General features: G+C 42.6%; 47 protein-coding genes and 4 tRNA genes (1 of these 51 running past the window's edge). 13 read left to right on the forward strand and 38 right to left on the reverse strand.

The genetic code is table 11. The annotated features are described in order from the left end of the window. Positions 1–390: 390 nt before the first annotated feature. Together R7Z78_RS00005 and R7Z78_RS00010 are read right to left on the reverse strand one after the other, a co-directional pair. Positions 391–567 (reverse strand): hypothetical protein, encoded by a 177-nt coding sequence (locus R7Z78_RS00005; RefSeq protein WP_019280745.1) that lies wholly within the window; start codon positions 565–567, stop codon positions 391–393. 296 nt (positions 568–863) lie between these two features. Next, on the reverse strand, positions 864–1,121 hold the full coding sequence (locus R7Z78_RS00010; RefSeq protein WP_169644533.1) for a hypothetical protein: 258 nt from the start codon (positions 1,119–1,121) through the stop codon (positions 864–866). Between the two features lie 267 nt (positions 1,122–1,388). Here R7Z78_RS00010 and R7Z78_RS00015 point away from each other — a divergent pair, with 267 nt between their 5' ends. After that, complete coding sequence (locus R7Z78_RS00015) at positions 1,389–2,270, forward strand: helix-turn-helix transcriptional regulator (RefSeq protein ID WP_169644535.1); 882 nt, start codon at positions 1,389–1,391, stop codon at positions 2,268–2,270. 801 nt (positions 2,271–3,071) lie between these two features. On the opposite strand, the gene R7Z78_RS00020 is transcribed toward R7Z78_RS00015, so the two are convergent. The 5 genes from R7Z78_RS00020 to R7Z78_RS00040 all read right to left on the reverse strand — a co-directional run bounded on the left by R7Z78_RS00020 (position 3,072) and on the right by R7Z78_RS00040 (position 7,549). Continuing rightward, a complete protein-coding gene (locus R7Z78_RS00020; protein WP_169644537.1) occupies positions 3,072–3,494 on the reverse strand; it encodes a DUF2787 family protein in 423 nt (140 codons plus the stop codon). Positions 3,495–3,556: 62 nt separating this feature from the next. Further along, positions 3,557–4,114 carry a hypothetical protein gene (locus R7Z78_RS00025; protein ID WP_169644539.1) on the reverse strand — a complete coding sequence of 186 codons (558 nt, stop codon included), beginning with the start codon at positions 4,112–4,114 and terminating at the stop codon, positions 3,557–3,559. 29 nt (positions 4,115–4,143) lie between these two features. After that, positions 4,144–4,533, reverse strand: a complete 390-nt coding sequence (locus R7Z78_RS00030; protein WP_169644541.1) for a hypothetical protein — start codon at positions 4,531–4,533, stop codon at positions 4,144–4,146. A 79-nt stretch (positions 4,534–4,612) separates the two neighbouring features. Beyond that, positions 4,613–5,803 (reverse strand): site-specific integrase, encoded by a 1,191-nt coding sequence (locus R7Z78_RS00035; RefSeq protein WP_169644543.1) that lies wholly within the window; start codon positions 5,801–5,803, stop codon positions 4,613–4,615. 153 nt (positions 5,804–5,956) lie between these two features. Further along, positions 5,957–7,549 carry a hypothetical protein gene (locus tag R7Z78_RS00040; RefSeq protein ID WP_212734075.1) on the reverse strand — a complete coding sequence of 531 codons (1,593 nt, stop codon included), beginning with the start codon at positions 7,547–7,549 and terminating at the stop codon, positions 5,957–5,959. Positions 7,550–8,338: 789 nt separating this feature from the next. Between R7Z78_RS00040 and R7Z78_RS00045 the strand changes: the two genes are divergently transcribed. Then, positions 8,339–9,268: a CHAD domain-containing protein gene (locus R7Z78_RS00045; RefSeq protein WP_104976066.1), complete on the forward strand. Its 930-nt coding sequence runs from the start codon at positions 8,339–8,341 to the stop codon at positions 9,266–9,268. Between the two features lie 69 nt (positions 9,269–9,337). Next, a complete protein-coding gene (locus R7Z78_RS00050; RefSeq protein ID WP_104976065.1) occupies positions 9,338–10,126 on the forward strand; it encodes a lipase family protein in 789 nt (262 codons plus the stop codon). Between the two features lie 74 nt (positions 10,127–10,200). On the opposite strand, the gene R7Z78_RS00055 is transcribed toward R7Z78_RS00050, so the two are convergent. The 4 genes from R7Z78_RS00055 to R7Z78_RS00070 all read right to left on the reverse strand — a co-directional run bounded on the left by R7Z78_RS00055 (position 10,201) and on the right by R7Z78_RS00070 (position 12,613). After that, entirely contained in the window at positions 10,201–10,455 is a 255-nt protein-coding gene (locus tag R7Z78_RS00055; RefSeq protein ID WP_005375990.1) for a hypothetical protein, read from the reverse strand. A gap of 130 nt (positions 10,456–10,585) precedes the next feature. After that, on the reverse strand, positions 10,586–12,109 hold the full coding sequence (amyS, locus tag R7Z78_RS00060) for an alpha-amylase (RefSeq protein ID WP_104976064.1): 1,524 nt from the start codon (positions 12,107–12,109) through the stop codon (positions 10,586–10,588). A gap of 307 nt (positions 12,110–12,416) precedes the next feature. Then, positions 12,417–12,490, reverse strand: a tRNA-Cys gene (locus R7Z78_RS00065). A gap of 36 nt (positions 12,491–12,526) precedes the next feature. Further along, positions 12,527–12,613 (reverse strand) — tRNA-Leu (locus tag R7Z78_RS00070). Positions 12,614–13,163: 550 nt separating this feature from the next. Here R7Z78_RS00070 and R7Z78_RS00075 point away from each other — a divergent pair. From R7Z78_RS00075 to R7Z78_RS00090, 4 genes are all read left to right on the forward strand, one after another. After that, the gene (locus R7Z78_RS00075) at positions 13,164–14,795 is read left to right on the forward strand and encodes a methyl-accepting chemotaxis protein (RefSeq protein ID WP_104976063.1); all 1,632 of its coding nucleotides are present in this window, start codon (positions 13,164–13,166) and stop codon (positions 14,793–14,795) included. A gap of 201 nt (positions 14,796–14,996) precedes the next feature. Continuing rightward, complete coding sequence (alr, locus tag R7Z78_RS00080) at positions 14,997–16,226, forward strand: alanine racemase (protein ID WP_104976062.1); 1,230 nt, start codon at positions 14,997–14,999, stop codon at positions 16,224–16,226. 311 nt (positions 16,227–16,537) lie between these two features. Continuing rightward, a complete protein-coding gene (locus R7Z78_RS00085; protein WP_005375986.1) occupies positions 16,538–17,269 on the forward strand; it encodes an AzlC family ABC transporter permease in 732 nt (243 codons plus the stop codon). Next, on the forward strand, positions 17,266–17,574 hold the full coding sequence (locus tag R7Z78_RS00090; RefSeq protein ID WP_005375985.1) for an AzlD family protein: 309 nt from the start codon (positions 17,266–17,268) through the stop codon (positions 17,572–17,574). Before R7Z78_RS00085 ends, R7Z78_RS00090 begins: the two co-directional genes overlap by 4 nt. A 140-nt stretch (positions 17,575–17,714) precedes the next feature. On the opposite strand, the gene dld is transcribed toward R7Z78_RS00090, so the two are convergent. The 6 genes from dld to R7Z78_RS00120 form a co-directional block, all read right to left on the reverse strand. Next, positions 17,715–19,421 carry a D-lactate dehydrogenase gene (dld, locus tag R7Z78_RS00095; protein WP_065275338.1) on the reverse strand — a complete coding sequence of 569 codons (1,707 nt, stop codon included), beginning with the start codon at positions 19,419–19,421 and terminating at the stop codon, positions 17,715–17,717. Between the two features lie 382 nt (positions 19,422–19,803). Then, positions 19,804–20,706 (reverse strand): LysR family transcriptional regulator, encoded by a 903-nt coding sequence (locus R7Z78_RS00100; protein WP_017633645.1) that lies wholly within the window; start codon positions 20,704–20,706, stop codon positions 19,804–19,806. A 239-nt stretch (positions 20,707–20,945) separates the two neighbouring features. Further along, a tRNA-Gly gene (locus R7Z78_RS00105) sits at positions 20,946–21,021 on the reverse strand. Between the two features lie 37 nt (positions 21,022–21,058). Beyond that, a tRNA-Cys gene (locus R7Z78_RS00110) sits at positions 21,059–21,132 on the reverse strand. A gap of 204 nt (positions 21,133–21,336) precedes the next feature. After that, on the reverse strand, positions 21,337–22,791 hold the full coding sequence (viaA, locus tag R7Z78_RS00115) for an ATPase RavA stimulator ViaA (RefSeq protein WP_017820201.1): 1,455 nt from the start codon (positions 22,789–22,791) through the stop codon (positions 21,337–21,339). A gap of 9 nt (positions 22,792–22,800) precedes the next feature. Continuing rightward, positions 22,801–24,462 (reverse strand): ATPase RavA domain-containing protein, encoded by a 1,662-nt coding sequence (locus R7Z78_RS00120; protein ID WP_104976061.1) that lies wholly within the window; start codon positions 24,460–24,462, stop codon positions 22,801–22,803. Between the two features lie 269 nt (positions 24,463–24,731). Between R7Z78_RS00120 and R7Z78_RS00125 the strand changes: the two genes are divergently transcribed. The 5 genes from R7Z78_RS00125 to R7Z78_RS00145 all read left to right on the forward strand — a co-directional run bounded on the left by R7Z78_RS00125 (position 24,732) and on the right by R7Z78_RS00145 (position 29,524). Further along, positions 24,732–25,247: an NUDIX hydrolase gene (locus tag R7Z78_RS00125; RefSeq protein WP_017820203.1), complete on the forward strand. Its 516-nt coding sequence runs from the start codon at positions 24,732–24,734 to the stop codon at positions 25,245–25,247. 22 nt (positions 25,248–25,269) lie between these two features. After that, positions 25,270–26,274 (forward strand): low-specificity L-threonine aldolase, encoded by a 1,005-nt coding sequence (ltaE, locus tag R7Z78_RS00130; protein ID WP_169644545.1) that lies wholly within the window; start codon positions 25,270–25,272, stop codon positions 26,272–26,274. Between the two features lie 78 nt (positions 26,275–26,352). Then, a complete protein-coding gene (locus tag R7Z78_RS00135) occupies positions 26,353–26,673 on the forward strand; it encodes a c-type cytochrome (protein WP_104976059.1) in 321 nt (106 codons plus the stop codon). 212 nt (positions 26,674–26,885) lie between these two features. Then, positions 26,886–28,418 carry a putative basic amino acid antiporter YfcC gene (yfcC, locus tag R7Z78_RS00140; RefSeq protein WP_005387492.1) on the forward strand — a complete coding sequence of 511 codons (1,533 nt, stop codon included), beginning with the start codon at positions 26,886–26,888 and terminating at the stop codon, positions 28,416–28,418. Positions 28,419–28,528: 110 nt separating this feature from the next. Continuing rightward, a complete protein-coding gene (locus tag R7Z78_RS00145; protein WP_033907020.1) occupies positions 28,529–29,524 on the forward strand; it encodes a succinylglutamate desuccinylase/aspartoacylase family protein in 996 nt (331 codons plus the stop codon). A 207-nt stretch (positions 29,525–29,731) separates the two neighbouring features. On the opposite strand, the gene R7Z78_RS00150 is transcribed toward R7Z78_RS00145, so the two are convergent. Next, positions 29,732–30,265, reverse strand: coding sequence for a lipocalin family protein (locus tag R7Z78_RS00150; RefSeq protein ID WP_104976058.1), 534 nt, complete (start codon positions 30,263–30,265; stop codon positions 29,732–29,734). A 307-nt stretch (positions 30,266–30,572) separates the two neighbouring features. Here R7Z78_RS00150 and R7Z78_RS00155 point away from each other — a divergent pair, with 307 nt between their 5' ends. Then, positions 30,573–30,953, forward strand: a complete 381-nt coding sequence (locus R7Z78_RS00155; RefSeq protein ID WP_005387498.1) for a cystatin domain-containing protein — start codon at positions 30,573–30,575, stop codon at positions 30,951–30,953. Between the two features lie 58 nt (positions 30,954–31,011). Here the strand turns inward: R7Z78_RS00155 and R7Z78_RS00160 are convergent, their stop codons facing one another. From R7Z78_RS00160 to tssK, 20 genes are all read right to left on the reverse strand, one after another. Further along, positions 31,012–34,068, reverse strand: a complete 3,057-nt coding sequence (locus tag R7Z78_RS00160) for an AAA family ATPase (RefSeq protein WP_104976057.1) — start codon at positions 34,066–34,068, stop codon at positions 31,012–31,014. 9 nt (positions 34,069–34,077) lie between these two features. Further along, entirely contained in the window at positions 34,078–35,211 is a 1,134-nt protein-coding gene (locus R7Z78_RS00165; protein WP_005375971.1) for an exonuclease SbcCD subunit D, read from the reverse strand. A 361-nt stretch (positions 35,212–35,572) separates the two neighbouring features. Further along, the gene (locus R7Z78_RS00170; RefSeq protein WP_169644547.1) at positions 35,573–36,412 is read right to left on the reverse strand and encodes an NAD/NADP transhydrogenase subunit beta; all 840 of its coding nucleotides are present in this window, start codon (positions 36,410–36,412) and stop codon (positions 35,573–35,575) included. After that, entirely contained in the window at positions 36,413–36,703 is a 291-nt protein-coding gene (locus R7Z78_RS00175) for a PAAR domain-containing protein (RefSeq protein WP_005375969.1), read from the reverse strand. It lies immediately after the preceding gene. An 11-nt stretch (positions 36,704–36,714) separates the two neighbouring features. Then, the gene (gene tssI / locus R7Z78_RS00180; protein ID WP_104976055.1) at positions 36,715–38,550 is read right to left on the reverse strand and encodes a type VI secretion system tip protein TssI/VgrG; all 1,836 of its coding nucleotides are present in this window, start codon (positions 38,548–38,550) and stop codon (positions 36,715–36,717) included. 49 nt (positions 38,551–38,599) lie between these two features. Beyond that, complete coding sequence (locus R7Z78_RS00185) at positions 38,600–39,079, reverse strand: Hcp family type VI secretion system effector (RefSeq protein ID WP_005375967.1); 480 nt, start codon at positions 39,077–39,079, stop codon at positions 38,600–38,602. A 208-nt stretch (positions 39,080–39,287) separates the two neighbouring features. Beyond that, positions 39,288–41,855 (reverse strand): type VI secretion system ATPase TssH, encoded by a 2,568-nt coding sequence (tssH, locus tag R7Z78_RS00190; protein ID WP_104976054.1) that lies wholly within the window; start codon positions 41,853–41,855, stop codon positions 39,288–39,290. 10 nt (positions 41,856–41,865) lie between these two features. Beyond that, entirely contained in the window at positions 41,866–42,831 is a 966-nt protein-coding gene (tssG, locus tag R7Z78_RS00195) for a type VI secretion system baseplate subunit TssG (protein ID WP_017635619.1), read from the reverse strand. Beyond that, positions 42,828–44,651 (reverse strand): type VI secretion system baseplate subunit TssF, encoded by a 1,824-nt coding sequence (gene tssF, locus R7Z78_RS00200; protein ID WP_104976053.1) that lies wholly within the window; start codon positions 44,649–44,651, stop codon positions 42,828–42,830. Before tssF ends, tssG begins: the two co-directional genes overlap by 4 nt. Continuing rightward, positions 44,648–45,112, reverse strand: a complete 465-nt coding sequence (gene tssE, locus R7Z78_RS00205; protein ID WP_017635621.1) for a type VI secretion system baseplate subunit TssE — start codon at positions 45,110–45,112, stop codon at positions 44,648–44,650. The genes tssF and tssE overlap by 4 nt, the downstream gene beginning before the upstream one ends. A gap of 7 nt (positions 45,113–45,119) precedes the next feature. After that, positions 45,120–45,914 carry a type VI secretion system accessory protein TagJ gene (locus R7Z78_RS00210; protein WP_017820215.1) on the reverse strand — a complete coding sequence of 265 codons (795 nt, stop codon included), beginning with the start codon at positions 45,912–45,914 and terminating at the stop codon, positions 45,120–45,122. A 10-nt stretch (positions 45,915–45,924) separates the two neighbouring features. After that, entirely contained in the window at positions 45,925–47,436 is a 1,512-nt protein-coding gene (tssC, locus tag R7Z78_RS00215) for a type VI secretion system contractile sheath large subunit (protein ID WP_053303680.1), read from the reverse strand. A gap of 52 nt (positions 47,437–47,488) precedes the next feature. After that, positions 47,489–48,982 carry a type VI secretion system contractile sheath large subunit gene (tssC, locus tag R7Z78_RS00220; protein ID WP_005375950.1) on the reverse strand — a complete coding sequence of 498 codons (1,494 nt, stop codon included), beginning with the start codon at positions 48,980–48,982 and terminating at the stop codon, positions 47,489–47,491. Beyond that, complete coding sequence (gene tssB / locus R7Z78_RS00225; RefSeq protein ID WP_005387524.1) at positions 48,982–49,512, reverse strand: type VI secretion system contractile sheath small subunit; 531 nt, start codon at positions 49,510–49,512, stop codon at positions 48,982–48,984. The genes tssC (R7Z78_RS00220) and tssB overlap by 1 nt, the downstream gene beginning before the upstream one ends. Positions 49,513–49,527: 15 nt before the next feature. Further along, positions 49,528–50,643: a type VI secretion system protein TssA gene (gene tssA / locus R7Z78_RS00230; RefSeq protein WP_017635624.1), complete on the reverse strand. Its 1,116-nt coding sequence runs from the start codon at positions 50,641–50,643 to the stop codon at positions 49,528–49,530. Next, a complete protein-coding gene (locus tag R7Z78_RS00235) occupies positions 50,636–51,430 on the reverse strand; it encodes a PP2C family protein-serine/threonine phosphatase (RefSeq protein WP_104976052.1) in 795 nt (264 codons plus the stop codon). The genes tssA and R7Z78_RS00235 overlap by 8 nt, the downstream gene beginning before the upstream one ends. 9 nt (positions 51,431–51,439) lie before the next feature. Continuing rightward, the gene (gene tagF, locus R7Z78_RS00240; RefSeq protein WP_169644549.1) at positions 51,440–52,135 is read right to left on the reverse strand and encodes a type VI secretion system-associated protein TagF; all 696 of its coding nucleotides are present in this window, start codon (positions 52,133–52,135) and stop codon (positions 51,440–51,442) included. Continuing rightward, on the reverse strand, positions 52,117–55,635 hold the full coding sequence (tssM, locus tag R7Z78_RS00245) for a type VI secretion system membrane subunit TssM (protein ID WP_054730197.1): 3,519 nt from the start codon (positions 55,633–55,635) through the stop codon (positions 52,117–52,119). Before tssM ends, tagF begins: the two co-directional genes overlap by 19 nt. A 16-nt stretch (positions 55,636–55,651) precedes the next feature. After that, the gene (gene tssL, locus R7Z78_RS00250; protein WP_005375939.1) at positions 55,652–56,944 is read right to left on the reverse strand and encodes a type VI secretion system protein TssL, long form; all 1,293 of its coding nucleotides are present in this window, start codon (positions 56,942–56,944) and stop codon (positions 55,652–55,654) included. 11 nt (positions 56,945–56,955) lie between these two features. Beyond that, positions 56,956–57,671, reverse strand: the 3' portion of a protein-coding gene (gene tssK, locus R7Z78_RS00255; RefSeq protein WP_104976050.1) for a type VI secretion system baseplate subunit TssK. Its footprint extends 610 nt past the window's final position; only the last 716 of its 1,326 coding nucleotides appear in the window; the start codon falls outside the window, past its right edge; the stop codon is at positions 56,956–56,958.

Raw genomic sequence — 57,671 nt, forward strand, 5'->3', positions numbered from 1 at the left:
AATACCAAAATTACATATCGGCTTATCAGAAACTTTCCAAACTAAATATTAGCCCACGAAGAGGTATAGTTTTTGGGAATGGTTGTACAGACTCAGATATATCTTCAATTTGATCTGCTCCAGTCAGAGTGGACACTGAACTTAAGTGAATTTTCCATACTTGAAGTTATTCGTGTTTTGCTACTTTAAGTAGAAACTCTAAGTAACTTCTGTCCAAAAATAATTTGGAGACACTCAGAACTCAAAAATCAAGTGTAATCACTGCGTGAACGAAAGTGGACGACATTCCTTAATGAGTCATTTACTAAGGAAACACGTCCACTTTTGTGAGCCTCATTGCCCCTTAACAAAAAAAAGCAGAGGGTTCTCCCCTGCTCTTCTGGCGCTCAGTCAATCATCTATAACCTCGTCGGCGACAATACCGATCAAAAACCCAGCAACTCCACCAGCTAAAGCACCGTAGGCCCCATAGTACCTAGCTCCGAGAGCTGCACCTATTTTCGCTGCACGAATACCTGTGTTCTTTTTGGATTGGGATGACGATTGTGAAAAGGTTCTGCTTTGCATGTTTGCCTCTTTTATATATGAAAAAGGACCATGCTCAGTAAAGAACATGGTCCTCTAATTTTTTGTAACACTGCTTAGTGAGAGTGACCACACACCTGACAGCTACCATCATCATAAGCACGCTCACCGCATGCCGGACAGGTTGTTACTAGGGTTGTGATTGATTTAATCGTCATATAAAGACTCCTTATTGTTTATTGGATGAAGTAATGGGGTGTTGCGAAGCTCATTGATACCTCGGCCTAGAGAGTCCAATTCGAAACCGATGTACCTTGAGCCAAGCTCCGCAACGAAACTTATTGTGCTTTACCTTTAGGGGTATCTAGACCGCATTTCGCCACATCCATGACTTTGCCATTCATGGTTCCACAGGCATCGGCATACCACTCAATACGTGGGCCAGACTGAGAGTAAACTTGTTTACCTGCTTTCCCATTCCAGGATTTTTCTATCTTCGAAATGTCAGCCGGATTACCGCCGAGCGTACCGCCAGCGAATGATGATGTGGTAGCGAATAGACACGTTAGACCTAGCAGGATGATTGATTTTTTCATTGTGTTGTTTCCTTGAATACGTCATGACGCCATCGGTAAAGGCACCGAAAGCGAGAATGGTTAATAGTTTAAAGAGGGTGATCGACAGGTAGTGTCGAGACGAGTGAATCAATTTCACTCAAGTTATATATGCCTTGTCAGACATACGCTGTGGCGACCAATAAAAGCTATAGCAATATCAGTAACCTTATGAAGTTTAGCTAGAAATAATCGGATTCTCTCAAAGCACGACATGCCCTGACGAGTGGTCTATCTAAAATGCGTAGCATGAAAGAACACGACACCCTAGCGAAAAGACTTGGTATTATTTTGACCCGTTTGAATACGGGAGAACGGCTATATCTGGAAGAATTGAGGCGAGAGTTCGGTGTGAGTGAAAGAACCCTGCAGAGGGATTTCAATGAGCGATTAAATTACCTCCCTATTCAACGCGAAGGTGCATGTTATTTTCTTGATCCAAAAGTCTTGGGTAAGCAGACTAACCACGAAATATCAACATTACTTGCCAACATGGGACTCGACACCCTGTTTTCAGGCAAGCACTACCTGAGTAACGGAGTGCTTAACAACAAACCGACGACGCCGTTTCTATTCAAGAACCCACGGATTGAAGACATCAGCGAAAACGCTTCTATGTTCCAGAAACTTATCGAATCGGTTCAACTACGGCACGTAATCAGCTTTGTCTGCGATGGACAGGCCTATGATCAGTTCCACCCATACCGGTTGGTGAACGATAGAGGACTCTGGTATCTCGCCGGAGCACACAGAAACCGCCTAGATTTACTCAGAGTTGCCAGAATTTCCGAGTTAGTCCGATATGAGGACAAATACTCTCCCGATACTAACGTCGAGCAGAGCATCACTGGTTGGCGATCAGATGTTGAGTTAATAACTCCTGTTGACGTGGTTATACAGATTCGGGGACGAATTGCCGATGCCTTCTTCAATGAAAGCACCGACCATGATTTTCGAATGTTGAAAGTACTGGATTCCGGAGACGTATTAGCCTGTAACCAAACCAATAACATTCCACACTTGCTTCGTCAGCTAAAGGCGTGGCTTCCTGATGCAGAGGTATTGTCACCCGACTGGTTGCGGTACCAGTTGAAGCAAGAACTTCAGATCTACCTGAACACCGTCATGTAAAAGCCACAGTTCCTAGTCAATCACCGTCTAAATCTTGGTGTTGGCTGACATCTCCGTCGTAGACACCCCGCTACATAATCAAGCCGCGAGTTACCCAACTCCTCGGCCCTAGCCTTGAACATTCCAGTATGAGCCATTTTCTTGTCTTTCCATGCTCCGCATACAAAGCCCTTGACTTGATGGAATCGTAGACTGATACCGAATAAGGGAAAACTTAAAACGTTGCTATTTTTTAGTACATCCTAATAAACTAATAAATAACCCGCTAGGGGCCGAATTGTTAATAATATATAGCTATTGAAATTACAGATTCAATCACCTCTGGCTATCGTTAGAGTGCATCACGTTTAACGAAAATTGTCCGTTTGGCGATCCATTACCCTTCCTCATTGCCAGTAATAGTAATGGGGCCGGAATAGCCGATTACTAATCCGTCCCCCATCAACCGGCCAGTTCACCTTATAACAATGTGATTTAGGCTCCGTGGCCGCTTTGACCTTCCACAAACACAACGCACCTGTTTTCAGCCCTTGCTTTTACATGTAGCCATGAGTCGAACGCTAACTTTCTCGGGAATTTTCCCTGACAGTTCCAACTACTGATTTGACACAAGGTCATTCAGATCTCCTCCTTTGGCTTTGAAGTTCAAGGATTTTCTAATCCCTTGGCTCGGTGACCAGTAATGAAAAGGCAAAAGCCATCGCACCTTGTTTTCACTGGCATGATGGCTTGTCCAATGTACAGACCAGAGCAACGTGAAAATTTCTCCTGTTCATTTCTTGTCCCGGTCTGGTCGTTCCTTCAGTCCACAGTTAGCTTAACGTCATCGTAAGCTTCCATTGCTACATAGCTGATAAAGTTAGCCTGGTAAGTTTTAAAGAAGTCCTGCACATCTGGCCTGCTTAGTGGTACTTCGCCCATGAACCGGATGAAAGCGACATCGTGAGTCACATCGAAATCAATTTCTTTCTCAAGTTCAGAGTAAAGGCCAGCATAGGAAAAGTCAGTCAGGTAAGCCAGATGCCAGCAGTTATCTTTTTTCTCAAAACGTAGCTCTACTGGGTGAAATCCTCCATCTTCGGGTGTATATAAACTATCACGGTAATTAAGCGTAATTGCGGTAACGTCATTGTTGATTTGATGTTTACTGACTTCTTCATTAATTAGTTGTTTAAAAGCATCAGACACAGGTAGCCCTAGCTTTTCGCCATAGGTCAGTTTCATAATAATTTCTCTTTGATTTTTCGAGGATTGCGCTCTTGATTAGTGCGCAGTATGAAAGGGGTTTATGCGGTAGTTTCGGTGGAGGTGTCAGCGTCAACTAATGCGAGCAGTTGATCACGACGTTCATCAAAATTTGTCGACAGAACGTGAAGAAACAGACTATTCGGCGCAGCCTTTATTAGTCCAATCGTATCAGATCTCAGTGCACTAGCTGTAAACGAGGGATTATTAGCACTTCCGCCGATTATTGCTGGTTTTAACACTGTACTTTTAAATGATTTATCTTTGTACTCCTTAAGAATATTTATCAATTTTCTTATTGAAATGAGTTCTTTGGTAAATAAGCCCCCACTATCATTGCCCGTTAGCTTTAGATGCAGTTCTTCATCTTCTATTGTTTTGACCAAGTCGAAATAAATGTAACTCTCGCTCTTTGGACTAAGCTTTTTAGCTTTCCCTGATAGCAAAGTGGCAGTATTCTCACACTCTATTGCTTCCTGATTACCTTGGTCTTGTGTCTCTTGTACTTTCTCCGGTTCCATTCCTGTCTGTAAGTTTTCTTCCATAACTTCTACCTCGCTATCGGCTTTATTTTTATTACTGGCGGTTTTGCGGGACATAGATATTTATCCTTATTGTTTGGCTTGAGTTATAGCGACTCTGCGTGCGGTAACAAAACCTGTACAGGGTGAGACGTATTTGATGTCGGACTAACTAAATAAACGCCGCCCCCTGCTGATGTGATGATGGCAAGGGCAATGATAAAATCCGTGTCAGTACTGTTAATAAGGTAAACCGTTTCGGGGTAGTTTTGTACAAAACGAATAAGATGCTGAACACTCTCTGGTTGCTGATTAATGGATTCATCCGTATCTGACTCTTCGATTAATATCAGGCTAGTGCTAACCTCTTGCCAGAATTCAGCAGTAATTACATCATCAAATTCGAATGGTTCAGTCATGTGGTGTCGTAAAGCTGCTATCGTCTCTTTCGATAATGGTAGAGAGTCAAGCTCATTGAATTGTGTGATTATTTTCATTTTCAAAACTCCATATATAAGAAAGCCCGAACTCATTCGTTGAGTTCGGGCTTGATATGTTGATTTAATATCGAAGCGATTAGGCTTCGTCGATTAATTGGATTAGAACTTGCGAAGATTGACGAAGAGACTCATTCCCAGCTCTCGCATAACGCATTGTGCTACTAATGGACTTATGGCCGAGAAGTTGCTTTAGCACACCAACATCAACGCCTGCAGATATAAGTGATGATGCATAAGAGTGACGTGCTGTATGAAAAACGATCTGATCGGGTTCTTTAAGCATCAATTCTTTTTTGATCTTGTTGAACAAATGTCGAGGTTGGCTGATGTGTGACTTTTCTTTTTGCCCTGGAAATACATATGGGTTCCCCTTCTTCTTGAGCCTTAGCAAAAAACGAAACTCTTGAATCGCCTGGGGTGTAAGCTGGATCTGGTGTTGAAACCCATTCTTTGAGTCTTCCCTTGGTATACGCATCACACCATTTTCAAGGTCAATATTTGGCCAACGAGCAGCCCTGAGACTGCGTTCTCTGCATCCCAGCATGAAAAGCAGAATAATAAACCGGCTACGAATAGGACAATAATCCGGTTTTCTTAGCTCTTCGAAAATCCGTTTTATCTCCTGAGGCGATAGCCATCGCTCCCTAGCTCCTGTTTCTGGAAACAACTTAACACGAGCCGCAACGTTGGGAATGGAGTACTCTTCTTCTATCATGCGGCCCATTAGCTTGAGCAAACATAACACACGGTTAATTGTTGAACGACTTAGCTTCTTACCACGTAAATGAACCTTATCCATCAATCCTGCAACCATGGACTGTATGTGTGAAACTTTAAGCTGGTCATAACTGATATCCCAAATATCAACACAGTGGTTAAATCTTGCTATATCATGACGCCAGCTTTTCTTGCGTGACTTAGAAATTTTAATGAAGTGATTGTTGAAGTATTCAGATACAGTAGGTATGTCTGGTTTGACGGTTGAGTTTTTTGGATCTATTCCTTCAGCAACCATTAGCTTAATACGTTGCGCTTGCTTCCTTGCATCCGCCAAGGAAACTTCTGGAAACGTACCAAGAGATAAAGAGCCTTTTTTACCATTCAAAGTATATCGAACCAACCACTTCTTTCGCCCATTTTTACCAACCAGAACCTTGAAGCCCGATAATTCGGAACAGGAATACTCTGCTTCAGTGGACCGAGAATTAGGATCATTGGAAGGTAAGCTAGTGATCTTAGCCGTAGTGAATTTAAAACGTTTCTCCATATTAAGTGAACCTCTTTACTGGCTTACTCAATAAGAATATATGTCTAATTTTTGTACTAATCCGGAAGAAAGTCGGACACGAAGCCTAATGTAATACAGACAAGTCAGGCTTCACATCTATTCCAGGTTACTGACAAAGAAAGTTCAACTGTTTTACTCTCTCAACGTATCGTACCAAAAACTACCTTCAGGTGTTTTCCGGTCATTCCCTACTTTAATAACGGTAATTCCTGAATGGTCTTTCAACCTCAATCTTTCTTGATAATACTCTTTAAGCTTTAAATCAGATTCTGCACCAAAGTCATTTGTGTAGTGAAAAATAACTAGTTCCTTTCCATCATCTTCTATACAAGAACGGAATAGGCCATTAATATGCCCGTCATCCACATTAAAACCATAGCCTATAACTGCGACTACATCAGACTCCTTTAGGTTATTGTATAATTTCACATAACGTTCAGACATTTTAATTGATGTGAGAGGTTTAATCCCACTTTGAGTAAATAAAAATGGAACTGTAAAATGCTGACTATCGGCTGAGATTTCTTTAGATACAATAGTATTTAGGTAAGGATCATAGCAGTCATCAACTGAACCATTCAAATAATAAACATCTTCATCTGATATTGTTCCGATAAAGTTGTTATAGTTCGTTGTACCAATAGCCTTAATTTCATGCTCTTCTTTAATATTTAGAATATCATGATAGTAACCATCACCACTTATTATTTTCTCATGGAATTTATCAGCTATAGATGATATATATCGTTGAGCCGTATTCAAAAATATATTTATCTTGCAAAATTTGGCCCAATCTGTTTTTGGGCTATAAAGATAGCGCCAGTTAGAATCAATCAGTGATTGATAGTCTAGTGAAGCAGCAAAGATATCTTCAAGAATTTCTAGGGCAAATGCACATATAAGGTGTTCATCACTTGTATCAGCTGTTATTGCAATTGGCTCGCCATCTAAGATAACTTCGAGGCCTGTCAAACCTGCCCCTCTATAATCTAAAGAAAAAATAGCCCCGAGATCATCAAATATGTCAATCTCATCAGGTTTCTTTTCAAAAATGCCATCATTTAAATTATGCACTAATTCTTCGCCACAAGCCCCTATAAGCAGCTCAAGGACAGAACGACAAAAGTCACGGCACCTTTTTCTTATAAAGAAGTTTTCATCCGTGGATGGGAGCTCAAGTGCTTTCAAGTAACTCGAGAAAAAGTCGCTTGAGAACAGTTGATTATAATCTCCCAAAATACCAGAAATTCTAATTTCATGGCTAAATGTTTCTGAACCAAATGATATACCCAAAACCCTTTCAAAAGCTTCGCGTATGTTTCTATCAAATGTTTCATCAAACTTACGGGCTAATTCTGAGACTCTAGAGTCAAATTCTGATAGATATCTAATAATATCAAAACGTTTGTACTCTAAACTACTTTTAACCAAGCTTTCATATTGAGTTCTACCAAATGATGATATGGGCTTCTTCTCATAGTCTTGTGGTAGCCAATTCTTGGCATAATTTGAGCGTTTATTGACTTTTTCCCTTGCTTCTCTTAACCGTTTTTTGTCTTCAGCAACATCCATTCTAAATATGTCGAGGGCAAATTTCCCTCCTGACGGTAAACCATAGCCAATTTCGGCACCAGCACCAAAAAACAATGATACTTTACTCATTAACTCGCCCTTTTCCAAATATGAATCTTGAATGTCTTCAACAAACAGGTTTTCGATAGACATATTTCAAGCTGATCTTTAGCACACAATCATATCAACACGCTGCATAAGAAAGATATTCCAGCATGCGCATACTTGCCAAAAATTGTGAACTGATAACGTTTGGGCCGGGATGATTACTAGTTAATTTTCTATAAAGTGGACACTAACCCTTAAGTAAAAACTTTTATTAGGTTTCGCGTCCGCTTCATCACGCCCCACCAGACCGGACACAGACAAGAGACCCACAGCAATTCAGCCTTGGCTATATTGGCACGTAAATCACGCACAGTTCATCAGCACAGGAGATTCTTGACACTTTAATCGCACAGGAAATCTGCACAGAGAACAGGAGATAGACAGGAGGTAGGTTTGAGGAGAAGGCTTACCCTGAATTTCAGGTACAAAAAAACCAGCATTAAGCCGGCTTGATATGATTTTTACTGATTACGACACCGCAATTTTTCTAGGATTTTTAAATCCCTTGTGTCTACCAATTCCACCACCAGGGCAACGCAATCATGCGATGGGTTAGACACCATCTGTCTCTGCGGCCTTTGCCGTGAGAACGAGGCGTACTTTAACGGATTAATTTATCTGGTCAACAAAAAATTAGTCTTTTTTATTCAAATGGTTAAAAAGCCAACTCAAACGAACAAAGGGCGATCATTTTGCTCACAAGAACATCAGCATGCTTTGCTCTCGTTTACTTTGCTTCATCACTTCATGTCAATGAGGAATCGACAAGTCGCACAAATTGGCAGTATGCGTATAAACTTAACTCGTACTGCAGGGGACAAATAAGCGCTCATCATGTTTCGAAAGTCATCATTTCAATTACCGCTACACACTGATTCCGAACTCGACTTCGTAGTGCCTTACTTCTTCCTTAGTGAATTTGATTATGCACGCTCTCTGGAGCTGGGAGTCATCGAAGACTTGGATCCTGAATATACACACCAGTATCGCGTCACACTAAGGCGCATACGCTCACTATGCTTACTACTTCGCGAACTGATCCCTCCTTTTGAGCAGCGTATTTTGAAACCTCATTTAAAAATAATGATGAAGAAAACAAATAAGCTGCGTGATTTGGACGTATTTATCTTGGGCAAAAAACAATACATTGAAATGCTCCCAAACCACAAATCGTCTCTTGAGCAGCTTTTTGGCTTTATCGAAGCCGAACGTGCTTACGAACAGGCAAAAGTTACGCGTTGGCTAGCTACAGAAGAATACACAACGCACTGCACTTTGGTCAGGAATAGTCTGCTGCGAAGTACGCAACACGAACGAGTGGATAGCAACGTACCTGCGTTACTCTTCGCAAGCCAAAAAATCTCCGATCAATTTAAAAAAGTTGATAAAGCACGACGCAAGATCTCGGACAAAAGTCGTGACAGTGTGATTCATTCGATGCGGATAAAGTGCAAAGCGCTGCGTTATTTGTTAGAAGGATTTTCCACGCTCTATCCTTCCCAACAGCACAAAAACAACGTGAAACAACTAAAACTATTGCAAGACAAGCTCGGTGACTTTAACGACACTTCAAGTCAAATTGAATTTTTCGCACAACTCAAAGAGACAGCAAATCTCAATAAACAAGATCGTAAGGCTTTGAAAAAGCTAATTAACGTACTTAGCGAACATCATGAACTCTCTCGCCAAACCATCTTGACGCATTTAAGCCAGTTTGAGTCTTTCATTCGCGATACCAATACACAGAATCTCTACCGACCCTAAATCAAGGTTCACGTATTTTTAATATTCATTAATTACAGTCAACCGTTAGGCTCCACTAAGAAAGTTAACGTGAAACCATTAAAACGATACCAATACGAGCGCTATGCGGTGCTTTGTAATCTCGCCTACCCTCGCGTCTTCAGACAAACTCAATATGGATTCGATCCTAATGGGCAACGAGTCATTAGAAATGAACACGGTAAGATTATGATTCGCGTGCTCTGGAGTAAAAAACAGAGTGAAGTGGTCGTAGTGATTAAAGGCTCACACAGTATCAGTGATTGGTTGTTGAACTTCGCGATGTGGACGAGAAGCTGTCGAAGGTTGGGACTAAACTATCGCATTCACGCGGGTTTCTATCATCTGTTGTTCCAAGAAAGTTTACCGAGCCGGAATGAAGATCGGTTAGGGTTGACCGTGATCGAACGCCTCGAAGGTATCGTTGTACCGCTCATTCTTAGGGGAAAAAGAATCACTATTACTGGCCACTCTTCAGGTGGCGCGATTGGCAGTGTTTTTGCTGACTATATTGAGAAAAAATACCCAAAAAGCATTAAACGCGTGGTCACTTTCGGACAGCCCGCTGTCGGGGATTGGACGTTTAAGAAACGCTACCGTTTGGGGCACAAAACATACAGGATTTGTTGCGACATCGACATCGTGACCTTTATGCCGCCCGTACCTTTTTTGTATTGGCATGTAGGCAAAATGCTATGGTTATATAACGGGAGAATATACGAGAACACCCCAACGCTCATACGGCTTGGGCGCTCCTTATTTAGTTGGTTAATGCGACCGCTCTCTTATCACTTTATGAGTAAATACATTCGCGACAAAGACTTTTTTGATGAACGCTGAGTTAAACATCCGAAAGGTATGACGTACAGACACGAAAAAGCCGGACTTCGCCGGCTTTACGATTAAGTGGTGATCTACAGAGAGGCAATTTCTTTTTCAAGTTGATATTTGTTATCTGTGACAATTCGCTCTAACACTTCAACACGTCGCTTCAAGTCACCAATTTGCTTGTTAAGGTTATCTTGTTCTTCTCGGCTCATCGTATTACGTTCAGATATCTCCAACGCTCTTACTTCTTTACGATGGTTCAAGATTAACTTTATTATCCCGCCCCCAAATATGGCACCGAACACAATAGCCACAACCAATACATCAGCAATAGATTCCATTCTTTATCTTCCTCTAGATTATGCTCAAATATAAGTTACTCATTTGTAGAATGAATATCAAATAACACATTGATTCATTGAAAAGTTTTATTAAGAATTGCCTACTCTGTATCAAAATCACAAGAATGGATTATTCAACGCCAACCCAAACCGAGACAGATCCGCCGTTTACTGGGAACTCAGCCCAACCATTCGCATCAGTCCAAACTTCTTCAGTTCGGATACCCAACTTGTCTACGTAGCGAGCACTTGGTTTACCCGTATACATCCACTTCGAGCCGCCTGGTCCATCGCTCATGATCACGGCCATTGAATGTGGATGCTCTGCATCACCTTCTCGAGTCCAACCAATTACGTCCCAGTGGTCGAGATAAGAATGTTGTTTGCCATACGCATAATCTTTACGCAGTGTTACTAGCTCTTCAATGTAAGGCACTTTGACCATGTTGATGTCATGCCCTTTATCACTGTACTGCGCGCCGTAGTAATCTGCATAAAACACGGATGGATAACCTTCTTCACGCAATAAGATAAACGCGTAAGCGAGCGGCTTAAACCACCAATCAACCGTCGACTCCAAAGCCTGCAAAGGTTGAGTGTCATGGTTTTCTACTAAGGTTACCGCTTTGACTGAATTGTCCTTCATCAGCGTACCATCCATGATTTGACGCATATCGTAGCTACCACCCGATTTAGACGCATTGTAGAAGTTCATATGTAACGGTGCGTCGAATAGAGACATGCTGCCAGAAGTTTTGGTGATAAAGTTATGCAACTGATTAACATCGTAGTTCCAGTACTCTCCGACCGTGAATAGTTCTTTCCCTGTTTTCCAACGTAGGTGATCAATCCATTCTTGCAGGTATTGATATTTGATATGCTTCACCGCGTCCATTCTAAACCCATCCACACCCGTCATGTTGATATACCACTCGCCCCAGTCTTTCAGCTCTTGCTTCACTTCAGGGTGATCCATGTCTAGATCAGCGTACATAAGGTAATCGTAGTTGCCTTTTTCCGAGCTAACTTCCCAATCCCATGCCTTACCCTCACCTTTGAATTTGAAGATAGCTTTTTCTTCGCCAGCATCGTCCCAATCCACGCCATCAAAGTGGTACCACGTCCAATGAAAGTTTGAGTACTTGTCGTTGCGCCCAGGGAAATCAAACTCTACCCACGCTTCAATCCATTTATCACCAAGTTCAATATTTCGGTTGTTCCAATCTACTCGCTTGGTATCAACCCAAGACTTTCCATCCGCACCACCGCGATGGTTGAACACCACATCGCCATAAATCTGGATATTGTTTTTATGGGCAGCATTGATGGCGCTTAGGTACTGATCTTTGGTGCCATACTTGGTGCGCACCGAACCTTTTTGATCAAACTCTCCCAAATCGTACATATCATAAACGCCATAACCGACGTCGTTGCTACCACCAGCACCTTTATAGGCGGGCGGCAACCATAACGCAGTAAAGCCGTTGTCAGATAGTGCCGAAGCGTTGTTTTCAACTTGTGTCCAGAGTGCACCGTCATTTGGCACATACCAATGGAAATACTGCATCATGGTGCCATTTTGTGCCGCCATTACAGGCGAACTGAGCAGCAAAGTTAAGGGTAAAAGTGTAGGTTTAAGGTTGAATGTTTTCATTATTTTTCTCTCACGTTAAGGACTAGAATCCTCCTTTCTGCATATACGCACCAAGCGATACTAACTATGACGCTAGCTAGGTTGCTGCCTGTAATACAAAAAGTTCGGATTACAATCGAAGAGAAACTATCACCAATCACACTATACAATTATTGAGTTGTCTAACATTTATAAAATCAATGATTAGCGCGTTAAAAATATTGAATGGTGATCAAAACATGGGAGACTTTAGGAAAGCGCGAAGGGTTACGAAAAGGTGGACTAAAAACGAAAAAAGCCAGTCTTTTAAGACTGGCTTTCGAAATAGTGGAGGCGCCTCCCGGAGTCGAACCGAGGTCCACGGATTTGCAATCCGCTGCATAGCCACTCTGCCAAGGCGCCTTTCTGATTTTGTATCTCTGTCACCAAAGATTTTGATGGTGCCCCGGGCCGGACTTGAACCGGCACAGCGCGAACGCCGAGGGATTTTAAATCCCTTGTGTCTACCAATTCCACCACCAGGGCAACGCAATCATGCGATGGGTTAGACACCATCTGTCTCAGCGGCCTTTGCCGTGAGAACGAGGCGTACTTTAACGGATTAATTTATCTGGTCAACAATAAATTTTATCTTTTTGATTTAAGTGCTTAAAAAGCGATCTGCCTAGTATATTTGGCATTCAATTAGACCAATAAGCACCCGTTCCCTTTCATTAGCTATAAAGCCATACGCATATTAGTGTCCGTAACTGCTTCGAGGTAAACACGCGACTATCACGTTATGAACGCTGATCTTTTCATCGTTGTAACATCTGTAACAATTTAATTCCCTACTCTTGGCACGATTGCGTACAGAACATCATATTTTGTTACCGATAACTTTATATCGAATGTGGTCGTACCTTTATAAAATCATTGACTTTTTTTATTTTCAAACAAAGCTCAATTCATTATCGAAAATATCAATAAATAATGGTACGTTACACGAGTTGCAGTAATTTAATGGACATATATCACATATAAGGATGTGGTTTACTTTGGCGACACAACATAAGAAAAACAAGGTATATCACTAATGTCTATCAAGAATCTTTCTATAGCGAAAAAGATATCGCTATCGTTTTTACTCATTGCCATCGTCAACATTGCATTTGGCGTGTTTTTATCTACAGAGCTCAAAAGCATCAAATCTGAGCTTTTAAACTATACCGACGATACGCTTCCTGCAATGGAAAGGGTCGATTCGATTCGAGATCATTTGTCTCGCTGGCGCCGAGCTCAATTTGCTGCGTACACTTATGAAGACGCAGACCACGTCAAAACTAAAATTTCTAACAATATTAGAGAGCGCGAAAAGATCACTAGAGAGCTCAACGCTTACGGTGAAACTATCTGGCCTGGCGAAGAGCAGCAAACTTACCAGCGTCTTATGCGTCAGTGGAAAAAGTACTTGGTTACTATGGACCAGTACAATGAAGCGATGCTAGCTAACGACAAAAGCAAGGCCCACCCTATTTTGGCGAACTCTTTGTCTGCTTTCGAAGCGGTTGACTCAGAGTTAGGCGAACTAATCCGTCTCCTTAAAGAAGCTATGGATAGCAACAAAACTCATATCCTGTCCTCTGTAAATGGATTGAGTAATTCTTCAATTGCAAGTAACGTGATTATTCTACTGATCATGGTAGGCATGACATACGTGCTGACTCGCCTAATTTGTGGCCCACTTAAACTTGTTGTTGAGCAAGCAAATGCCATCGCGACAGGTGATCTATCAAGTGACATTGACCGTAAAGCAATCGGCAATGACGAGCTTGGTGAACTGGCAGACGCGACCACTAAGATGCAAGACGACTTACGCCAAGTTATCGATAACGTGATTGCTGCAGTTACTCAGTTAAGCAGCGCTGTCGAAGAGATGAACCAAATCTCCGATATTTCTGCGTCTGGTATGAAAGATCAACAGCTGCAAATTACGCACATCGCAACAGCAATGACAGAAATGAAAGCGGCCGTAGCCGATGTTGCTCGTAACACTGAAGACTCAGCGAACCAAGCTAACGAAGCAAACCGCCGCACACAACACGGTGTTCGTGAAACCCAAGATATGGTTGACGCGATTCAAGAAGTTTCAAACGTAATTGGCGCTGCAGGCGATACCGTAGCAGAGCTTGAACAGCAATCGAATAAAATTAACGTGATCGTGGATGTTATCCGCGACATCGCCGATCAAACCAACCTACTTGCACTTAATGCAGCCATTGAAGCGGCGCGTGCTGGTGAGTCTGGTCGTGGTTTTGCCGTCGTTGCAGACGAAGTTCGAACGCTTGCCGGCCGTACGCAAGATTCAACGAGTGAGATCACTTCGATCATTGAGCAGCTACAATCACTTGCAAAAGACGCAAAATCAGCCACTGAACTTTCTAGAACCAGTATTTCAGAATGTGCAGAACAAGGCATTCAATCAAAACAGCTGATGAGCGACATTGAGCATTCGATTTCGGACATCTCAGACATGGGTACCCAAATCGCCACGGCTTGTAACCAGCAAGACTCTGTTGCGGAAGAGCTTAACCGCAGCATTGAAAACATACATTTGGCATCTCAAGAGGTCTCGCAAGGCTCGGAGCAAACCGCACAGGCGTGCCGCGAACTAAGCCAGCTATCCATTTCTCTTAAAGATGTAATGAGCCGCTTTAAACTGAGTTAAACTCAGTGGATACCTTAGTAGATACCAAATCAATCCCGATTTGCTTAAATTGAATGTCATCACTGAGGTATATTTAGGTATATATTAAATCACTATCTTAATAAACGCTCCAAAGCACCACTTGGAGCGTTTTACTTCGTCAGGCACTTTCCCCAAGTGCTCAATAACATAACCAATACAAAAAACGCGTACGGAGACTTTATGCGCTTAAATAAAACCTTACTATCACTGACTATCGCTGCTGCAGTCGCGGTTCCTGTAATGCAAGCCACTGCCGCTCCTCTTCAAATTAGCAATACAGCAGCAAAAGCAGAGCAAGTTCAAGGTGCTAACGCTTGGCTAGAAATAAACTTAGGTCAGTTCCGCGATAATATTGAGCAGTTTAAATCGCACATGGATGGCAAAACGAAAATCTGCGCCGTGATGAAAGCCGACGCATACGGTAATGGTATCGCAGGCCTGATGCCGACTATTATCGAACAACAAATTCCTTGCGTTGCCGTTGCAAGTAACGCCGAAGCACAAACTGTTCGCGACAGTGGCTTTAAAGGCCAACTCATGCGTGTACGCTCAGCGGATATTGGCGAGATTGAAGCCGCAATCGACCTAAATGTCGAAGAGTTGATAGGCACAGCAGAGCAAGCTAAAGCACTGTCTAAACTAGCCGAGAAAGCTGGTAAAGAAATCAAAGTTCACCTTGCTCTGAACGACGGTGGTATGGGACGTAATGGTGTTGATATGACGACAGAAGCGGGCAAGAAAGAAGCGCTAGAAATCGCTCAACAAGCTGGCGTTAATATTGTTGGTATCATGACTCATTTCCCTAACTACAATGCAGACGACGTGCGCCAAAAGTTAGCTTCATTCAAAGACAGTTCTGCATGGCTGATTAAAGAAGCGAATCTAAAACGCGACAACATTTTACTGCACGTAGCAAACTCTTACACCGCGCTTAATGTTCCTGAGGCGCAGCTTGATATGGTTCGTCCTGGTGGCGTTTTATACGGAGACTTACCAACTAACCCTGAGTACCCTTCTATCGTGTCTTTCAAAACACGCGTGGCATCCGTTCACCACCTGCCAAAAAATAGCACAGTCGGTTACGACAGCAGCTACACAACAAGCAAAGAAAGCTTAATGGCGAACATTCCTGTTGGTTACTCTGATGGTTATCCACGAAAAATGGGGAATACGGCAGAAGTTCTGATCAATGGCCAACGTGCAAAAGTTGCGGGCGTTGCTTCAATGAACACCACAATGGTAGATGTTACAGGTATCAAAGATGTTGAGCCTGGTTCTGAAGTTGTTTTGTTTGGCTCCCAACAAGGCAAAACGATTTCAGCTGCTGAGATGGAAAAACACGCAGAAGTCATCTTCCCTGAACTATACACGGTTTGGGGAAGCGCGAACCCTCGTGTCTACGTAAAATAAACCTATTCAGTTATTCGTAACAGAGCGAAAAAGCGAGCCTCGTGCTCGCTTTCTTTCTTATTTACTAATCTGTACTAGCTCGTGATGTTATCAATTAAACAGAGCTTACTATTTCTGTTGTTTTATTCTCCTTTAGCACTACCAAGCGCGACTCTCTACACTCTGTTTCTTAAAGCCGCTTGGATGGCTCAATTTTATATAGCACTTAGAGTTTGAAAGCCCCTCCAATTGATGTTAAACATGAAGTTTACAAAAGAATAACAAACACACTCGTATGGCACTGCCCCTTTGCCTGCTAGCTAGGTATCTCTATGACAGAAAATACTCAACATCTTCAACGCTCCTCCACTGAGTTGCACGAATTTAATCGGCTTGACGTCTGGAACGGCTTCACCCAACTTTTACCCCTCTCTATGTTCGTGGTCATATTTGGCCTCGCTTTCGGTGTTGCTGCGGTACAGACTGGACTAGATGTATTTCCCACTATGTTGATGAGCACACTGGTCTTCGCCGGTGCTTCACAATTTGCCACGTTAGAAATGTGGGGAGCGGAAGTCCCTTTCATTCCAGTACTTATTACTGTATTTGCGATTAATGCTCGTCACCTCTTGATGGGAGCCACACTTTATCCATGGTTACGACAACTCCCACCAACAAAACGTTACGGTGTAATGCTGGTAGCATCAGACGCTAACTGGGCAATGGCACTCAATGCATTTGGTAGAAAAGAACCAGGCTTTGGCTTGCTTGTTGGTGGCGGCTTAGCGATGTGGTCTTTTTGGATTGTGGGCACCTGGATCGGCATTTATTTTGGTAGCGCAATCAAAGATCCGGTGGGCCTCGGGCTCGATATGGTTATGGGATGCTTCCTGCTGTCTATGGTGGTGGCCGGGCCGAAAGACTTAAGAATCTTTGCGATTTGGGCCATAGCAGCAGCCTCTTCTATGTTGGCGTATTGGTATTTGCCAGAGAATAGCCACGTAGTGGTTGGCGCCATTACTGGCGGAGTATTGGGTGCTTGTTGGAAGGAGAAGAAAGCATGAACATCGAAACAACCATAGGTGGCACACTGCTTATCATCATCGCTATGGCGTTAGTCACGCTCATAACCCGCTGGGGCGGAGTGTATGTTATGTCATTCATTCCAATTAGCGAACGGGTTCAACGTTTCATTACTGCGATGTCAGGCTCCGTACTGGTTGCCCTTTTAGCTCCGCTAGCAGTAGAGGGTGATAATGGTGCTAGAGCAGCACTGTTTTCTACTGCTGTTGTCATGTTCATCGTGAAAAAGCCTCTACCAGCAATTGCAGCAGGCATCATCGCCGCCGCCGCGGTACGTGCTCTTTAGTCGCTGTTTCAACGCCGATACCAGTCATCAATAAAAGACCCAAAACACAAAGCCCTGATGTCACAAGTGTCATCAGGGCTTATCTTATGCTCATCATTTGAACGATGAACAACGATTATTAATCATAGTGAGACAGCACATTACGCACAGCAGTTACAATTGCGCTTATATTTGTCCATTTTACCAATACCAGGGTTAAAGGTATTGGTTGGGTCTAATTCGTGGTAAAACTTCTGCAACGAGTTTTCGGCTTCATACAAGTGACCCACATTATGTTCTGCTGGGTATTTGGCACCACGGCTATTGAGGTGCTCTAGCATCAGCTTTTTCATCAACTTCGTGTCAGTCCCTTTTTTGAAAATGTAATCTTGATGGAAGACGTAACACATAAAGTGACCATAATAGAGCGCTTGAACAAGGTTCTTACTCACCTCTTCAGGCAAAGTTTCTAGCCACTCTTCATCATTGCGTCGCAATGCGATATCAAGTGCAACGATGTCTTCTACGTCTTTTCGATGAATCGTCTCGTACCGAATTGCTGCACCAGCGGCTGCAAAGCGATGTAAATAAGCTTTTTTACCCTCTTCCGGCGTACACTCGAAGAAATCACAGTCGTCTTCAACAGCCCAAACTTCTTTGAGGTATTTTTGTGCTTCAGCAATACCACCATCACTCATTTTCAATACCAGGTGATGCTCATACTTGTCACGGAAATCCAGCATTCGCTCTGGTAAATGTTGTGGGAACAACTTGCTCGCGTAGTACAGAATGGTGTCTGGCAGATATTTACTGACAAACGGGATGCGCTCTAAGAAGTTTTCTACCTTAGCTTTAAGTGCGAACATTTTTGGCAGCTTATCTGTGCCTAACAAGTCGATGGATAAGAACACATCCTTGCCGTACTTCTCTGCCATGTTGAAGATATCTCGATGCAAGTATTCTCCCATCTCAGGCAAGTTATCAAACGTAGATAAGAAGTCTTTTCGCAACTTCGTTAGTTTCGCAGGGTCATTGGTGCCAAGGTAAAAAACCTGCTCTTTTTCGGGTACTGGGTAGCTGTCAACCCGAACGGCAAAAACACCCAACTTGCCAGCACAGCCACTGGCTTCAAATAATCGGCGTTCATCGGCATTAAAGCGAGAAGGAATGTCAGAAGTCACGTCTCGAACACGTTCATCGTATTCTCTGTCTGATGCCATTCGCTCATCATGAATGATCTTCGCTGGGTCAAAGTTCCCTTCTTGCAGGTTTGTTAGAATTTCTTCTGGCGTTTCACCTAATCCTTCAATACCAAGGTGGTTCACCAAATGTAACTGGCCTTGCTTATCGACCTGCGCGTAGATCGCCAGTTCCGTATAAGCAGGACCACGCTTAACTAGCGCACCGCCTGAGTTATTGGCGATACCACCGACCACAGTGGCACCTAGCGATGAAGAGCCGATGATAGAATGCGGTGCTCGGTTCACTGCCTTCAACTCTTTCTCCAAAGAGTGTAAGCTCGCACCAGGCAAGCAAACCGCCTGCTTACCACCATCTAATAAGTGAATCTTCTTGATTTTGGTAATATTGATCACAACCACATCGCGATCATAATCATTACCACTCGGAGCTGAGCCCTCTGTTAAACCTGTTTTAGCCGCCTGCATGATAATGATGCAGTTTGCTTCAACACACTGTTTAATAATCTTCCATTGTTCTAGAAGAGTGTTAGGAAACACGATAGCAAGCGCATTACCACTACCCGAACGAAACCCCGAGCGGTAATATTTCGTTTTAACCTCGTCGGTTAGAACATTTTCTTCCCCCACGATGGTTTTAAATTCTTCAATCAGCTGCTTTTGTTTCATATCCGTATCTCTAGTTATTGTACTTCGCTCACAACACCGCTTAGCGGCAGGCATGGCGTTTGAGCCACTATAAGCAGTCCATTTCTCTGCGTCTATGTCAGGCGGACGAACAATACGTAATAAATAAACAACAAACAAAATAATTCTTTATTTTTCTGTTACTTATCTTTCACATTTGAGAAATTTAACGTAAGAAACAGACCGTTTCTTAAAAGAAACAATAGCAAAACCATTTGTTAACAGTTGTGCGGGGTATCTTGTTATCAATATTAGTGAAGAAAACGAGGAGAAGCGTAAGCTCCTAAATTTAAGAGGACTCTTAGAAATGAAGATGGAAACATAAGCTCAACACCAACATAACGATCGGTGTTGAGTTATTGGCTTAAAATCGATGGTTTTGACTTTGAAAGCTTGTGTATAGATGATCGATAAAGATCTTAATTTTTTCTGGTTGCTGACGAGTGTAAGGGTACACCGCATAAATACCCAAACATTTGGCTGTTTCGTCTTTAAATAACTGAATCAGACTGCCTTGCTTTAAGTCTTCATAAACCAATACACGCGGCACATAGATGATTCCCTGCCCTAACAGCGCCACATTTCTCAATACAGAAGAATTGTTAGTACAGAGGTTACCGTCGACGGTGATTTGATATACCTCGTCTCCATCTTTAAACGCCCACTCATGCGCTCCGGTTTCTTGGTAGGAATAGACTAAACAATTGTGTTTAGCCAAGGCTTGAGGTTGTTTAGGTATGCCATGTTTAGCTAGGTATTGGGGTGACGCGCAAATGATCCAATTTGCATCCACCAGCTTTCTTGCAATCAGACTAGAATCTGGCAACACACCCGTTCTAATTGCCAAATCAAAACGTTCATTCACGATATCGACGAAACGATTATCTAGATCCATATCGATATTGATGTCTGGGTATTTCTGATTAAATTCATTAATCACTTGAGGAAGAATTAATTCACCAGAGATAGTAGGCACCGAAATTTTAATGTTTCCAGATAAGTTTTTACCTAAACCCACAATGGATTCTTCCGCCGTTGCCACCGCTTGATAAACCGCTTTTGCATGAGTAAAAAACGCTCGTCCTGCTTCAGTCAACGTTAGCGTTCGCGTTGTTCGGTAGAGAAGCTGTACACCAAGCTCTTGTTCAAGCTTGGCAATCCGTTTACTGACGACCGATTTGGTCAGTGACATATGTCTCGCGGCAGCACTGAATGAACCTTGCTCGATCAAGTGATAAAAAATGATGTAATCGTCGGTATTTCTCATGCGTCTTCGTCAAATCCTTTGGAAGCCCGTATTGTAAACTGAAATTGGCTGAGGTGCGAAACATCGGGTCACACTTAATATCAGAAACTCGTGACAGAGATGGGGTTGCTAAGCTCACAGGTAATGAAAAAGAGATGGTGTGAATTTATCAGTCTTCAGATACAAAAAAACCAGCTTTCGCTGGTTTTAAGTTGATGCACTTGGCATCGAGATACCGCCATGGCCATATCTGAATAATTTGGAGCGACACACGAGGTTCGAACTCGTGACCTCAACCTTGGCAAGGTTGCGCTCTACCAACTGAGCTAGTGTCGCATTTATTCTCGAAAGCCATTCACTCTCAAAAGAATAATGGAGGCGCCTCCCGGAGTCGAACCGAGGTCCACGGATTTGCAATCCGCTGCATAGCCACTCTGCCAAGGCGCCTTTTTATTACGCTTCAGGGCTCTACCCCGTTGCGTTGGTGGCTACTTTACGGATTGAGAGAAGATAGTCAAACAAAAACATTTCATTTTCTGTTCGTTTGATTTCTTTTAAGTCAATTCGACCAAAGTTCGATCTTATTGGCTTAAAACGAAGCAATATAAATCTCGCTTTCAGTTCGTTTTGTCCCATGAAACATTAAGGCGTTTAATAGTTGCTGACCCTTTTTAGCAATCTTCCCACAACATTAGGGTGATAAGACCAAGTGTGATCAAACATCGACATTAATGCAGGATTTCCGTATTTCGATAAGCTAATCGCGTGAAAACGGTTTTTCTTCGCTTTGAGCGCATCCACTTTGGCCAGTAACTCGTCTTGTTGTTTTGGCGCGATAAAGTCGGAAATGACTACCATGTCTGCGTTTTTATATTTATCACCGCTCATCAAGTCGATAGATTTAATCAAAGTTGGCTCTAAGTCTGTACCACCATGGAAGCTATAAGTTAGAAAGTCCGCCGCCTCGCGCAGACCATCTTGTTTGGTTAGTTCGTAGGTAATGTGTTCCGTAGAAAAAATAATGACATAGCAATCACGTTGCTCCGCTAGTGCGATTTGCATCAGAGCATAAGCCATGGCTTTGGCGCATTGCTCAGGAAAGCCACTCATGGAACCGGACGCGTCCACACAAACAATGAAGGGGCCTTTTTCGATATCTACCGCTTTATGGTCAGGTCGGTGAGCTTTAACTTTACGTAACGTGCGCGATTTGCCTTGTGTACGATAGTTCATGAGCCGTTTATCGACTAAGTGTTTATAGAACACAACTTCAAGTTCAGGATACGCCAAAAACATCGTTTCGTTGGGAAGTAGCTTATTTAGATCATCGCTTTCGTGAATACCAACAATATCATCCGTCGCCTCATCACTTTTCTCTTCGACCAATTGAAGTTCTTCAGTGGGCGCACGATTTAGTTCAGGATCATTTACTTGCCCCGCCATACGACCGAGTTGCTCCGCAATTTCTTGCAAGCCTTGGTGCTTCTTCAGAAACTCAGCATGGCGTTTCATCACCGTTAAGTCTGTTTTACTCAACTTGGCAGATGCCATATCCCACAGGCGCCCTACACTTTCAGCATCACCCGACTCCGTGACTTTATCCATATTACGCATGGTTTCCATACGTTGATACAGGTCTTTCAGCACCTTTTCTTTATTGGCTTCAAGCTCGCTTACTTGCGCTTGTTTTATTGCATCGGTGAGGCTTTGGTACCATTGATCACAAAAGTAATGTGGGAACATAGGGTTATTCATCCCTTTGTTCTTTTCCATCATTCGGCGAGCTTGCATGTAAAACGCAGAGTGCCATTCCAGCTTTTTAATCACATCTTCGATGTTTTCAAAAAACGCCTCTTCATCCCAGTGAATGACCTCTTGATATAAAGACAGCTCTTGTTGGAAACGCTCTGTCTCACATACCTTGGTGATCCGTTTTTTAACGCTGCCTCGCCACTTTAACAAGTGACCTTTGACCGAAGATTTAACGCCTCGGTTTTCTGCCATCATCATGACTTGTGAACGCGCCATCAAATCATTAACTGCGCTATCGATGATGCCAGAGTCGGCCACCATCAGCGCGAGGTTAAGTCCGTCTGCACCTAGCATGTCGTCTCCTTATGAGAAAAACTGATGTAAGTTTTTAAAGCGTTGGATAACTTTTTCACTTTCTGCTTGGATTGATTCAAGTCTCTGACTAACCTGTTGTAGACTCGACTCCATTAGGCGGGGTAGTTCAGGATCAACAAAGCTATGCGGAAGCGCATCATGAAAGTTCGCTTTCACCTTGCGCATATGGTGTTCTGCCTCACTAAGCTGATTTACGGCTTTTTCGCTCTGCGTTAACCACTTTTGGTAAAGCTCTACATCCAAGCCCTCTTGAGTCACTAGGCTAACCAAAATGCCTCGATTCGCGATATCACGGATAGCTAGGTTATTCGCCGCGTCAACGTCAAATCGTAAACGGCACATGTTGGTGTTTTGATTGACGTAACCATACACATCACCGCTTCCCTCTTTAATGACTCGATCTAACTCATCTTTGGGTACATAAACCCAGCGGCTATCACCTTTTTCTGATTCTGAAACCGACATGTTGCTTTGCAAGACAACCAATTTAACTAAGTTAACGGCTGCGCCAACTTTGTACATCTTGGCTTTAGAGGTATCAAAGCGCATGGTTTCTTTACGCAAAATACCCGTTGCCGCTTCAGACGTTAACGTCATGCGGTAGGCATCTTCAAGTTCATGTTGAACATCAACCAAAGACTCTCGGCAGTACTCAATTTCCTGCTCCGCGTCTTGTTGATCAAATGCATGTTTTAAGGCGAACTCTTGAACCACTTCACGTACCACATCTCGCGATTCAGGACTGTTCCATAAACAATCTTGCAGCAGTAGAAGGTCAAGCGGATTGATTTCATCGCGACCATTAAAAAACGCGCTCGCTTTTAACAACTTCACGGCTTTCTTCCAGCGGCGGTCAGAGACATACATATCGGTATTGGCCACATCACCAAACTGAGCTTCAACTTTGCTTTCTAACATCGTTTTAAGCTGGAAAAGCTTTTCGAATGCATTGTCGGTTAACGTCAATTTGTCGAGCTGTTGTTGCCATTGATGATATTCTTCATCAGTTATCGCTAGGCCTTCTGGTACTTGTGCCTCTTGCGATGTGCCCACAGTCAACATCGACTTAAAGTTTTGTTTATTCTGAATTCGATTCACAAACACACGCACCAACATGCGGTCGTAGAGCGCATCCAATCCACTATCTTCATCGGGTAATTCATTGGAAGCCGATACCAACAAGCGCATTGGCACACGCTCGATATCGCTGCCATTTTTGAATGTTTTCTCATTAACCACTGTCAGCAATGTGTTAAGAATTGCAGGCCCCGCCTTCCAGATTTCATCCAAAAATACGACTTGTGCAGTTGGCAAATACCCTTTAGTTAAGCGAACATAACGGCCGTTGTCTTTTAGCTCTTGGATACTCAGTGGCCCAAACACCTCTTCAGGGGTTGAGAAGCGCGTCATCAGGTATTCGAAGTAACTGCTGTTATCGAACGCTTGGATGAGTCGTTTGGCAATTAAGCTTTTTGCAATACCAGGGGGGCCTAAAAGAAAAACACTTTCACCAGCAAGTGCAGCAAGAAGGCAGAGCTTGATCGTATGTTCACGCTCATAAACGCCATCCGTTAACGCTTTCGCCAATTTATTGATGCGTTCTGAGAGAAGCGCTTTTTCGGCATTTGAGGCAAATAAGGTTTGTGTCATACGTTCTCCGGCTACTGAAGTGGTATTGCGTTAACATTTTTATACACTTGTTATAACTTTGTTACAAATGTATTTTGTCGAATTCCCCTTATAGCAGATGCTTTTCCCCATCTTGACGAAGCAATCAAAGTTTCCATTTATGAGATATTGCTCACTTAAAGTGCAAACGCTTTCGTCGTGTTGCAGTATTTTTTGCTTTTGTTTCCCACCATTTGTGGTTAATGTCGAAAAACGTCAAAAATGCGGTAACAGCTAGGGTTCATAACTGCATGAGCAAGATAATTCATAAATGGAAGCAAATTTCTCTGATTGAAGAAGACGTTATGCTTCCTACAGGACAGGCAATTACGCACACCACAATCCATCATCCGGGCGCTGCAGTGATTCTCCCTATTACAGCGGAGGGTGAGATTGTCCTTGTCCACCAATTTCGGCCTTCACTTAATAAATGGCTATTGGAACTTCCTGCTGGTACCAGGGAAGGCAACGAAGAGCCACTCTGCTGCGCCAAAAGAGAGTTAGAGGAAGAAACTGGGTTTAGTGCAGAGAAATTCACGTCTCTCGGCCAAGTCACCCCTCTTGCCGGATTTTGTGATGAGATACAGTATCTATTTGTTGCCGAAAAGCTCAACAAAACAAACCGTTACGAGTGCGATGAAGACGAAGTGATTGAGGTCGTCACCTTGTCAATCAAGCAACTCGAAGAAAAGATTGTCGATGGCACGATCACCGATGCCAAAACGATCGCTTGCTTAAGCAAAGCGCGCCTTTGCGGATATATTTAGGACTTTGACCAAGGAGACATTCATGGATTTTCGATCAGATACCGTTACACAGCCCACCCAAGCCATGCGAGAAGCCATGTTTAAGGCCCCCGTTGGGGATGATGTTTATGGTGATGACCCTACGGTCAATGAGCTTGAAAAATTTGCTGCGCAGCTTGCTGGTTTCGAAGCAGCTTTGTTTACCACTTCAGGCACTCAAGCCAATCTGCTCGGTTTAATGGCGCATTGCGAGCGGGGAGATGAATATCTATGTGGGCAACAAGCACATAACTACAAATACGAAGCTGGTGGCGCGGCGGTTTTGGGATCAATTCAACCTCAACCAGTCGAAAATAACCCAGATGGCACGCTACCATTTGATAAACTGGCTGCTGCGATTAAACCAGATGATTGTCACTTTGCTCGCACTAAGCTTCTCAGCTTAGAAAACACAATTAATGGTAAAGTACTACCTCTGTCTTACTTAGCAGAAGCACGTGACTTCGTGAATAAACATAACTTGCAGATGTATCTAGATGGCGCTCGCGTTTTTAACGCAGCCGTTGCACTTGATGTTCCGGTAAAAGAGATCGGTCAGTACTTTGATTCAATGACGATCTGTCTGTCGAAAGGTCTGGCTGCCCCTGTTGGCTCGCTACTACTTGGTAGCAAAGACTACATCGCAAAAGCACATCGCTTAAGAAAGATGGTCGGCGGTGGTATGCGTCAAGCGGGTATTCTTGCCGCAGCAGGCAAACTTGCCCTTACCGAACAAGTGGAACAGCTAAAACAAGATCACACCAACGCAAAAACCTTAGCGGAAGGTTTAGCAGAACTGCCTGGTTTTTCAGTCAACCCTGAATTTGTTCAAACGAACATCGTGTTCGCGAAGCTTGATCCTCAAGTGGACATAGTAAGTATCGCTGCGAAACTAAAGGAACAAAACATCACGATAACCCCTGGAAATCCAATTCGTTTTGTAACTCATAAAGATATTTCAGCGAAAGACATCGACACTTTCTTATCAAGTATAAAATCTCTACTTTAATTTGATTTTGATCATTGAGCTTCCCCTAAGGGGAAGCTTTATTGTATCGGCATGATTTTTAGCGAATAGATAACCTCCATGCTCAGATTTATACTTCTAATCTCTTTTATTTTCTCTTCCGCTATCCATGCCGAGCCGTTTGGTGATGCTGATAAAGGTAAAATCAAATCACCTAGCTGTGTCTATTGTCACGGTGTTACAGGCATCGCAACGAACAACACCTATCCAAGCCTTGCTGGTCAAAATGCTCAGTACCTTTACAATGCAATGAAATCTTATCAAGCCGGTGAGCGTAAAGGGCCACTTGCAGAAATGATGGCAGCACAGTTAAAAATGTTAAATGATGAAGACCTTCGTGATGTCGCTGCTTTTTATGCAGAACAGACAGAAATCAAGTGATTAGATCACCTGTAGATGTACTATGAAAGCTCGTGAATCATCCAAACTCAACACATATTGAAACATTAACCCAACATTTGACCACAAAACAATCAAATTAACTTCACTTCAAATATTTGATGAATTTATAGTTCAACATAAGCATTAATATTGACTTTTTATTCTATTTTATCGATATTTCATGCTTTATTGAATTTGACGTGAAGTAAGTTATGTCTCACACACATGCGCAACCAGCAGACTCGGTTGCTACCCCTAAGTCGTGGCAGATGCCAGATACCCTCATTTTGATCTTCATTGTTGGTATTCTTGCTGCGATTCTTACCTACTTAATTCCTGCTGGTCATTTTGATAGCCAACAGGTGACCTACATGGTCGACGGTGCAGAAAAAACTCGCACAGTTATCGATCCTTCTTCTTTCTCTTATGCAACCGACGAAAACGGTGAATTGGTTTACAACAAGGTTGGCCTGTTTGCTTCTGGTGGTGGCATTGGTTTGATGAACTTCCCTTTCGAAGGGCTAGTTTCTGGCTCTAAATGGGGCAGCGCGATCGGCGTGATTATGTTCATGTTGGTTATCGGCGGTGCTTTCGGCGTTGTAATGCGCACAGGCACAATCGATAACGGTATCCTGCGCCTTATCGATAAGACCAAAGGTAACGAAGCGCTATTCATTCCAGTGCTATTTTTGCTGTTCTCGCTAGGCGGTGCGGTATTTGGTATGGGTGAAGAAGCCGTAGCGTTTGCGATTATTATCGCGCCGCTTATGGTTCGCCTTGGTTATGATGGTATCACTACGGTAATGGTTACCTATGTTGCGACTCAAATTGGCTTCGCTACTTCTTGGATGAACCCTTTTTCCGTAGCTATTGCGCAAGGCATTGCGGGTGTACCTGTTTTATCCGGCATGACAGTACGCATGGGGTTATGGGCTGGCTTTACGTTAATCGGTATCGCTTTCACAATGATCTACGCCGCTCGTGTGAAGTCAAATCCTAAACTTTCTTACAGCCATCGCACAGACCAGTATTTCCGTCAGCAAGAGCTTGGCAATCAAGATTCTCGTTGGAACCTAGGTGACACACTCGTTATCCTTACGGTTATTGCGACCACGGTGTGGGTCGTTTGGGGCGTAGTCGCTAACGCATGGTACATCCCAGAAATCGCGTCTCAATTTTTCACTATGGGCTTTGTTGTCGCGATCATCGGTACGATTTTCCGCCTGAACGGTATGACGCTAAACTGCGCAGCTGATGCATTTAAAGAAGGTGCAGCTATTATGCTTGCACCTGCCCTGTTAGTGGGTTGTGCAAAAGGTGTATTGTTGATCCTTGGTGGTGGTACAACTGATGAAGCGAGTGTACTGAACTCAATTCTAAACAGTGCTGGCGGCGTGATTAGCGGGCTTCCTGACGTGGCTGCGGCATGGTTAATGTATGTATTCCAATCTATCTTCAACTTCTTCGTCACTTCGGGCTCTGGACAAGCGGCACTAACGATGCCTCTACTGGCCCCTCTGGCAGACATTGCAGGAGTTACGCGCCAAGTGGCAGTTTTGTCATTCCAACTTGGCGATGGCTTTACTAACGTTATCGTCCCTACTTCGGCATCTCTCATGGCAACGCTTGGTGTCTGCCGTATCGACTGGGGTGACTGGGCAAAATTCTGCTGGCGATTTATTCTATTACTCTTTACCCTATCAAGTATCGTCGTTATCGCAGCTCATATTATGGGTTTTGCGTAAAACGAAGCCAATTGGTAATTAAGGCGAGACATGTTCTCGCCTTATTAACATTCATGGTATGACGACGCTAAGGTTTTAGATTAGCTTATGGTTTTGGAGTGGTAACTTTAATGGCAACACAATTTCTCGATGACGTGATTCAGGGTCATCAAGTGATTCAATCTCTCAATGTAGCAGACCTAAATTCGGGCGAGCATAAGTTTTGGTTTCGCATCGCAACGAATGCTCTCTCTCAGTGGCAACACCTACCTGTGCTAGTGTTCAAAGGTGAAAAACCTGGCAAGAAGATCATGATTACCGCAGGGGTTCATGGTGATGAGTACAATGGTGTGTTAGCAGCGCAGAAAACTGCTCGAGAGCTCATCGGCACTGAAGTCGCTGGTACTGTCACTATTGTTCCAACCATTAACATGCCAGGTATGCTAAACCACAGCCGCGATTTCTATTCCGCAGACCCTGACGCGTCTCCTGCAAACTTAAACCGCTTTTTTCCTGGTGACCAAAACGGCAATGAGGCCCAACGTTACTTATATGCATTGTGGAATGATTTGCTCAAGCCAAATGCTGATTTAGCCATTGACCTTCACACTCAAACCAGTGGTGCGGCCTATCCACTTTACGTGTTTGCAGATTTCCGAATCGAGCAATCATTAGAAATGGCTCGCCTCATTAATCCTGATGCGATTTTAAATGATCCTGGAGATGCTGGCGTCCTTGAAACGGTCTGGAATAACCATGGTGTCCCAAGTATTACTGTTGAAGTAGGTATGGGGCGATATACCGAGCAAGAACTTATCAGTCGAACTGTAACAGGCATTTTTAATGTGCTGAAAGAGCATAACATTGTTGAAGGTGATGTGGACACTATTACGTCATGCTTGGAAGGAAACGAAATCATCAGTGTGAAAGCGACACACGGCGGCTTTGTACTGCCTCATGTTAGTTTGATGGATTTTGTCGAGCAAGGTCAACTTCTTGCGATTCAATACGACAGCTTTGGCGCTGAGATTAAACGCTACACCGCCCCAACAAGCGGCACAGTACTTAGCCACAATGTTGAATCTATTCGAGCACCAGGCTCCCTGATCGTTCGTTTGATTAAGTAAACCATAACCGTTTGTTGATAGATCAACCTTTCGACGCTCACTCAAATTTATATAAGCCCCATCACGAGTAATCACAAATGATGGGGCTATATCCATTTTGACCACATTAAGTTACGCGGTAACAAATTACTGTTAAGCGAAATGACAAACTGAGCTCTTAATTAGGAAGCTTCCCCTCTGTCCGCTTTTTCATCCACGCTGATGAACTTAAAGCTGCCGTTGTTTCTCTTGTTCAACAAAAATGAGCTCGTCGATAGCGAAACCTTTCTCTTTAGCTACGTACTTAAAGCGCTCCACTACTTTCTCATCAACATTAGGCGTTCTAGACAATAGCCACAAGTAGTCGTGGTTGTAACCTGAGACAAACGCATAGTCATAGTTTTCACCTAGCTCAAACACAATGTAAGAAGAATATATTGGCCCAAAAAAGGAAACCTTTAAGTGTCCCAACGTTTCATCTTCAACAAAATAAGCTTTGCCTTCAGCTTCTGACCACTGTCGCTCTTCTTCGGAATATCCACGGTTTATCACCTTAACCCCACCATCCTCACGAACCTGATACTCAGCGGTAACGTTGGATAAGCCTCGCTCAAATGAATGGTCTAGGCGTGCAATCTCATACCACTTACCTAGATATGGCTCTAAATCGAAATTATTCACGGGTTCCACCCCATCCGGCTTCGAGGTACAACCAAATAAAGTTGCAAGTGACAAAAGTAAAAATATTTTTATCGATTTCATACAACACCTAAATTTTAATTAGTGATTGATTTTACTCTAGAAGATAACAAATCGATCATTAAGCCGCACCATCGCCCTCATAGGTACACATCACAATTCTTCATCATCAATAGCGCGCTGAACACCGAAACCTCGTCATCTCAGCAAATCGATAACAAGATTGCTCTATTTTTGACTTACAAGCTGACCATGCTTGTACATTTTGTCAGCATTTAACCCTATGCATATAGAAACTTTGCACAACATAGACATTCGTAGGCATATCACCCTCCTATAATACGTTGCGTTATAGACAGAGGTTATTGTTATGAAATTAAAAACAGTGTCAGTTTGTGCACTTTTGGTGTTACTTGCAGGTTGTCAGCAGGAAAAGCCGAGCGAAACGACACAATTAACGACCTCGGCAGATGTATGTAATGCACAAGGAAACATGCCAGGTGGGTGGAATGAGTTTAACGCGACCCCTGATGCACAAAAGGCAATGGCCTTTGTTTTAAAGAAAATGGACACAATAGCGTCGTTTAAACAAATACTGAATGTTCACGCGCAAATCGTTAGCGGCGTCAACTATGCTATTGAGTTTGAATTGGATGATGGCTCTGTTTGGAACACGATTGTTTATCGCAACCTCGATGGCGAATATGCGATTACCCAATCGCCAAAAGAAGGCCACTTTTGCGAACAGTAGCGACTTAGTCAGAAAGCCCCAACATTAGGGGCTTTTTGATCTAACAGTAGTCACTGAATTAGACAGCGAAGCGACATTGAGATTTAATCGACACCGTTGAACCAAGTCTTGATGGTTCTACATCAATCCTCTGCGCCATTTGTTCTTTCAACTCAGAAACGTGAGAAATAACACCGATCATGCGCCCAGTCTGTTGCAGGTCCACTAGCGTTTGAATAGCAAGATCTAAAGACTCTGGGTCTAAACTACCGAAGCCCTCATCAATAAATAAAGTGTCTAAACGGATACCGCCACTATAGGATTGCACAACATCCGACAAACCAAGTGCTAGAGCAAGCGCTGCCATAAATGATTCACCGCCGGAAAGTGTCGCAACATCACGCGTTTTTCCTGTGTAGCCATCTTCAACCATTAAATCTAAGCCGCGACCCGCAGCGCCTTTGAAGCCCTCTGTTTTTCGAGCAAGAATATAGCGCCCTTTACTCATAAGGCTTAAGCGTTGAGAGGCCTGAATCAGCACATCATCCAACAGTACACCAAGAACAAAGCGATGTAGGCTAACCCTGCTGCCTGTTTTACCGCTAGCAACGTCGTACAACGTACCAAAGATTTTGTATTCTTCTTCTAACTTACTATTTTTCTCATGCAACACGGCAATATCTTTACGAACCTTTTGAAGGCGTTCAAATATTGAGCGTGTGGTATCAAGTTGATTCCTTACTTCAATATATTGCGCCTGCAGAGTGGTTAACCTGTCGTTAAACGACTCTAAATTAGGCCTTTCAAGATCTTTCAATGCATGATTTAAATCATGTAGTGTTTGCTCAAGCTTGGTTTGTGCCTGTTTGAAGCTGTCTATTTCTTGCTGCCAGGCTTGAAGTTCATCATCTCCCACTCGACTACTTAGATAATGGCTTTCATCCTCAAATTTACTCGCCTGTAGTGCCTCATTCCACGCTAATTCTGCTTGGCTAAGTTTTTGCTCTGACTCAGATAACCACTGCTTGTTCGTCGCTAAGTGACTTTCCGCATTTGATTTCTCCAATATCGCTTGCTGCAAAGCGTTTTGCGCCTTTTCTAAGCCTGTGTTCAAACTCAGAATTTGCTCGTTTGTCAGCAAAATTTCACGTTCAAGCAAGTCAGCGGAACTGTATTTTGGGTCAATAGAAGCTTGTAATTGAGCCAATTGTTCTTGGTTCGCTTTAACGGTTGATTCATTTGCCGCCATTTGATTCTGCAGCTCATGAATTTTATTTTCACCCACGACGCAGCGTTGATTAAGCTGTTCAACGTTCTTTTCTAGCTTTTCAATATCAATAGCTTGTAGACGTAGGAGTTGAGCATTGATCGCTTGCAAATCATTTTGAACCGTCGAGATCTCAGATGTAGCATACTCACCCAACTCCTCTTTCAACTGGTTACACTGATTCTGATACTGACTAATGACAACGTTATGTTGTTCTAGCTGATTGCTTAGTTGGTTCAACAAGGTTTGAGCTTCTCGCTCTTTAGCTCTAGCCGCCTGAACTTGCTCTTTTGTAACGGCTTCTTCAACAAACGTTGCGGGGTTAGGATGCGTTTCGCTACCACACACCGGGCATGCTTCACCTGCTTTTAGTCGCTGCGCTAATACTGCCGCTTGAGCGTTGTGCCACTTAAGCTCTATCGTATCAGCGGCTTGTTGACGCTGCATATAGCGCTGACTGGCTTCGTGTAGTGACTGCTGCTTGCCTACAGTTAGCGCATTGAGTTTAGAGAGCTCTAAAGTAAGATCATGCAGCTTTTGTAGATCCTGTAACAGCCGTTGTTTTTGTTTTATTTCCGCATCGATGCTGCCAATAAGCGCAACATCAACTCGTGCTTTCTCTAGCTCCTTCTGTCCCTGCTGGGCCTGTAACGTTAACTTATCTTTTAGTTCTATGTACTGTTTTAACGTTGCTTCAAATTGTTGTTTTTGTTGATAACCCGCCGTTATTTTGCTTTCCAAATTGTCTTTCTCGACCAACTTGTTTTTCATACTTTCAAGCTGATACTGCAGTTGCGTTAACTGCGGGACCTTTGCCGCGGCCTCTTTTGCACTTTGCTGCAAGTTTTCTTGTTCTCTCGCAACGACATTAGCTTTTTCGAGACTCTCTTTCAAAGCTACGATTTTTTGCCTTAGCTCTTGCGTTTGAGCTTTTGCATTTTGTAATGAGATGTAGGGCAACTCTATCTTATTGGCATTTTTAGCGTTTTCTAATTGCTGTTGACGAGCTTTTATCGAATCTGAGTGTTCTAGATGCAGCTTGAGTGCGCTTTCTGCTTGCTCTCGTTTCGAAAACTCTCCATTCAAGGTTTCCGCTTTTTGCAATTCAGATTTAGCAGTATTGAGCTTATCTAACGCTGCTTGCTCATTCTTTTTATCAGACTCTAATTGCTTAGTTACTTGTTCCAGTTGTTGTAATAGTTCTTGTTCAGAACTCGCTTCTGCAACTTGTAAAGCACCTCGAATTTGATTATCAAATTCGCCTTTCGCTTTACTAATTGCACTCGCTTTATCTTTGAGCGCGTACTCAATTTTTTTATATATGTCAGTTTGAAAGAGCTGGCCAAAAATTTCTTCACGCTCTTTAGAGCTAGCAAGCAACAGTTCTCGGAATTTTCCTTGAGGCAACACCATAACTTGACGAAATTGAGTTTCATTCAAGCCAATAATATTGCTAACTTCAGTTTTAACCTGAGTCGTCTTGCTGGTGATAAGCGTTTCAGTCTCACCGAGTTCATAAAGAGCCGCAGTGTGCTTTTTAATCGTCATCCCTTCACCACGGGCCTTGGGTGCTTCCTGCTCAGGGGATCGAACAACTCGGTATTGTTTGCCGTGTAACGAAAATTCGAGAACTACTTCGGTTGGTAAGTCTTGCGCGGATAAGTCACACCGCATCTGAATACCTTGTCGCTCATTACCTGTGGTTTCACCATAAAGGGCGAAGCAAATGGCATCTAAGATCGACGTTTTACCGGAACCTGTAGGACCATTAATCAAAAATAGAGGGTTACTGCCAAGCTTCTCAAAATGAATGATTTCAGTTTTTGCAAACGGACCAAAGGCTTGCATGGTTAGTTTAATTGGTTTCATCTTTGGTCCCTATTGCTGTGATAATTGCTTAATAATGTCAGTAACAGCTTGCTCTTGCTCTTTAGACAACTGGCTATCTTGCGCCTCAATAAAAAAATCTCGGAACATATCAATTTCGCTTCGCGCCAACTTTGCTTGCGCCATTTCCTGCTCTACCCCAATTAACATGCCAGGTTTCTCAAGGTGTAAAACGTTTGGATACACTGAACGAAGTTTTTCCATTGGGTTTAAAATCGCATGTTTATCCATCAAACGAACTAACAAATAATCTTCATTCTTGGGGTCTGTTTTCCCTTGCTCAATAACTTTATCCAGCTCGCCCTCTACAATACGCATTTCATGAGGAGCCGTAAGATCAATATGCTTTGCAGAAACGAATCCTTTCTTGTCCAGTTCAACTAACGTGAAACCTTTTCTCTGGTTCTGTTCACCAAAGCTATACTTCATGAGAGAGCCAGAGTAACGGATATGCTCTGCGCCTTTCTTTTGAGGCTGATGCAAATGACCAAGTGCGACGTAGTCAAAATCTAAGAAGTGTTCATGACTCACGCGATCAGAACCACCAATAGATAATGGTCGTTCAGAGTCTGACTCGATAGCCCCATCAACAAAACAGTGACTCACGAGCACGCGCTTTTGCTTAGAGATAAAGCGCTCTTTAATTTGCTCAACAAGCAATTGATGAGCCTCATCATGAGTGGATACCGAGGCTTTGTAGGCAAACCTGACCTGTTCAGGGTCGTTATAAGGCATACCATAAAACGCGACCTCGTCCGCAGAGTCCGTTTTTATGATGATGGGAGTGAGCATCTCTTCAAAGTTGCTAACAATATGGAGACCTGCATTTTTCATTTGCTCTGAGCCGAAACCTAACCTTTCTGCACCATCATGGTTGCCAGATATCAATATCATTGGTGTTTCTAACTCGGTACAAATGCGTTTCACGACTCGATTTAACAGTTCTATTGCAACCGTTGGTGGCACCGAACGGTCATAGATATCTCCCGCCACTACAACTGCATCGACGGGGTTGCGTTCAATATAGTTAATCAGTTGTTCGAGTACTGCTTGTTGATCTTCGAGTAGTGATACGTTGTGGAATTGTCGACCAAGATGCCAATCTGAGGTGTGGATAAACTTCATTCGAATTCACTTTCCGCCAATTCTATGAGTAGGCTTGCTTCTGTCAGAGTCCATGTACCGTTTATAAAAAGGAATGCGTCACGGGTGGGATCTCGAACAAGCCAAAACTCAAGTTATTTTATTTCGGTAAGGATATCTTGAGTCGAACAGCTTTTCATGTGGTTTGTGTTCTATGGCTGGCTATTTAATCAGAAAGCGAGAAGAACACTGTAAAAACGCGGTGAGCAAAGCTATTTTGAAAAGCAAGCTGCGCCTAGTCATTGTCCAAACATCATTAAAGGGCCAGTTTCGAGTCAATCCCCCATAACATTTGCATCACTAAAACCTCAGCTACTACTAGAAGGAAAAGCAATAGCCAGACCTATTCACTACGCCAATTGTATATTACTCCTACCGCATAGCCATCTGACTCGATGTCCGCTTGCAACACGTGAAAGTCTGGGCAGGGGCTGCTTCTTTGAAGCTCATCAATCACTAACGCTTTTAAAACGCCGCCACATGCACCCAATCCGCCAAGTTTGATATCAACAAATTGATACTGAGTTTGATCGGTCACCCACGGAGACAAGAATTGCATTGAGTTTAACCATTGCGGTTCTTCCTTATTAACGGATAAATACAATTGACTGAGTGGATGTTCACAACTTACTCCTAATTGCTTAAACACCTTGTCCACGGCGATGCGTTGTTGTTTGGCATCTAAATCAATTCGAACAACATCAGGCACAAGACCTGAATGTCGAAAAAAACACTTGGTTAAAATGATAGAGCTTTGAGGTTTGACATGCCCTTCTACATCACTCGTAACCTCTATAGCCAGTATCCAAGTCGCTTGCGTTTCATTAACTTCACGATTTATCCGATTTAGTGCCATCAAAAATGCAGCTTGGCCATAAGGATAAAAGTAAATTTCAGTATTGACAGTTTGGCCAACGAAATTAGAAAGCTCGCTTATCAATGCTTTAAGCAAACTTTTGTCCACCGAAGATGGTAAAAGAACACAGAGATTCCCCTTGATATCAGCTTGCTCAAGACTCTCGCGCTCAGAGCGCACGAGGCTTAATATATGCTCATCTATTGATTGAGCAAAGTCAGGGGGTCGGATTTCCTCGGACAATCTAAAAGAATCATCAGCTATCTCGCGAACGGTGTGTGAACGGCCATTAAAGGATAGAAGATGCGTTTGAAATGCGAGTGGCATCTAGCCTCCGATTAAAACCGTAGGCATACCAGATAGAATTTTGCCACCATGAGACGTTGAATCGCCGACTCTCGCGGCTGGTTTACCGTTGATTGTTACGCTAGAAGAACCTGCTGAGATACTATCCGGAGGACCGATACAAATAAGCTTGTCGCCTTGTCTTGCCGCAGGTATCCCGCCAATCGTTACGTTTGGTGAACCAACAACGACGGGACCACCAACATGCGGTATCTTTCCTGTTTTTTTAGGGCAAAGATGAAAGCTGCCCAAAATTGCGGCTGGTTTACCCACTTTAAATCACCTTAGTTCAATGAAATTTGCCCAGCTTTAAGAGAAATAGCTGAGCCGTTAATGGATATTTTATTACCTTTGATATTGATTTCTCCAGAGCTAGACATCTGAATAGAAGCACCACCTACTTTGATCTCGACGCTCTTTCCTGCATTAAAAGACAGTACTTCACCCGTTTCATTCGAAAAGTTTTTACCTACTTTCAAGCTCGCGTTCTGACCAACCTCTTGATTAACATCATTGGTCACTTTTTCGGTTTTACTGTTTTCAACGGCGATATCAACACAGTCTTCAACTAGCATTTGGAACAGTTTTTCAGCATGAAGATAAATGTGCTCTTCACCAGGCTTATCATCGAAGCGCAACTCATTAAAATTGGATGTACCTTTTTGTACAGAGCGTGATTTATAACCACTCTGAGAACTTTGCTCTGGTAAAGCGTAAGGAGGGAGTTGACTACCGTTATATAGTGACCCCGTAACGATTGGTTGATCAGGGTCTCCGTTAACAAACTCGACGATGACCTCTTGTCCGACTCTAGGGTGAAACACCGACCCCCATCCGTTACCTGCAATATTTTGCGCAACACGAATCCAACATGAACTATTTACATCGTATTTACCAACACGGTCCCAGTGAAACTGAACTTTGATACGGCCATGTTTGTCTATGTAAATTTCACCATCTTTGTTCCCCGTAACTACTGCGGTTTGCAAACCTTTCATCTGAGGTTTCGGGTAGTTAACTGAAGGACGCAGGATTGTCTTTGAGTCAACACAACTAAACGAGACTTTGACACCTTGCGCACCGGTCCCACCTTGACCAGTCTGGTTATAAACAGCAGCAGACAAAAAAACAGAAGACAGTACATATTCTTTGCCGACTCGAGATTTATCTTCATGCTTTTTAAACTTGAAGCACTTGCCCACACAGAATGTTCTGCACGTAGCCTCGCCACGACACAAATATGCATTTTGCTGTAGTGCTTCTATTGCATGCGTGTTTCTCAGTGCGTATTGATCATTGCTCTCCATTTCACCCATGTATTCAAAATACTCGCTTCCAGGTACTGTAAAAAAATCACTTTCACCCTTTGCAGTATTTTTAGGATTCGAAGAAGGCTTGAGCATGTTATAGCCTGACTTTTGACTCGCTTTAGTAGTCAGAATTTGCGTTTCATGCCAAGAAGAAATGTGGCTAGATTTCGCCGTACCTGTATCAAAATCGACTAAAAACTCAGTACCCGGCTTATAAAAACTGATGTCATCAAAAATATTGAGCGTATGGGCAGACTTAGTATGTGTAAAACAAAATGATAGCCCCTCCTCCGATAACAGACGTCGAACAAATTCAAGATCTGATTCTTCATATTGTACTTTGTATGTGTATTTAGGATAGGACTTGGTTAACTCAAAACTAAAGGCAACACTATGCTCCGATAGTACTTCAGAGATAATTTCCTTTATATCTTTATGCTGAAATATTCTGCAATTTTTTCGATATTCAGCGAAACGTAATTTAGGCTCTATTAATAATTCTATGTTTTTATAATTTTCGCCTTTATGTGTATTAGAAACCCTTTTCCCTTCTAATCTTGCAGCAGAAACATAACCATGCATATAACGAGGATTTGAAGAAACATCCTCATTATTTTCAAGGGTAATGGTAACTTCCTTACCAATAATTTCGTTTAACTCACTTCGTTGATCATTAAAGTAAGCTTTAGCACGCAATGAAAAAAGTTCTGAGATCTCTTCTCTATACTCAAACGAGTTTAGTATGATGGCATCTTTACCGAATGGCGAAGAAATTCGGATGAAATTGTTATCTTGAGTTGCTCTTTTCATTAAATACTTCTTTCAAAAAAATGCGGAGGAATACTCCCCCGCATGAAAATTACATTTGTTGACCTTTAACACCGCTGTAGCCGTATACCAATGGAGCAGAAGTGTTGTTCTTATCGTCAGTAGGAGTCACTGTCATCATCATTTCTGTGTAAGAAATTGTGATAGTTTCAACTGGACGATCGTCTTGGATAGAAACTGAGTAGTTAGAAATCATCGCATCAGTCAGTTCGATCTTCATGATCTCTTCAACCTTCTCACCCTGCTTAGTAATATGGAAAACCGCTGGTTTACCTTTACCAATCGTCGCTTCTTTAAATAAGTCAGGAGAAGAACGGTCTTGAAGTTTAGTGATAGTCAAATCATATAGACGAGTAGCGCTCGCTTCACGGTCCATCGCTGTACCAGTGTATGATGAGATCTCACGACCTACACTCCAATCTACAGATAGTAGTGTAATCAAATCTTTGTATTGCTCGGCTGTTGCCTCACCCTTAATATCTGCGTATTTAAGATACGTATTAGACTGCATGCTAATCTCCTATAGCATTATTAATTGACATATATCGTAATAATTTAATTATCTGACGTTTGGTGATAATTAGTGATTAATGTATCAAAAACTTCATTTTAAATACGCCCTGTTATATCTTTAAATAAGATTTAATTTAAGCGTTTTTTATAAAAAATAATAGTTAATATGAACCAACTCCCAATTATTATTGAGAGTGTAAAGGATGTTAAACTATTGAGACATCAAGTCCACTAGTTGTACCTTTAACAATAATTTCATCAAACGTCTTATCATTAAGAATTGCATGCAATATTTCATGAGAAATCTTCGGAAGCAATGTATTTTCTATGGTTGTTTGTACCACACGCGCACCACTCCCAGACTCATTGCTATTGTCTACAATATCATTAATTAGTTCCTCATCAAAAAACAGGTCAGCGTTATAGTGCTTACGAATACGAGTCGTAATTTTATCTAACTTTAATTTTGTTATTTCTATCAATACTTTTCTTGATAGAGGAAAATAAGGTAATACATTCACACGCCCTAAAAATGCTGGTTTAAAGTCAACCAACAAATCATCGCGTAAAGCATCTTTTAGTGCTGACGGCTCAGGCGCTAAATCAGGATCAGAATACAAAGACATCGTCGTTTCGGTCCCTGTGTTCGCGGTCATAATAATAATAGTGTTTTTAAAGTCTATATCTCGACCTTCACCGTCTTTAATTGAGCCTTTATCAAATACCTGATAAAAAATATCTTGAACACCAGGGTGCGCTTTTTCCATTTCATCGAGGAGAATTACACTATAAGGTTTACGTCTAACAGCTTCAGTCAGTACACCTCCTTCTCCATAACCGACATAACCAGGAGGAGAACCTAATAGCAATGAGACTTTATGCTCTTCCTTAAATTCCGACATATTGATAGTCGTGACATTTTCTTCACTACCATACACTTTCTCTGCAATCGCCAAAGCCGATTCGGTTTTACCCACTCCGCTTGGTCCGGTTAGGAGAAATACACCATTTGGTCGTGTCTCATCCGTGAGCTGCGCACTCGCGGTTTTTATCACTTCAGACATGAGCTCTAAAGCGTGATCCTGCCCGACAACTCGCTTGCACAAACTTTCTTTCAAACCCAATACTGCTTGGATTTCATCATCCTGAAGTTTACCCAGCGGTATACCGGTCCAATCCGAAATAACTTCTGCGATTAGCGCTTCATTTACATGCGAAAAAACTAAGGGCTGTGAGTTAGCGGAGAGATTATTTTCAAGCTCTTGTAACTTGTCTCTAGCAGTTTCAGAACCCTCCTGGATTATTTGGGTTCTAAGTGACTTAGCTTCACTTACCCATTCTTTTTCTTTTTCCCAAAGTACCTCTAATTCAATAATGTCATTAGATAGCGCATCAATCTCTTTTCGGACACCTTGGAGCTGCACATCAAGAGATGCTCCTAATCGATTCTCTTGGCTAAGATGCTCATACTCAGCTTGCTTTGCTTTAAGTTTGTTTCTTTTCGCATCTAGACCTCCCGGTGTAGATGACTGACTTAACGCAACTCGAGAACAGGCCGTATCCAAAACAGAAACCGCCTTATCTGGCAGTTGACGACCATTAATGTATCGAGCTGAGAGTTGGACCGCTGCATTGAGAGCTTGGTTAGTGATATGAACATCGTGGTGTTGTGCCATTACATCAAGTAAGCCTCGTAACATTTCGATCGCGAGCTCAGGGGCTGGCTCATCAACCTTTACGACTTGAAAACGCCTAGTTAAAGCTGCATCTTTTTCAAAATACTTTTTATACTCTGCCCACGTAGTTGCTGCGATCGTTCTGAGTTCGCCTCTCGCTAATGCTGGCTTCAGAATATTCGCCGCATCACCTTGGCCCGCTTGCCCACCACCGCCAATTAGGCCATGAGCTTCATCAATGAACAATATAATAGGCTGTGGAGCGTCGTTTACTTCCTTCACAAGGTTCTTAAGCCTGTTTTCAAACTCACCTTTCATGCCTGCGCCGGCTTGCAGTAATGCCAAATCCAGAGACTTAATCGCCACATTTTGCAGAGCGGGAGGTACATCGCCATCAATGATCTTTTGCGCCAAACCTTCAACAACAGCTGTTTTTCCAACACCAGCTTCTCCCGTAAGAATCGGGTTGTTTTGTCGGCGTCTTAATAAAATATCGATCATTAGGCGAATTTCATTATCTCTACCAATCACCGGATCTATTTTACCTTCCCTAGCTTGCTCAGTAAGGTCTGTTGTAAATTGATTCATGGCGGAATTCGCGTTTGACTGCGCTAAGTCATTCGATCTTGATTGAGGCGCATTACTTTCTTTAAAGTTCAATAAGCGAGATGGTTCTATCTTGTTTAGTTCAGGACTAATCGAACCAGCCATGTTGACTAACGTATCATCAGACAAGTAGGCAAATAAAAGATGGATGCACCCCAACTGTTCTTGATTGAATTCAATGGTTGCAGATAACAAGGCATTTTGCATAACAGTCACTGTATGAGCTGATAGCCCAGGCACCGACTGGCATCCTGTTTTGTATTTTTCTAATGCCTTTTGAATATCGGTTTCAACCTTGATTTTATCGACATCAAATTCGTCAAAAACTTCAGAGTAAATATCGTCAGGATGGCGGATAATCATCATTAACCAGTGAGACATTTCAATACTGTGATGAGTTCGGGAGCTTGCCATCGCAGCTGCCTGTTCAAGTGTTTCCTTAGCCTGAGGAGACAATCTTTCGACCAACGCTGAAAGTGAGAGTGAAGCCATTACATTTCCTTTAAATAGTAATTGTTATAGTTCGATCTTTTGTACGTTCGTGTTTTTTAAGCACAGAACCAATACCTAACTGCCCCTGCTGTTTCGATAAACAAGCTTGTGGTAGCAAACTATGTTTGGTGGTGAGCTGCCACTTCAGTTGTTTATGTTTTCCAATCAACTCATAAGCAGCGTTCTTAATGATTGCTATATTGGGTTGGTTAGGAAGCAATTTACTAACTAGCTGTTTATCTTTTGGCAGAAATTCTATTGTTGTCCCCGCGTTGATATTCCATGCTTTCGAACCCAAAGACGCTCCTAAACCAAGTTGAGCAAACTGCCCTTCAGGCATAGTTCGGGATGCAAGGCGTGTTTGCTCTTCTTTCGTAAGGTGTAACCATTGTCCTTGAAATTCATGAACTTTTACTTGGCATCCAGATAAACATTCAAGAATACTTTTTAGTCCACCTTTACTTCTCATTGGTGAAGCAAACACACCACCATAGTGCAGGGACAGTGAACTCCCTTCCCCAGTTAATGCCGATTTACAGCTTTCTAACGGCGAACGCGCGCCCTGCGCATGCGCACGAGATTGAACTGTCAGCTGACTCAGTTGCCAACATCGATAATAAAGAGATAATAAGCGATGATTGAAAATATCGTAGAAGTCCACCATAGCCGTATCGCCTTCTTTTTGGCGATGTAAAGCTAATTCACTATAGTGCTGGGGAAGCACACCTTGCTCACCCGTTAGGCCTATTAAATTGGTCTCAATCTCTAACTTGCTGTCATCTATATTTTTCAGTTCACAAAGCTGAGCATTTTCAAAACCTAATGATGGATTAACCTTTAAGTTTAGCTTTTCATGCTTCGGTAACGCATCTGTTCCTATTTGCGCCTCTGCTTGCAGAACTTCGTGTTCAATAAGATGAATCGCTTCAAACAATGGATGTTGCTTTAATTCTCGATAAAATTGTTCCGCGCTCATAGCAACACCTTATCGCCAGTTAATGCGGGCCATAGGTGGAAAGACTTTCCCGTGGACTTAAGTCTTATTTCTAACTGCGTAAAAATGTTAATTTCAGCATATTGCGAGAAGTAAACAGATAAAACACTACCTAAGAGAAAGATCTGCTCTTTAGGTAAAATTTGATCAGAAACCGTCAAAATAATTTTTATACCGTGCGCAAATCCAACTTTGCCTTTCTGACTAATTCTTCCTGTAGTAGGCTCAAACTCTAACTTAGTTAAAGCATCGATTACCGCTTTCGTTTCTGCTGTCCCAGAAAATGCATAGAGATTAAGGGTCTGCTTCAAAGTTGCTAAACCATCTTCCTCGGTAAAATGGTTTAAAGTTAAAAGCTTAGTTAACTGCCATCGTGTGCTTTCATCCATTTCTGGCCGAATAGTTTCTGATAAAGAAACTAAACAACGAACAGATTCGAAATTGTCATTTACCTCCGGTAAAGATACTTGCGGCAGCCCACCTCCAAATGGAAGTTTCTGCGCTAAGTTGCGGTTACAGCACTCAGCTTCCACGTACATTAACCAGTTTTCCCGGCTATCCGGGCTGAACAATTGATGTTTTTTATCAACAAAAGAAATGTAAGTTTCTCTACCTGGCTCATCATACCCACCAGCCCAGTTCTTATCCTCACGTCTCATCAACCAATAAATCTCACTAGTGTTTGTATAATGCGTGTGCTCACCAGCGTGATAACATGGCAAATTGTGGTACGTTTTGTTCCAGTTTCTCAACGTTACGTCAGAAATTGAGACAACCTCATTACTTTCAGATTCTTGGTATTGCGGAGACAAGTGGTAATCGTATTCAGTTGGTAGAATACGCTTAGGCTCCATAATACTTTTAAATAAGTTGATTACAGGCACACAACCTACCATTAAGCTTTCTTCGTCCACTTGCTTTGGAAGCCAGTCATCGTTGGTATCAAAGTAAAAATACAGTTCGACTTGCTCTCCAAGATCTAGCTCAGATAATCCAAGTTCGGTGATATCAAAGAACATAAACTTCTCAGGAAAGTGCAAATACTCAACAAGTAATCTTGCTCCTGAAAAGCTTCTTTTACTGTATGGCACAACTTTCTCATCTTCTGAAAATCCTACTTCAGAAAGATGTCTTTTGGTTAAAGGACGAACTTCTTTGCCATCCACAACAACAGATAAACCAATTAGGTTTTGAAACAGCATTTGGTAGAGCTTTAAAGTCAATTGAGATTGACCGTTTAAATAGAAGCGCAGCCGTTCTACCCCCATTTCACCAAGAGGAGTCTCTTCATCTTGAGCCGTGAGCTGTACTTTCAAAACTGAATGAGCATTGCTTTCCCATCGTGAGCCAACTGGCTTGAAAGGCGCATTTTTAAAAACGCCAGAGGTCACATCAACAGGATACATTCTGACCGGATAACAAGTTCTAAACTCGCACTCATGATATCCAGGAGCACCGATAACAACTCGCTCGCCTTCTTCTACATCAAAATAAGAGGAAGTGGAGTTAGAACAGCTCATTTTAATGACTGACATTGACGGGATTGGGGCGTGAAAATCCGGATATAACTGTCCCATCAAAGACTCGGTAAACTGAGGGTAACTATTGTCTAAGCTTTGTCTAATCCTTGCTGTTAGGAATGCGCAGCCTTCTAACAATCTTTCTACGTGTGGATCGTCAACCTGTTCCTCACTAATACGAAGTCTCGCGGCAATCTTGGGATACTGCTCACCAAACTCTTGCCCTTTGTGACGCAAATAAGCTAACTCGCGATTATAGTACTTGAGAAACTCTTCACTCATTTTGCTCTACTCAGTTTCATACCTAAATTTACCGGCTCTACTTCAGAATTGAATCGCACTTCATGAATACTGTTATCAATTAAGCAAGTGGCATTTATCTGTAACCTCAATACCCTATCAATAGCGTTTTTCTCGTCCGAAATCTGGACATGAGGGTTCCTTAACCTCGGCTCAAACTCTTTAATTGCATCATGAACGATGTCGCAAAGCTGATTCTGCCCTTCTTGGCTGCTATAGGGCATTGAGGAAAAATCTGGCAGCCCATAGTTCAATATTGAATAACGAACCTCTAGAAGATCATCAGGAATATTTTTCCATCCAATACGACTATTCAGCATCGACTCTAGATCTCTAAGTAAGCTGCTCAACATCTGTTGCTGGCTTGCAGGGAAGTCTTTCTCATCTCGAGTGAGAGGATCACTATCTATCAATTTGTCGAGCAGAGAAACGGTTAACGACATGATATTTCTACGCTATTTGTTTCTGTTCTAATAATGTAGTCAAATCACAGATTGGAAGCGCTGAGTCACCGACTAACCAACATTTTTGACCCAAGCCAACAAAAGATTCTTGCTCACCAATCTGCTTCCAATCCGTTTCTCGGCCTAACTTTTGTGCATCGGTCTCTGAGTCGACATACGTCAAAGGCATATGGCCTTCGCCTTCACCAAGTCCATCGATATCAAACTCGACAGGTCGCCAAATACTTTCTAACAAAGAAGTAGGTGCTTTAACTTCTAGCGTATGGATGCTCGATATGGGTACAAGAAAATAGTTACCTGCTGTAGAAAACAGTTCAATGTAACCACCTAAACGATCATCAATATCTCTAGCATCTTCGTAGTTTGTGCCGTTTACGTTAAACCCTTTAATAGTACGACGCTCTTCAATGCGATGCGATAGACGTGACGCTTCTTCGTACTCTTGATTTCCGAGAGCAAGATTAAATCGAACAAGCTCTTTAGTTAATTCCTCATCACCTAATACTTTGGCACTAGCCGCACCATTGATAAAATCCTTTCTAGCTTGAGCTGCTTTCACTAAATGTCGTAGCTGACTTGCACCAGGCAGATACTCAGGAAACAATTTAATCGATTGCATGAGCTGAGCGTCCGCACGCTCGAAGTCCCCATCAATGCAAAGAAGCTCAATGAAGGAACTTCTCAAGCTCGCATCTTTAGGGGTGGCTTTAATTTCATCAATTAATTGCTCTAGAGCGTGTTGCAATAGGCCTTGGGACAAAGCATTTTTCCATTGAGTCATTGTTATTTCCTTACACCATGTGCTCTGGTGATAATTCGGTAATTAATTTAATGCTAGATACCATTTGATCGAGTTGAAAATGCGGTCGCAAATGGATAACTGAGTAATAATGTCCAGGAGTTTCTCTTTTCTCTCGAACTGTAATTTTCGCTTCATTTAGGGGGTATTTAGCTCGAAGCTCATCAGACGCTTCATCTGATGCGGTAGTGTACTGGTGTAACCAGCGTTGAAAGTCACGCTCTAGGCTTTCTGCGTCTTGATACCCACCAATTTTGTCACGCCCCATAACCTTGAGATAATGTGCGACTCGCGATACACACAATGTGTATTGCAACATCGATGTCAGTTTTGCATTCGTTGAAATATGCTTTTCTGCGTATTGTTTGGGCTTGTAGAGAGATACATTCGAGGTCATCCCTACCATATCAGTCTCAGGTATTGGAGAAATAGAAATAAAACCGCACTCAGACAATTCTTGTTCTTTTCTCTCAGTGATTTTCAAGTTTAACGGACATCTTTCACGATCATTCTTGCCATTAACACGCATCGTGCTCCTTGTAGGAGCGACGATAATACCCTGACTGTAATCGCCTTGTTTAATCCCTCGCATATGCGTGAACCAACCATGTTCCTGAAATGCTCTAATTGATACAGCAGCAAAACAGTACGCACTACTCCCCCATAGCAAATCTCGGTTGGAGTCGTAGATGTGTTCTTGAAAATTGAATTTATCATTCCGCGAGCCATCACTTTTGTATGGCTGACGGAACAAGACGTTAGGTGCAGTCAAACCAATAAATTTAGCGTCATCGTTATCTCTCAAACTACGCCACTTTGCATAATCTTCCTGTTCAAATTGGGCTGCTATATCTCTTATCGCAGAGAGTTGAGCGAAACTATCAACACCAAACATCTCTGGCGATGCAGACATGATAAATGGGCTGAATGCTGCAGCTGCAGACTGAGAGATCTTACTCAACACAGACAGATCTCTATCAAAATAATTTTTACTAGGATCACAGCGAAGCTGATAATCTCCAACCACCACACCAAAGGGTTCTCCCCCTGCCATGCCATATTCATTTTGATAGAGCAACTTAAATAGTGCTGATTGGTCAAACTCGATGGCTTTTAAAGCATCTTTACTGATTTCATTCCATGTCGCCGTTAAAACCTTAACTTTTACAGAGTCCGATGAACGAGAATCAACCTGTTCACATAAATACCTAACTCCAACCCACCCCCTTTCGAGCTGTTGAAACTCAGGATGATGTAATATTTCATTTAGTTGAGATTCTAATAGTTCATCAATGCGGTTAATTGTGTTCATCACACTATGACGAAAGCTGTCCAAATCTCTTGAACGTGTACCTTCTAGCCAAATTCGCGCTGACGCTACAAGATCAGAAGATTCATTGAATCGAGTCAACCACGGGCTATCAAGTTCAGCATAGCCTCCGGTACTGAACTCATGTTTTAGCTTGCTAGGGTCGCGAAAGTTAAGTGACACTGCTAATTCCATCTAGAACATAAAGATTGGTCATGGCTGGCCTTTCGACCAGCCAATTCATTTCTTATCCACCTGACTGAGGGATCTTTGCCACAAGTCGCAAAGATGTGGTCAGTTCTTCCATTTGTAACCAAGGCTTCAGCCATGCTACGGCATTGTAAGAACCAGGTGCGCCAGGAATTTCCTTAACTTGAACACGAGCGTCTGCTAGAGGGTATTTCGCTCTGATCTCTTGACCACCGCCTTCAGAAGCATTGACGTAACCTAGGATCCAGCGGTTCAGCCAAGACTCAACGTCTTCTGCTTCCATAAAGCTACCAATTTTATCTCGAGCCATTACTTTCAAATAATGCGCAAAACGAGATGTTGCCATCATATAAGGTAGGCGGGCAGAAATGGCCGCATTGGCCGTTGCTTCAGGGGATTCATGGTTCGCTGGTTTTTGACAGGTTTGCGCACCAAAGAACACTGCATAGTTGGTGTTTTTGTAGTGACAAAGCGGTAAGAAACCAAGCTTACCAAGCTCCGCCTCACGTCTGTCGGTAATACCAATCTCTGTTGGGCACTTCATATCAGGGTCGCCATCATCACTCATGAAGAAATGCGTTGGCAAGTTATCCACTCGACCGCCGCCTTCTGCACCACGGATGGCAGTACAAAATCCATATTTTGAAAATGCGTCGGTTAACTTAACACCAAGAACATACGAAGAGTTCATCCAACAGTAGTCGTTATGTTCAGCGTTAACAGCAATACCTGAAACAGGATCTACTTCGAACTCTTCAAACCCAAACTCTTCGACTGGAGCGGTAGCTTGTCCGTATGGCAAACGAGCAAGGACTTTTGGCATCGTCAGACTAACGAAGCGCGAATCGGCACTCTCGCGGAACGAACGCCATTGGGCGTATTCTAGTGATTCAAATACCTTATCTAGGTCGCGTGGTTTTGACAACTCAGTCCACTCATCAAAGCCGAATAGTGCTGGTGAAGCTGCGGACAAGAATGGAGAGAAGCCAGAAGCCGCTACATTTGACATTAGGCGTAACGACTCAATATCTTCTGGGTGGTTGGTAAACTCATAGTCTCCAATCAATGCACCATACGGTTCACCACCAGCACTACCAAACTCAGACTCGTAAACCTTTTTAAAGATCTGGCTTTGATCAAACTCAACAGCTTTGCTCAAGTCTTTATGTAGCTCTTTCTTGGTCATGCTCATCATGCGAACTTTCAGAGTAGAGCTGGTCTCTGAATTCATCACTAGATAATTTAAGCCGCGCCAAGAACCTTCGAGTTTCTGTAATTCTGGGTGATGCATTACTTCAGACAACTGATCAGAAATCTGCCTATCGAGCAAATTAATCGCTTCACGAAAAGTTACTGTTAGGTTTTTGTTCCAAGTAACTGTCCCTTTCATTGCTTCTTCAGCGAGCGTTTTAATCAGCTCCTCAGCACGAGAAGCTTCGGTCTGCTTAGTCGCACCAATAGCTTGATCTAAGAATGAAGTTGTCTGTTCATTAACTGTTGGATCTAACTGTTTTTCAGCTTCAGTCGTCATTATTCCGCTCCTTCAGTACTATCTGACTTCGCTTTCTTGTCAAGATCTAACTCGCCTGCAAGTCTTGCCAGATTGTCTGTATTGTTCAAAACATCCTCTAGGATATTTTCAAGCTCTTCTGAGCGGTCAACTTTTGTCATCAAATCACGCAGTTTATTACGCGTTTCCATCAATTGGCGTAGTGGATCAACTTGATTTACGATCGCAGCAGGCTCAAAGTCTTGCATTGATTTAAAGTTTAAATCGACCTCAAACTGTGAATCGTCATTCGCAAGCTTATTCGCAACTTTAAACTTCACCGATGGATTCATTTTTTTGAGTACATCGTCAAAGTTATCTCGATCGATCTGAATAAAACGGCGGTCTTTTAATGGCTTCAACGCTTCTGTGTTTTGACCAGCGAAGTCACCCATTACACCTACAACAAAAGGCAGTTCTTTCTTAAGAGTCGTACCTTCAGTTTCAACATCATAGGTAATGTGGACACGAGGCTTCCGTACTCGTGATAGTTTCGAGTGGATACTCGTCATACCATTCTCCCTTTATTAATTTTCATTTTGTTCTGCTATGCCAACCAAACGGAAGTAGCTTTTCTTTGCATCCCCGTCGGAGATAAGTTCCGCCAGTAACTCCGGCAGAGGCATCCCACACCAACGAATAATCTGTTCGATGGAGTAAGAAACTGGTGAGTGAGGTTCACTCTCTCGGAAGAAATCAGCTACTTGCTGCAATTGTCTAATTGCCTGCTCTCGTGATTTCATGTTTGTCGCTAATAATGCATCACAACTTTGTGCACTTAACGGTTGTTCAGAAGAAGATTCATCAAGATCCTCTAGCTCTTCAATCACTGCTTGTGGTTGATTAAAACGATCTCCAAGAAGGTGCTTTAATGCCGAGTGTATTGATTCAAGTCTTTTTGATATATAAGAGCTAGGAGTCACATCACCGACCGCTTCATCTAATCGCTGACTGAATTCATTAAATGATTCCGTAGCGAACTCCAAATCCGTGATTAATTCTCGATAAAACGTATCAGAAGTCGACTTAACCGTAGTTGTAATTTCAGATAGCTCCACAGCCCCAAGCTCGACTCGATTTCGGCGCTTATCTTCGTCTAAGCGCTCAAGCTCTATAGCTTGCTGATATTCCCAATAGGCATAAGCTTGCTCCACGCCTAAGTCAGTCAATGGTATACAAGCAATTGGAAAAATAAGTGTTCCTTCACTATCGATACCATTGAGGCCAATAATCGCCGATATTCTTGTCTCAATACCATCTTCATCAGGCATTGGGTACAGATCATCCCAAAAGTTCTCAATTAAACTGGTTGCGAGTTTGTAGCCAACGCCCATACCACGAAAACCATACAATCGAGTTAGGGCTTCTATAAGCCAGGCAACAAATTCCAAATCTTTAGACTGATTCGTGAGTATTTCTGGGACATCTTCAATAAATACTCGCCATAAATTACTGTGGGTATAGATACTTTCTTCTTCTATAAGAGCATTACGTTCAGCGTTGCGGGCGGCCATACGCTGATCTTTCAACCGATAGTAAGCAGACTGTGGTGATACATCCTCTCTAGGATCAACACCTGTAGGATTTTCTTGAGATATAGGAGCCAACGCTTGTTCATACCAATCAAACATTTCATTACTCATAAGCTCTCCCTCTTAGAAAGACAGGTATTGTTGCGTCTTCTCTAGTTACTGTTTCGCACTCCGTTTGCGCTTGGCGAACTTTGATCAAAGCACAAGTTACGTTATCACTTGCGCCCCGAACCAAAGCCGAATGCATGAGCGCTAATCCAGCTTGGTTGACTGAGTCTGCATACAATGTCCGATGAATTTCATCACTCGTAAGTTCCTTAGAGAGCCCATCGCTACAGAGTAAAAACTGATCGCCGTCAGCCAACTGCCCTGAAACTTGATCAATAGTGACACTTTCGTCGACCCCAACAGCTCTGGTAATAACATTTGCAAGAGGGTGCGATTCGGCATCTTCAAATGCCAATAAGCCCTGATCCACTAAGTCCATGACTTGACTATGATCACGTGTTTTTTGGACAAAATTACCACTTCTAAGCTGGTAAATTCGGCTATCACCCACCCAAAGACAGTGGTAATACCCATCCTGAATAAACAACAAAACAAGTGTTGTTCCCATCGTTTTACCGTCTAAGTGATTTTGTGCGTATTGGTAAATTTCTAAGTTCGCTTCTTGAACCACTCTTCGGATATCATCGATATTAGTATTGGAGGCATCCTGCATGTGGCGCGCGACTCTATCCACTAGCATCTGGCTTGCTATATCGCCAGCACTGTGTCCACCCATTCCATCGGCAACCACCCAAATATGCTGTTCTGTCATATCCAACAGAGCATCCTCGTTATAAGGGCGTACTTTTCCTGCGTGCGATTTAGCAAAGGTAAAATAGTTCCAATTCATTCTTCTATCCTACCAATTCCACTTTTTCCAACCGCCATCAAGCATGGCTGAAAACTGACCAATTGAAGGAAATCCACTCGTAATGAACATGCATGGTTCAACCTTCGTTGAACCTTCAGTCCACCAAAAACATGGTTTACTCAATTTTTCTTTAATGAGGTAATTCAAAAGCGTATTTTGATCAGTATTGCCGTCATCATGAAAAACTGTAGATATTTGGCTTTGATAAAGAAACTCCAGAGACCTCACTTCACTTGTTACATTCGCAACGAGGTCATTTTTTTCTTGAGTACTCTTATGCCAAACATCAAAGACAAAGTCGTCCTCAAGTACTGAAAGAGCAAGAGCGGCACTGTCCTCTGTCCAAGCTCTGTCACCCCAATATTGCGCAGCTTCACCTTTTACGGCACGAGCTATAGTAAAGAAAAAGTATCTACCGCATGCATCAACACTAGGAATCATGCTACCAATGTAGGTTGAGTCTTCTAAATAGCTAATATCCAAAGCAAAGTGCCACACAGGAGCCGTTAAAAAGTGCTCATTCCAGCTTTCACCCAGTTGTTCCCTGCTGACTGCAATAACCGCCTGTTGCCAATCATGCCAACGCTCCGAGAAATCTTGTGATAAACCATCTTTCACAAAGTCCCCTTTTGCAGGCATTTTACCGATATAGCCCCAGCCTGATGTTATAAGGTTCGTGGACATCTGAACCTCTCCATTTCATTTGACCAAAACGGATTAATGGCACTAGAAGGAATAAGCTCTAGCTGCACCTTATTTCCCTTTAAATCAATCATAACTATATTGTCTTTACGCGATTCTGGCCTTGCTTTAAGTGATTGATCCAAAAGCTTGAATATGCCCCACTCACCTTCATAGGTATGCGCAATTTCGCGTTTAGATTCAGGTGGTGTGAACACAATTCGAGTCTGATCTTGACCGGCAGGCCAACTCAACGATTTAGCTCTTGCTGGTCCATGCTTATAAACCAAATCTTGTCCACCCAACTCTAAGACAAATCGAGTAATGTGCTGGTCTAGATAAACAGGCTTCATTCCAAACTCTACGCGTAAGGAATTATCAGATTCAAAGAAAGACTGCCTGATACGTTGCGCTCTTTGAAAGACCATTAGTGTTTCTGGACGAACTCCAATTTCCTTTTCTAATCGCCAACGACTTTTCGAAGTATCCACAAACGGTTCGAGGTATTCTTGGAAGAATGCGTCAAGCGTGCCTCCATAACCAAAGAATCGCTTAAAGTCTTTCAATCTGACTTCTCTGCTCGCATTGGGCTCGAATGGATATCTGCCAGCAATAGTCCGCTGATAAGGGCGCACCACTTGTGTTACCCAAAGTTGATTAAGATGATCCTTCGAACCGCTCTCCGCAAACTTGACCGACTCTTGAGAAAGCTCACCTAGCCATTGATTAAATGGTCTCGGCAAAAGTTCTTTAGCACGAGCAAAGGAAGCTGCGACATCTTGTGTAACGGTTCCATCTAAAATACTTTTGTAGGCAATTTTCTGATTGTTACCAGAGCTTGATAAGTCACTTAAATACGAACGCAAGTTAACCATTGCTTGTTGAATATCATCAAAGTCTTGCTCACCAAGGCGTAAGATCTCTGAAAAATGCGATTCGACTTCTTTACCTGGTAGAGCAACATTGAAACCGTTTTCTTCAGGTAAATACATGTCTAGTCTATCTGCCGTATTTGAAAACTTAACTTTGGCAACTTTACCAGCAACTTCAGAAGCGGCTTTTTGATTTTCTGACAATGATACTTTTGATAGAGCAACCTCTTTTTGGATTGCTCTCAACAAAGATTCGATTGGTCTTTCAACTCCAGATAAAACCCTCGCTTGCTCTGTCGCAAGTTCTAGGCTCGGAGCCTGCTTCAATTGAATATCTTCGATCAACGTTTTCCATTCATTAACATAATCTTGATAGTATCGAGACTGAACGCCTTGGATGGCACTATCTTGATCAATTTCATGAGCCTTAAGATCGTCACCATAAACCCAGTTCTCTTCCATTAGGCTTTTTACTGTACGGTTGATCTGAATCTGAAAAATGCTATGAAAACCATTGTACGTGTAGAAACCCGAAATGCCTTGTGATAGCGGTTTTCCACTAGCTCGCTCGAACTGCTCAAGCCCTTTAGGTCCCAATACATCAGTCAAGCGAAATGAAGGTACATGACTCTTAGAAAATTGTATTTTCATTCGCTGATAAGCACGTTCAGGTAGAGACATTTGAGTCAACACTTCTCGAGCACTCGTCACAGCAGCAGTGTTGTAAGTAAAGCCTTGTCCATCGTTGCCTAATAAATATTGAGTGTGCTGTAGCAAGCGTCTTCTTAAGTCTGCGTTTAGCTCACCCGGATATTGACGTTCGAAATAAAAGTTAAACCAAGCCAACACTTCATCTTGTTGATATTTGTCTGGATTGAATAACATCAAATACGTTTTTAACGTTTCGTACAAATACTCACGATGCTGTTGATTGCTCTCCATTTCTGACACCAAGCTATCAAGAAGCAGAGGGGCGTAATATTGGGTCAAAGCATCAGAATATGCATTGTTTGCCGCCTGAGACACTTTGTCTCCCTGATAGAGACCAAACCTCTTTACAGAGTCGGCATCACCGTAGTCGCTTTGCTTTCCGAGAGGAATCGTCATCAACTTATCTAATGTTTCTACAGCTGAAACAATATCCGCTTCAAAATCTAAACTTTGAGCGCCAATCATTGCATCAATATGGCTCGCTTGTTCATTGGTATCGACAATTAACTGTGAGTTCCACTTATAACTCATAAACCAAAGCGCAGAAGCTCCTAGCAGTAGCGTTGTACATCCAATGTAAACACCTCGACGCATCCAACCTGACTGCTTTTGATAGTGACGATTAACTGTTCCTAACAGTTGCTCTTTGAAAATAACCTTGTCAAAAAGATTCTTTACGAAATAACTATGAGAACCAGTCTGACTCTTTGCTAGAGCTAAACGATTTAACCCAAGTCCATTGGTTGATTCATTCATCAGCTTATCGACTGGTAAGCCTTCTTGAACCGAACTCAACATAAACACACCACGAATCAAGGCAGGCTCTTCAAAACTGTTTTGTGCAAAAATTTCAGCTAAAAACTCGTCAAGATTAGCTTGTAGCACTCTTAATTGCTTTGGAAATTCAAAGATAAGCGCGCGTTTATCTAAATCGTCCTCAGTTTCAAGTATTCTAAGCATACGGGCATCAAGGCGCTCCAACATGCCATGAAATTCTTTGTTGAATAGAGAAATAACGCCTCTTTCATCATCCACTTCACGAGGGAACATGAAACCAAATAAATCATCTCGTTCTTCCTTACTTAAATCGGCAAAGAATTCATTGAAACCGGCAACTAAATCCATTTTGGTGAGCAATACGTAAATCGGAAACTGCATGCCTAACTGGTTTTTCAGTTCTTGAAGTCTCGACTTAATTGCTCGAGCATGAAGACTTCGCTCGGTTCGAGTCTGAGACATCACGCTGGCTAAACTTATCGTAACAATCGCACCATTAATTGGTCTTTGCGTTCTATACTTTTTCAACAATCCTAAGAAACCATGCCACGCTTTAGAGTCGACCTTTTCTTGACTGTCTTGTGTCGTATACCGGCCAGCCGTATCTATAAGAACTGCTTTATTTGCAAACCACCAATCACAGTGGCGAGTGCCACCTACACCGGCAATAGAGTCAGAGCCAAGGCTGTCTCCTAATGGAAACTCTAACCCCGACTGCTTTAATACGGTTGTTTTCCCCGTTCCAGGAGGGCCAATCAACACATACCACGGTAAGTCATACAAGCTTCTCTTGCCTTTGTGTGTTTTCGTCACTACTTTGACAGCTTGCTCAATACGCTCGCGCATTAAGTCAATTTCACTTGCTGCTTCTTTATCTGATTGGCTATCAACCTCAAGCAACGTTTGAATACTTTCGTCTTCTTTCACCTTTTGCTTATGCTGCTTGGTAACGTTAAATATCGCCCAAAGCAACACCAACACTAGAATAGTGACTAGCCGTTGAAAGTCACTCTTTAGGGGCTCATATCCCGCTATCGCAATAAGTGGACCAACAACCCAAATGAAAATAGAACAAGCAGCGACACCGATAAGACCGAGAAACCATCTTTGAGTAAATATTCTGCCAATTTCTTTAATACGCATCTCTATCTACCTATTATTAATTCGCGACAAGAAGGTCGATTTCAATCCGGCGGTTAATAGCTCGGTTTTCATCACTACTGTTTTCAACTAATGGTCTTGCATCCCCCAATCCCTCGGGTATCACTCGCCCTTCTAATGCACTATTCGAGATCAGTTGTTCAGACATAGCAGTGGCTCGAGCTAATGATAGGTGCCAGTTCGAGGGATATTTACTCGTGAAAATAGGCCTATCGTCGGTGTGACCAGTAACAATGATCTTGCCTTGGGTCGACTCCAATGTTCTCGCAAGCTTAGAAATAACGGGTTGGATGTAAGCGACAACATCAGCACTACCTGATTCAAATAGATCTTGAGACTTTAACGAAATTCTTACCCTGTCTTGCAGCGGCTCAACATTGATTAGCCCCTTACCGATCTCAGTTGCTAGATACATTGAAATCTTTTCTGCAATTGGCGCTGATTTTGATTCTGACGTTGCATCTTGGTTAAGTTGTTGCGGTTGAATCAAATTGACTAATTGAGAAAAGGTGCGATTGGATGCCTTATTTAGCTCATAGCTAAAATACATATATATGCAGACCAATAATGCCGCCGTTACAGAACATACAACCCAAAGAGGGGCTCTATCAGAAGCCTTTGAGCCATTCAAAATGTGTTGGTCGATACTATTGCTTAGTTCCTGAGGGACTCCTCTCCCATAAGTCTTAAGAGTAGCAATAACCTGTCTTCTCAATTTCCGGTGCGATTCCAGTCCATTTTTTTCTAAACGGTATTGACCCAGAAACCCGAGAGATAAGCACACATACATTAGTTCAAGCAAATCTAAGTTCACATCTGGTTTCGCCATGCACTTATCAAGATGCTTAAAGAACGCTTCCCCACCTTGACTGCTAGCATAGAAGGAGCTAAGTAATGAATCGTGACTCCAGAATGAATTCCCACCCCAATTGGTGTTAAGGACAACTTCATCTAGTGAACAGCATAAACAATAACGAGCTGTATCAATGGTATCCAAATCAACGTCATGCTGACGTAATCGGTTCTCATAATCTCTAAGCTTTTGTGCCAATGTCTCTTTTAGAAACAACGGATCGGAATGAGTCGCTGTCGAGCGAATTTGACCGATAATAGATAACAGGCCATTCGCCTCTGCTAGTAGAGAGTTATTCCCATAAGCGACCACTGAATCATTGTTCACCAATTCAGGACTTTTTGAGATAACTACGGTATTATCCACAGACTTTTCTGATTGTGGTTTCGATGCGGGTGCTCTTCCACCCGGTGTTGGTTTTACTATCGTTTGTTCCATACAGAGCGCGCCTATTGATTAATACTCCAAAGCTCAAGTTCAGCATTCGGAAAATGCCCTGATAGGTGAAGCGCAATACCGCCACTATCTTTTAGCCTCATCCAAAATGGCCCTTTCTTGACAACTTCGAAATAAACATAGCCCGTTTGGTAAGGAATCTGTCTCGGGACGACACTCAACGGCACTACGTTTATACCGTTGATCTGATTATTAATTAGATCGCGAATCTGTTCTGCCGGGCCAAACTTGAGTTGCGCTGGGACCAGGCGTCTTATTTCATCTGTTGTGGTGTCTGCTTTAATTGCTAGCACAAATTGGCATGACTCAAGCAAGCGTTTATCTGGAAGCGGCGTCACTTGAATACCGTATTGGCGAGGCTCCAACGGAAGTTTGGTCGCAGTTTGGTCAAGGACAACACTGAGGTACTGACTGAGTATCTGATTCAACTCGCTATAGACACTTGATACATCTAAGTGATCATACGCAAGCAAACTTGGGACTCTTTTAGTTTTATTAGAAAAAGTGGCTAACTCACCAATGTAACCTTTAAGTGTCGTCGCTAATTCCAGTGGATGTAACCTATCTAACTCACTGAAATGCTTTAACTTCGCCTCATATCGGTTCAGCATTTGGAGCATGATGAAATCAACAGCAGATGCCGATGCAGATTTACCCTTAATCAAGCGCTGTGCAATAACGTCAGCACGCATCTTTGTCATCGCGATAA

Source organism: Vibrio sp. 1167 (genome assembly GCF_033340375.1).
Taxonomy (GTDB): Bacteria; Pseudomonadota; Gammaproteobacteria; order Enterobacterales; family Vibrionaceae; genus Vibrio; species Vibrio alginolyticus.

Coding starts and splice junctions, on each gene's coding strand:
- alr (WP_104976062.1), top strand. CDS start 14,997: ATGCGCTTAAATAAAACCTTACTATCACTGACTATCGCTGCTGCAGTC.
- R7Z78_RS00210 (WP_017820215.1), bottom strand. CDS start 45,914: ATGACTCAATGGAAAAATGCTTTGTCCCAAGGCCTATTGCAACACGCT.
- amyS (WP_104976064.1), bottom strand. CDS start 12,109: ATGAAAACATTCAACCTTAAACCTACACTTTTACCCTTAACTTTGCTG.
- tssB (WP_005387524.1), bottom strand. CDS start 49,512: ATGACGAGTATCCACTCGAAACTATCACGAGTACGGAAGCCTCGTGTC.
- R7Z78_RS00145 (WP_033907020.1), top strand. CDS start 28,529: ATGGCAACACAATTTCTCGATGACGTGATTCAGGGTCATCAAGTGATT.
- R7Z78_RS00040 (WP_212734075.1), bottom strand. CDS start 7,549: ATGTCTATCGAAAACCTGTTTGTTGAAGACATTCAAGATTCATATTTG.
- dld (WP_065275338.1), bottom strand. CDS start 19,421: ATGAAACAAAAGCAGCTGATTGAAGAATTTAAAACCATCGTGGGGGAA.
- ltaE (WP_169644545.1), top strand. CDS start 25,270: ATGGATTTTCGATCAGATACCGTTACACAGCCCACCCAAGCCATGCGA.
- R7Z78_RS00035 (WP_169644543.1), bottom strand. CDS start 5,803: ATGGAGAAACGTTTTAAATTCACTACGGCTAAGATCACTAGCTTACCT.
- R7Z78_RS00015 (WP_169644535.1), top strand. CDS start 1,389: ATGAAAGAACACGACACCCTAGCGAAAAGACTTGGTATTATTTTGACC.
- tssG (WP_017635619.1), bottom strand. CDS start 42,831: ATGAGCGCGGAACAATTTTATCGAGAATTAAAGCAACATCCATTGTTT.
- tssC (WP_053303680.1), bottom strand. CDS start 47,436: ATGGAATTAGCAGTGTCACTTAACTTTCGCGACCCTAGCAAGCTAAAA.
- R7Z78_RS00150 (WP_104976058.1), bottom strand. CDS start 30,265: ATGAAATCGATAAAAATATTTTTACTTTTGTCACTTGCAACTTTATTT.
- tssH (WP_104976054.1), bottom strand. CDS start 41,855: ATGGCTTCACTCTCACTTTCAGCGTTGGTCGAAAGATTGTCTCCTCAG.
- R7Z78_RS00045 (WP_104976066.1), top strand. CDS start 8,339: ATGTTTCGAAAGTCATCATTTCAATTACCGCTACACACTGATTCCGAA.
- R7Z78_RS00025 (WP_169644539.1), bottom strand. CDS start 4,114: ATGTCCCGCAAAACCGCCAGTAATAAAAATAAAGCCGATAGCGAGGTA.
- tssC (WP_005375950.1), bottom strand. CDS start 48,982: ATGACGACTGAAGCTGAAAAACAGTTAGATCCAACAGTTAATGAACAG.
- R7Z78_RS00055 (WP_005375990.1), bottom strand. CDS start 10,455: ATGGAATCTATTGCTGATGTATTGGTTGTGGCTATTGTGTTCGGTGCC.
- R7Z78_RS00100 (WP_017633645.1), bottom strand. CDS start 20,706: ATGAGAAATACCGACGATTACATCATTTTTTATCACTTGATCGAGCAA.
- R7Z78_RS00135 (WP_104976059.1), top strand. CDS start 26,353: ATGCTCAGATTTATACTTCTAATCTCTTTTATTTTCTCTTCCGCTATC.
- R7Z78_RS00120 (WP_104976061.1), bottom strand. CDS start 24,462: ATGACACAAACCTTATTTGCCTCAAATGCCGAAAAAGCGCTTCTCTCA.
- R7Z78_RS00030 (WP_169644541.1), bottom strand. CDS start 4,533: ATGAAAATAATCACACAATTCAATGAGCTTGACTCTCTACCATTATCG.
- yfcC (WP_005387492.1), top strand. CDS start 26,886: ATGTCTCACACACATGCGCAACCAGCAGACTCGGTTGCTACCCCTAAG.
- tssI (WP_104976055.1), bottom strand. CDS start 38,550: ATGAAAAGAGCAACTCAAGATAACAATTTCATCCGAATTTCTTCGCCA.
- tssF (WP_104976053.1), bottom strand. CDS start 44,651: ATGAGTGAAGAGTTTCTCAAGTACTATAATCGCGAGTTAGCTTATTTG.
- tssE (WP_017635621.1), bottom strand. CDS start 45,112: ATGTCGTTAACCGTTTCTCTGCTCGACAAATTGATAGATAGTGATCCT.
- R7Z78_RS00075 (WP_104976063.1), top strand. CDS start 13,164: ATGTCTATCAAGAATCTTTCTATAGCGAAAAAGATATCGCTATCGTTT.
- tssM (WP_054730197.1), bottom strand. CDS start 55,635: ATGCGTATTAAAGAAATTGGCAGAATATTTACTCAAAGATGGTTTCTC.
- R7Z78_RS00165 (WP_005375971.1), bottom strand. CDS start 35,211: ATGAAGTTTATCCACACCTCAGATTGGCATCTTGGTCGACAATTCCAC.
- tssL (WP_005375939.1), bottom strand. CDS start 56,944: ATGGAACAAACGATAGTAAAACCAACACCGGGTGGAAGAGCACCCGCA.
- R7Z78_RS00170 (WP_169644547.1), bottom strand. CDS start 36,412: ATGCCACTCGCATTTCAAACGCATCTTCTATCCTTTAATGGCCGTTCA.
- R7Z78_RS00020 (WP_169644537.1), bottom strand. CDS start 3,494: ATGAAACTGACCTATGGCGAAAAGCTAGGGCTACCTGTGTCTGATGCT.
- tagF (WP_169644549.1), bottom strand. CDS start 52,135: ATGTCCACGAACCTTATAACATCAGGCTGGGGCTATATCGGTAAAATG.
- R7Z78_RS00085 (WP_005375986.1), top strand. CDS start 16,538: ATGACAGAAAATACTCAACATCTTCAACGCTCCTCCACTGAGTTGCAC.
- viaA (WP_017820201.1), bottom strand. CDS start 22,791: ATGCTAGGTGCAGACGGACTTAACCTCGCGCTGATGGTGGCCGACTCT.
- R7Z78_RS00160 (WP_104976057.1), bottom strand. CDS start 34,068: ATGAAACCAATTAAACTAACCATGCAAGCCTTTGGTCCGTTTGCAAAA.
- tssA (WP_017635624.1), bottom strand. CDS start 50,643: ATGAGTAATGAAATGTTTGATTGGTATGAACAAGCGTTGGCTCCTATA.
- R7Z78_RS00125 (WP_017820203.1), top strand. CDS start 24,732: ATGAGCAAGATAATTCATAAATGGAAGCAAATTTCTCTGATTGAAGAA.
- R7Z78_RS00185 (WP_005375967.1), bottom strand. CDS start 39,079: ATGCAGTCTAATACGTATCTTAAATACGCAGATATTAAGGGTGAGGCA.
- R7Z78_RS00090 (WP_005375985.1), top strand. CDS start 17,266: ATGAACATCGAAACAACCATAGGTGGCACACTGCTTATCATCATCGCT.
- R7Z78_RS00010 (WP_169644533.1), bottom strand. CDS start 1,121: ATGAAAAAATCAATCATCCTGCTAGGTCTAACGTGTCTATTCGCTACC.
- R7Z78_RS00235 (WP_104976052.1), bottom strand. CDS start 51,430: ATGAATTGGAACTATTTTACCTTTGCTAAATCGCACGCAGGAAAAGTA.
- R7Z78_RS00005 (WP_019280745.1), bottom strand. CDS start 567: ATGCAAAGCAGAACCTTTTCACAATCGTCATCCCAATCCAAAAAGAAC.
- R7Z78_RS00155 (WP_005387498.1), top strand. CDS start 30,573: ATGAAATTAAAAACAGTGTCAGTTTGTGCACTTTTGGTGTTACTTGCA.